The sequence below is a fragment of the Rhodococcus sp. IEGM 1306 genome, from assembly GCF_036541985.1.
GTDB lineage: Bacteria > Actinomycetota > Actinomycetes > Mycobacteriales > Mycobacteriaceae > Rhodococcus_F > Rhodococcus_F qingshengii.
The window spans coordinates 853,897-910,748 of sequence record NZ_JAZHFF010000001.1; the positions used below are offsets into that span (position 1 = coordinate 853,897).

A 56,852-nucleotide genomic window follows, 5' to 3' on the forward strand; every position below is an offset into this window, starting at 1 on the left:
GAAGGATTCGAGTGCGATCTGAGAGCGTGGCGTCTGTCTCGGTTGGAAACGCGGCGTGTAATCCACTGTTGATCGCGTCGGCGAGTTCTCGGCGGTACGCGCGGATCACTGCGGCCGCCGCATCGTCGTGCGCGCCGAGTCCGGCAGCCGTATTGAGAAGTAGGCAACCGCGCCGAGGCGAGTCGGCGGTCATGGTGCCGATTGCTTGCGCAAGCGAGGAAAGGTAGTCGTCGACTGCGTCTGCCCCGGGATTTGTCGTGAGGCTGCGCAGACGTGGCCGGATGACATGGTCGAGGTACATCTGCACGGCGGCGTCGAACAATCCGCGCTTGTTGGTGAACGAGTTGTAGAGACTTGACCGACTCAGCCCCGTCGCGGATTCGAGGTCGCCGAGTGAGGCACCTTCGTATCCGCGTGCCCAGAAAACGTCCAAAGCGGCAGCGACCACGGCTGTTGTGTCGAATTCTTGTGATCTGCCCATCAAAGCCTCGCTCTTTCTGTATCGTTCGGTCCAGTATATATTGGACCGAACGATACAGAATTCACTCGAAGCAACAGGAGTTCACCGATGAACGTCGCCGGCTACATCTTTGCGGGACTGGCCGCAGCAGTGCACGTGTACATTTTTGTCCTCGAATCGATTCTCTGGACGGCCCCGAAGACCCGCGCCACGTTCGGCGTGAAGTCCGAGGAAGAGGCGATCGCCACGCAGCCGCTCGCCTTCAACCAGGGCTTTTACAATCTTTTCTTGGCGATCGTGTCGGCGGTCGGCATCGTGATTGCGGCGACCGGCTCCGCGTCGGTCGGAATTGCCCTCGTACTGGCAGGCACAGGATCGATGGTTGCCGCGGGATTGGTGCTGATTCTCTCGTCTCCCGACAAAGCCCGCGCAGCCGTCGTACAGATGCTTTTCCCAGCTATTGCCGTTGTTCTGCTGGTAATCCACCTGCTTTGAGTGGTCTCTATCCGCCGCCGAGCACCAGTGATTCGATCAACGCAAAAGCCCCGTTGAGTGCTCCGCAATCGAAGGCTTCGGCCAGGGCGTAACCGATGACAAGTTCGTCGGTGCTCGGCGTGCTCGACCAGACTGCGTCGGTCTGTCTGGGATCGGATTCCTCGTTCTTGGAGAAGTGCCCGATCCGCAATCCGTCGCGGGTGAATGCACTGTTCGCGTAGTTGACTGGGGCGAAGTTCAAACTCACGCCGTCGACGAGTGCCGAGACAGAGTACGAGCGACGGGACAGAAACCCTTTGCCGACAGTGAGTTCGACTTCGTCGCCACCGACAGTGAAGAACAAGTCGGCGGCGGCGCGCGTTCCGATGGGTGTGCCTTCACGGCGCGGGGCATCGACTCGACGCGTCAACAGAGCGTGTGAGTTGCCGTTTCGGACGTCGACGACCCCCGTGTCGACATCGAACGAGATCTCGACTTTTCCGTGAATCGGGTCCATTACGGCGTATTTGACCGTCACTGTGCCTACCCCCTGTAAGTGTGAACTCGGGTCAATAATACGTGGTGGGAGCGTTGCCCAGTATGCCCGAATCCAAAAAAATAGTGCCGAATGACGCGCGTTTGCGGCCAAATGCTTCTACGCTGGGTCTTGGGTTTGTTGCGCATCCCACAACGGTTTTTCCCACACCAGACGAGGAGCGCCTATGAGGTTGTCGACTACTTGTTCTGTTGCTACGAAGGCTTGATCAAGCCGGAATTGCCTCTGCCGGATGGTGCTCGAGACCCATCCGGCAGAGGCAATTCTGCATCAGTTCGGGCCTTCAGCCGCCGGCGAATTTTTCCGAGGTGCCGAGATCGATCGGCAACGCGATGCCGGTGATCCCGCGCCCGGCCGGCCCCACCAGATAGAACACCGCATCCGCAATCACTTCGGGGTCGACCCACGGGTGGGGCAGCAGATTCAGCTTCGACATGATCGGAGCGGTATCGGCGAGGACAGGATTCTCCAAGTCTGGACGGAACGCACGAACCATCGGTTCGTTGTCGATCATCGTCGTTCGCACATTGCCCGGGTGTACGGAGTTGACTCGGATGTCTGCCCAGCCGAGTTCGTTGGCCAGAGACTTCGCCAACCCCCGAACGGCGTGCTTGGACGCGGAGTAATGTGCAATCCCCGGCACGCCTCGAAGCCCGGCCATCGAGCTGATCAACACAATGGATCCACCTCGATTGCCGTTCATGATGTGCGGAATCGACACCTTGGTCGTCAACCAGACGCCGGTGACGTTGATGTCCATCAGCTCGCGGAACTCTTCGGCGCTCAGGTCCCAGGACAATTTCGCCGACGCCGCGATTCCCGCGTTGGCGATCACGATGTCCAGTCGGCCGAGTTTCTCGACTCCGGCGTCGACCGCTGATTTCAGGGCATCGAGGTCGCGAGTGTCCGCGACGGATGCGACGATACGCCGGCCCTGAGCTTCGACCAGGGCGACGGTCTGGGCGAGGTCGGCTTCGGTGGCCATGTCGTACCCCGCCGTTGCGACCGGCGCGCAGAGATCCACCGCGATGATGTCCGCGCCCTCGGACGCGAGCTTGACGGCATGCGCGCGCCCTTGACCACGCGCCGCTCCGGTGATGAATGCGACCTGACCGTCCAAATTGCCCATCGAACTTCCCCTGTCCGTGTGAATCGCCGAAACTGGAACGTGTTCATACTGCTACGTCCGGAGGCAGAGGGACAGGGGAATTCGCTGAATCCTTATCCGCGAAGGAGTTTGGACAACTCGTCCAATACGCTCGCGTCCTCGATGGTCGACGGGACCGTGTACTCCTCGTTGTCGGCGATCTGCCGCATGGTCTTGCGGAGGATCTTGCCGGAACGAGTCTTCGGTAGTGCGGCGACGACGGTGACGTCCCGGAACGTGGCGACGGCACCGATCTGGTCTCGCACCCGCGCGACCAGTTCTTGTCGGAGTGTTTCGGGATCGATGTCGACGCCGGACTTGAGCACGACATAACCGCTCGGCCGTTGCCCCTTGAGTTCGTCGTGAATGCCGATGACCGCGCATTCGGCGACAGCCGGGTGGCCGGCGACGACGGCCTCCATGCTTCCGGTCGAAAGGCGATGTCCGGCAACATTGATCACGTCGTCACTTCGTCCGAGCACGAAGACGTAGTTGTCCTCGTCGATGTACCCGGAGTCGCCGGTGAGGTAATAGCCTTCGAAAGTCGACAGGTAGGACTTCACGTACCGGTCCTCGTCACGCCACAGTCCGGCGAGTGTTCCGGGAGGAAGCGGCAGGCCGATCACGATGTTGCCCTCGGTGCCCGGACCCACGAGTTCGCCCTTGCCGTCGACGATTTCGACGCGGTATCCGGGGCAGGCGACGGTGGGTGAGCCTGCTTTGATCTCCATCGGTTCGAGGCCGCGCAGGTTCGCGCAGATGGCCCAACCGGTTTCGGTCTGCCACCAGTGATCGACCACCGGGCGATCGAGAATCCGAGTAGCCCACTCGTAGGTGTCGGGATCCAAGCGCTCGCCGGCCGCGAACAGTGTGTCGAGCGACGAGATGTCGTACTTGGCAAGCTCTTTTGCGTCCGGGTCGGCCTTGCGGACCGCGCGGATCGCTGTCGGAGCGGTGAAGAGTGCCGACACGTTGTATTCGGAAATGATGCGCCAGAACGCACCGGCGTCGGGGGTGCCGACGGGCTTGCCTTCGTACATGACCGTCGTGGCTCCGGCGAGCAACGGTCCGTAGACGATGTAGGAGTGGCCGACCACCCAGCCGACGTCGGAGGCGGTCCACCACACCTGTCCTGGGCTGATGTCGTACAGATTCTTCATGGTCCACGTCAGCGCAACGGCATGGCCACCGTTGTCCCGGACGACGCCCTTGGGCTTACCGGTCGTTCCCGAGGTGTAGAGAATGTAGAGCGGATCCGTCGCGGCGACCGACACCGGGTCGGCCGGGGTGGCGTCGGCGATCAGCTCGTCCCAGTCGAACCAGGCTGCGGCACTTGACTTGTAGTCGGAAGCTGCACCGGGAATCTGCTCGCGATTCTTCACGATCACGGTGTGCGCGGGAGTGGCGGACAGTTGCAGAGCCTTCTCGACCATCGGCAGGTACTCGATTGTTCGTCCGGGTTCGAGGCCGCCGGACGCCGTCACGAGCACCACTGGACCGGCGTCGTCGATACGGGTTGCGAGCTCCTTGGCCGCAAAGCCGCCGAACACCACCGAATGCACCGCGCCGATTCGCGAACACGCGAGCATCGCGATCGCAGCCTCGGGGATCATCGGCATGTAGATGATCACGCGGTCGCCCGCCACCACACCCTGATCTTTCAAGACGCCGGCGAAGAGTGAGACCTGCTCGAGCAATTCGGCGTAGGTGTACGTGGCCTTGGTGGGGACCATCGCGGAGTCGAAGATCAACGCGGTCTGATCGCCGCGGCCGTCGCGGACGTGCCGATCGAGGGCATTGAAGCTGGTGTTGAGCGAAGCATCCGGGAACCAGCGATAGATCGGCGCGGCAGAGTCGTCGAGAGCCTTGGTGGGCGCGACATCCCAGTCGACGGCCCGCGCAGCGTCGAGCCAGAACTTCTCCGGCTGATCCATGCTCTCGCGATATGCGTCGGCATACGTGGTGTGGGACGCCTGCTCGGAAGAGCTCATCGACGTGTGTCCTCTCGTGAACTTCGCTTACCGGTGACCTGAAACACCTTAGGTCACCGTCAGTGCGGTGCGCCTCAGTAGCGGTGGGGGTACCGTCCCTTTGCGCCGGGCGGGCCTGTCCCGTCGGCCAGTGGCGCGCAGGGGTGGGATAGGGCAGGGACTGAAAGGGGGGATCGATGTGACAGGTGCAGCGCAACGCGCAGGCTTCTGGGGAGTCCTCGCTCTGCGTGACTTCCGACTTCTGTGGACCGGCGACGCAGTCAGCGGTATCGGAAACGGTGTCACGACCGTCGTACTGCCGCTGATCGCGCTTCGCGAACTGGACGCGAGTAGCTTCCAGATCGGTGTGCTGGCATCAGCAGTGTGGTTGCCGTGGTTGATCGTCGGACTACCAGCCGGTGCCTGGATCGACCGGCTGCCTCGGCGCCCGATCATGATGATCGCGAACGCTGCGTGCGCGCTGTTCTTCGCGAGCCTCGCGATCGCCGGCTTCCTGGAGGCGATGACATACGGCCACCTGCTCCTGGTCGCGCTGCTCACCGGTACAGCCACCGTCTTCTTCCAGGCGGCCTATCACTCGTATCTCCCCACGGTGCTCGCCGAAGCGGATCTTGTCGAAGGGAACTCGAAGATTCAGGGCGCCGAGGCCGCAACTCGGGTGATCGGCCCAAGCGTCGGTGGGCTGGTGGTTGCAACTGTCGGGCTCGCGGCCGGTCTGGTTGTCGACGCGTTCACGTTCGCCTTCTGCTTCGTATGCATCTGGCTGATTCGTGTGCAGGAGACCGTCCATCGCGGACAGAATCAGCGAGAACCGTTGCGACGGCAGATTGCGCTCGGACTGCGATTCGTCGCCGGTGATCCGCATCTGCGGTCGATCGTCGTCTACGGCACTCTGCTCAATTTCGGTCTCACCGGGTACTCCACGATCCAGATCGTGTTCCTGGAAAAGACGGTTGGCGTGGGGGAGTTCGGACTCGGGCTTCTCCTGGCGATTGCCGGGGTGGGCGGAATTGTCGGATCGATGATCGCGCGCCCGCTCGGCCGCAGATTCGGCACTGCCCGAAGCGTTCTCATCTGTCAGTTGGTGACGGGACCGTTCATCCTGTTAGCACCTCTGACGACGTACGGTGCCGGCCTGTTCTGGTTCTGCATCGGCGGCATGGTGATGGTTGCGGGCGTCGTGTCGTGCAACGTGGTGCTCGGCAGTTTCCGTCAAAGTTACTGTCCGCCGGACCGCCTCGGACGAGTGGTGGCAACGAGTATGTTCCTGCTGCACAGCAGCATTCCGCTCGGTGCTCTGACGGCAGGCTACCTCGGCGACGCAGTGGGACCGCGCGGGACGATGTGGATCATGGCCTGCCTGATCGCGCCGTGCGGATTGGTCTTGCTCTTCAGCCCCCTCCGCGGAATCCGCGATCTACCGAGTCGGCCGGCGATCTCAGTGCGGTAGAGAATCGCTGCGGTAGGGGATTACTGCGGTAGAGCCGCGGCGGCCTCTTCGCTTCGAATCGCGATGCGAAGTGTCGCGAGCATGAACAGTGACACTGCGAAACCGAAAAGCGCGCCGAACTGGTCCTGCGTGAACAGATAAACCTGCGTCACCAGGAGGCTCACGATGAGGGATGCACGCAGGAGCCTTAATGCTCGCAGGTACGGACCTCGGAAGAGGAACCACACTCCCAGAACCACAAGAACTCCGGTTGTGACGGTGGAGATCTGGACCACCAGGTCGGAGACGTCGTCGGCCTCGACGACGTTCTCGGAAACCAACGCGTAGATCACCTGGACAATCGCCAGAAGAGCCTGCAGTACGAACAGGGTCAGAACCAGTCGGCGGACGACCCGGTGCCGGAGCAGTTCCTCAGCACGGTGGAAGAACGCGTTGCGGCCACGAGTGATCTTCGATTCGATACCGCCGGTCGGCGGAGTCTGTGAATGCAGGCCGGCCTTGATCGAATCGACGAGGTCGGTGAGGCTGCGGTCTTCGACGCCGTCGAGTACGCGGAGGGCGTGGTTGTACTGGATCTCGTCGAGCTGACCGAGAGCGAGGTCCGAGAGCGCTCGCGCCCCGATGGCGAGCCGATGACGATCATTCATTCCGCGCCGAATCACCACCTCGCGCGCGGCAAGATAGAAGAGAACGAAGACGACGTACATGATCGCGATGGCAGGCTGGTAGAAGTAATCGACGTCGGCGGTGACGAATTTTCCGACCTCGTCAATGAAGAGACCGAACCCGATTCCGCCGACGAGCGTGGCCAGGTCACGCGTGCGAGAACCTTCGGTGATGGCGGTCGCCACGATGGCGACGGCCATCAGCAATCCGCCCCAGAGAACGTGTGCGATGTGGAGGGCGCCGCCCCCGATCTGGGGATAGCCCGTTGCCGCCAGATAAGCGCGGGTGATCAGCACGGTGGCGATGCCCGCGAACAGGAACAATTCGAAACGAGCGAGTGCCGCGCGGTCGTAACTGTGCGGCAGCGTCAGCGCATTCCGGTCCTTCGTCGTCATTGCGGAACTCCCAGGTTTCGATAGCGCGCGATACGGGAGGACTGGCGATCGGTGTCCGACTCTTCGGCGAGCACGAAGAGTTCGTGCGCTATCGCAGCCCCTACCCTCTTGGAGAATTCCACGGGTTCATCGGCCGCGTCAGGCGTTTCGGGAATGATCGCGTCGACCACGCCGTCTCGAAGCAGATCCAACGAACGAATGCCCTGCGCTGCCGCCATCTCCGGTGCGTGACTGATGTCGCGATGGACGATCGCGCTTGCGCCTTCCGGTGGCAGGGGAGCGAGCCACCCGTTCTGTGCCGCGAGTACCCGATCGGCGGGCAGCAGCGCGAGAGCCCCACCGCCTGTTCCCTGGCCGAGCAACACCGACACTGTCGGGGTCTTCAGCGTCACGAGGTCGGCGATGCAACGGGCGATCTCAGGGGCCAGTCCACGTTCTTCAGCTTCTTTGGACAGCGACGCGCCCAATGTGTCGATCACTAGGACAAGCGGGAGTTGTAGTTCTTCGGCAAGTTTCATGCCCCGTCGCGCTTCCCTGAGCGCGGCCGGTCCCATCGTGGTGAGCGCGGATTGGCCACTGCGGTCCTGGCCGAGCAGGATGCACGGAAAGCCCCGGAAGCGGGCGAGCGAGAGCAAGATCGTCTTGTCGGTTTCACCCTGCCCGGTGCCGCTGAGCGGTACCTGTTCAGTTGCGGCATGGCGGAGCAACTGCCGGATGCCGGGTCGATCGGCCCGGCGCGAGAGCATCACCGACTGCCAGGCGGGAACATCGGGAATCTCGGGTGAGGGAATCGGGTCCGTGGCCGCCGGGGACGGGGGATCGGTGAGCACGCACAACGCTCGGTTGACCAGCAGACGGAGGCGGTCGACGGGGACGACGCCGTCGATAACGCCGTTGCGATACAAGTTTTCGGACGTCTGGATACCGTCGGGAAACTTTTCGCCGTACAGGGATTCGTAGACACGGGGTCCGAGGAATCCCACCAGAGCACCGGGTTCCGCGACGGTGATGTGGCCGAGGGATCCCCACGAGGCAAAGACCCCGCCGGTGGTGGGATTGCGCAGGTAAACCAGGTAGGGCAGGTGTGCCGCTTTGTGAACAGCCACTGCCGCAGCGATCTTCACCATCTGAACGAACGCCACGGTGCCCTCCTGCATCCGCGTTCCGCCGGAGGTTGGCGAGGCCAGCAGCGGGAGTTGTTCTGCCGTAGCACGTTCGACGGCGGTCACGATCCGCTCGGCCGCAGCGACTCCGATGGAACCGGCGAGAAAGCTGAATTCACAGGCAATTACCGCGACCCGACGTCCCCGAACGGTACCGACACCGGTGACGACGGACTCGTCAACTCCGCTCTTCTCGCGGGCCTTCGCCAGGTCTTCCGCGTATTTCGCGCCAGGTCCGACGTCGACGGGCGGGGAGTCCCAGGAGACGAAGCTCTCGGGATCGAGTACCGCAGTGAGTAGTTCTTCGGCCGAGATTCGCACAACGTCCTCCAAGTAAGCAGCACCCCGTCCAGGATGAACCTACCTGGGCGGGGTGCTGCCGTGATCGTGTGGCGTCAGTTGTGCGCCGGATAAATCAGCGTCCGAACGCCTCTTTCCACGAAACGACCTTGCCGATGCGAAGGATGGAGCGCTGGTAGATCTTTGCCGCGATCATCGACAGCGCAGCAGTCACGACCAGCATCAGCAGAATCGTTCCCACGATCTGGAACGGAGAAGCAACACCGGCGGAAATGCGCAGGGGCATGAGGATTGCCGAGAACGGCGGAATCCAACTCAACACGTTGCTCAGGGTTCCTTCTGGATTGCTCACCGAAACGAAAGCCACGCTGACCATTGCCATGACGAGCAGCGCGAGAGGCATCGCGGTGGCGTTGACGTCCTCCTGTCGCGAGACCATGGACCCGGCCGCGGCGTACAGCACGGCGAAGAAGAGGAAGCCCAGAATGAACCACCCCAGTGTGCCGAACAGAACGCCGATTGCGGTGCCCGTCACGGTCAGGACGCCCGTCGCCAGTCCGGTGGCGACGCCCGCGACAGCGTAAGCGGCCATCTGCATCAAGCCGACAGCACCGATTCCGAGAACCTTGCCCCACAACAACTGCAGTGGACGGAGAGTGGAGAGCAGCAACTCGACGACACGGCTGGACTTCTCCTCGACGACGCCCATCGCCACGTACGTTCCGAACAGCAGGATCTGCATGTACAGGAGCACCACAGCAGCGATCGACATCGCTATACGTTGGCCCTGTTCGGGATCCGGGGGATCGATGGCATCGATGGTGACCACTGCGGTGGACGTGGCTTCGGCGAGCTGAGCCGGGTCGATCCCCGCAGCGGAAAGCGCATTCGATTGTGCCTGCTGTGCAACGGAACTCTCGATGACGGCCCGCAGATTCGTGGCTACTTCCTTCTTGGTCACGACAGTGACGCCGCCGCCCGATCCAGCGATCACGGCCACGTCGAGGTCGCCGTCCTTGACTTGATCACGCGCGGTGCCGTCGTCGGAAACCTCCGTTACCGTCACCGGATTTCCGAGGGTGTCGCCGATGGACACCATCGTGGCACTGAGTGATTGGTTGCCGACCAAGCCGATCTTCGACTTGTCCTCGTCGCCGCCGGAGAAGAGCGAGAAGGCGATGATGCCGCCGATGATCGCGACCAGAATGATGACGTTGCTGATCACAAAACTCTTCTTCGAGATCTGCGTCATGAATTCGCGTCGGGCGACCAACCCGATGGCTCGACCTCCGCTCAACTGGTTGCTCATGCGGCTACTACCTCTCGGAACAGATCGGTCAGTGACGGACGTCGTAGCGTGAACTCGTGCACCGGTCCGGTTTTCAATGCTGCGTGCAGGATCTGCTGATCGTCGGCCGTGCCGTCGACGCTCAGGAGCGTTCGGCCGTCGAGGTGGCTCAGTGTGGTGACACCGATCAGATGGTGTGCCCAACCGACCGGCGCGTCAGGGGCGAAGACTTCGATTCGGCCGTCACCCTTGCCTCGTAGCTCGTCGACGGTTCCGATCTCTCGCATGCTGCCGCGGCTGATGATGCCCACGCGATCGCACAAGCGCTCCACCAGATCCAGCTGATGGCTGGAGAAGATTACGGGAACACCGGTGCGAGCCTTCTCGACCAACACGTCACTCATGACATCGACCGCTACGGGGTCAAGGCCCGAAAACGGTTCGTCCAGAACAAGTACCGATGGGTCGTGAACCAGCGCCGCCGCGAGCTGCACACGTTGCTGATTACCGAGGGACAGGGAATCGACGGTGTCCTTGACGCGTTCGGCGATGCCCAGACGTTCGGTCCACCGCTCAGTGGCCGCGTGCGCGTCGGCCTTCGAGAGTCCGTGTAGCTCGGCCAGATAGGAAAGTTGCGCTCCCACCTTCATCTTGGGGTAGAGGCCGCGTTCCTCCGGCATGTATCCGATAGTGCGACGCACGTCGAGGTCGACGGGTTTGCCGCCGAGGCGAACTTCTCCCGAATCTGCTCCGAGCACACCCAGCGCAATGCGCATCGTGGTCGTCTTGCCGGCGCCGTTGCTGCCGACGAATCCGAAGATCTCGCCTGGACGCACTTCGAAACTCAGGTTGTCGAGTGCGACGACGTCGCCGTAGCGTTTCGAGATGCCGTCGATCGTGAGGGTGGCTGACATGGGTCCTTCCCATCGGTCGAGTGGTGCGCTTCGGTAATACGGGTCAGAGATCGAACTCTTCCGAATCAATCGGATCCGGGTCTGGATTGGTCCACGAGAGAATCATCGCGGGCGTGCACGCGCCGATCAGCATTGCAGTCAGTGCCAATAAACCTCCCGTGTAAGGCAGCCTCTCTACATTCCACTGCACCGACGAGGTGAAAATGAGGAAAATGGCGACAATGAAGACCAACGTTTGGGTCACGCTGAGCCCGACGGAGCGAGCGTCGTTGCGTTGCTGGATCTCCCATTCGTCCAACGCCTGCCGCGGAGCATCCCCTTGCCGGCCCGACACGATTTGAAGTGAGGACCACGTCGGCAGGAACAGCAGGGTGAGGACCGGCCATGCCACGGCGAAGAGCGGATTGAACAGGCATGCTGTGCTGACGGCAACCATCGTGGTGAACAGGACCGCCAGGGCGACGACGAGTACGCGCCGACGTCGACGGGTTCGCCAATTCGGGAGCCAATGTCGGAACGTCTCCTCGTTCTGCAGGAACCGCCGAGTGCGGTGGGCCTGGTAGCGGTCGATCAGATTTGATTCAGGCACTTGGCTTTTCACTCCCCTCGGTAGTGCGGTCAGATCGGTAGACCTCCGTCGACGGTGCATTCCGGTAGACCTCCGTCGACAGCGGCCCGAACTCCGTCCGGGAGAACACCGCCTCCACCGGGAGGTCGAACACCCAGCAGATTCGGAATGCAAGATCCAGGCTGGGGTAGTGGTCACCGCGTTCGAGTGCCCCCACCGTCTGCGGATTCACGTCGACGAGTTGCGCAAGCTGTGCCCGGCTCATCTTCCGCTCGGCGCGAAGCACTCCGATGCGATTGAAGATGGGGAGCGCGTCTCCCCGCCGGACTGGGCTCATGCATCAAAGTGTTGTAAAAACCCAACAGTTTGTCAACACGAACCGCGATTGTTCGGCTTCTGGGGCGTGCCGGCGGATAAGGTTCGGGCAACGGAAGGGGCTTGGCATAGTGGTCGAACAGTTGGTGCTCGAAAAGTCCGGCCTGGTCGTGCAGGTGCGCGAGGATGGTAGCTACTGCGTGGGACCGCAAGGGCGCGACGCGGTCTGGCGCGATCCGATGGAGAAGGGTGCAGTCATCGGTATCGGGCAGCACACTCCGGGGGATGTGGAAGGCGAATCGTGGTGGGTCGTGTACGGCCAGTCGGACATCGGGGCGGACGTCACCGTTCGACTCGAGGACGGGTCGCACGTGCCGGTTTCGCGCCTCGGTGAGATCTTCGCCAGTGAATGGTTGAGTACCCCGCAGCAGGCGTTGCTGTACCGGTCCGATCGCCCGGTGGAGTCGCAGCCCACTAAACTGTCTGTGCTGTTCGCCAGGCCGAAGTTCATGCCCAAGGCGGCGTTTCCGGAGAATGATCGCTTGTAGTTGCAGCGAGCTGCCGTCGGGAGGCTGGCAGCCATCTTCTCGAAACATTACGGTACGTACTGTACTGTTTTGGAATGATAGCTTGGCCGAACGACCTCGCAGTAGTGCAAGTGCGCGTAGCGCGACCCACCGACAGGCTCGACGACGTGATTACGTTCTATCGCGACTGTCTGGGATTGCCAGAGCTCTACCGGTTCTCCGGTCATGCCGGGTACGACGGAATCATGCTGGGTCTGCCGGATTCGAACTATCACCTCGAATTCACGACCCACGAAGACGGAAGCCCGTGCCCGGCGCCGACGCAGGACAACCTGTTGGTGCTCTACTTCGCCGGCGAGTCGGCGATGTACGAGGTAGTTCAGAGGTTGGGGGAAGCAGGGCACGAACCCGTTGGCGCCGAGAATCCGTACTGGGAGGAGAATGCGGGGATGACTTTCGAAGATCCCGACGGCTGGCGTCTGGTGCTCATGCCGCGGCCGGTGCTGTAGATGGTGCGCGCCCGCGACGAGCGGATCGACGACGCCGTTCTGGCGGCAACCCTGGAGTTGTTGGGGGAGAACGGATATGCGGAGCTGTCGATCGGTTCGGTGGCGACGAGAGCGGGCGTGCATCGACCCGCCATCTACCGGAGATGGCCGTCGAAGCGGCATCTGGTGGTCGACGTTGTCGTGGCGCACATCGGCACTGATCCAACGCCGGACACCGGCGATCTCAGGGCAGACCTGGTCGCCGGCATCACGACATTGGTTGTGGGGCTGAGCGAAACGGTAGTCGGGCGGATCCTGCCCGCGTTGGTCGCGGATCTGGCGGCGGACCCGGAATTGGCGCGGGATTTCCAGTCGGCATTCTTTCAGCCTCGACGCGATTCCACTGCGGCAGTGCTGGAATCGGCGCGCCTACGCGGCGACATACGGAGCGACTTCGACCTGGACTTCGTCCTGGACGCGCTGGCGTCGCCGATCTATTACCGAGCGTTGTTCCGTCACTTACCGCTGGACGCGCTCCTGGCCGAGCAGTCCGTCGATTCTGTGCTGCTGACGTTGACTCCCCACGAAAATTCTTGAAGCCGTTTCGATTCAGTTCAATTCGACTGGATCAGGCCCGACACGGCTGTCGGTGTTCAGCGCTGCGATGGCCGCTGACTCGTCGGCATCGAGTGCGAAGTCGAAGATTGCGGCGTTGTCGCGCATGCGTGCAGGCGTGACCGACTTCGACAGAACGGTGTGACCCTGTTCGAGATGCCAGCGCAGAATTATCTGTGCCGGGCTCTTGCCTTGTGCTGCAGCAATTTTCCCGATGGCCGGGTCGTCGAGGATGGTTCCTTGTCCCAATGGGCTCCAAGCCTCGATTTCGATGCCGCGACTTCGCGCGTACTCCCGTGACGCGTGCTGTTGCAGTCTGGGGTGCAATTCGATCTGGTTGACGGCCGGGGTGATCGAGCTGTGCTCGGCCAGCAGTTCGAGGTGCTCGGGCAGGAAGTTGGACACACCGATCGCCCGGGTGCGGCCGGAGGCGAGGATCTCCTCGAAAGCGGCCCAGGTCTCGACGAACAGGCCCTTTGCCGGCGCGGGCCAGTGAATCAGATAGAGGTCGACGTAGTCGAGTCCGAGCTTGTCGAGGCTGGTGTCGAAAGCGGCGAGTGTTCGGTCGTGGCCCTGATCGTCATTCCACAGCTTGGTGGTGACGAACAGCTCTGACCTAGGGATATCCGAACCTGAGATGGCGCGGCCGACCCCGGCCTCATTTCCGTAGATCGCGGCCGTGTCGATGTGGCGGTAGCCGATCTCGAGAGCTGCGGCAGTGACCTCTTCGGTCTGTGCGTCCGGTACCTGGAAAACGCCGTACCCGAGTTGCGGGATGGTGATCGGCTCGCCGGTGGTTCCGTGAGTCAGTGTGCGGTCGGGGATCGACAACATTGAAGAGTGCCTTTCGGGACTGGGATGTGGCAGCTCGACGGGGGATCATGTCATCCGCGGGCCACCTATGCCGCGCATGCAACTATTGCGTGCGCCTGATAAATAGTTGCACACGCGGGTTGTCTGCGCAAGCAGAGTCGATCGGCTACTCCTCGAAGAGCTGTCCGTTCTCCATTCGCCACCGGCGCGTGCTTCGGGTGGACTGCAGCATGCGTCGATCGTGAGTGACCAGAAGGAGGGTTCCCTCGAACGACTCCATTGCCTGCTCGAGCTGTTCGATCGCCGGAAGGTCGAGATGGTTCGTCGGCTCGTCAAGTACCAGTAGGTTCACGCCGCGAGCCTGGAGCAAAGCAAGTGCAGCCCTTGTTCTCTCGCCGGGGGACAGGGAAGCGGCAGATCTGAGTACGTGGTGTCCGCGCAGGCCGAACTTGGCGAGGAGAGTGCGGACATCGGCATCGGGCCAGTCCGGAACCTGTGCCCCGAAGGCCTCCACGACTGGTTGATCACCTTCGAACAATCCACGCGCCTGATCGATCTCACCGATCGCGACACCGGAACCCAGCGACGCGATGCCCTCGTCCGGGACGAGTTTGCCGAGCAGGACGTTGAGGAGGGTGGTCTTGCCTGCCCCGTTCGCGCCCGTGACGAGAATTCGATCGCCCCAGTCGATCTGCGTCGTGACCGGACCGAACGTGAACTGACCGCGAGTTACCTTGGCGCCGTTCGTGGTTGCGACAACGGAACCGGACCGCGGCGCCGCCGCGATCTCCATGCGAAGTTCCCACTCCTTGCGCGGTTCCTCGACGACTTCGAGTCGCTCGATGCGACGTTGAGTCTGGCGGGCCTTCGCGGCTTGCTTCTCCGTCGACTCGGTCCGCAATCCGCGTCCGATCTTGTCGTTGTCCTTGGCTTTACGACGCGCGTTGCGGACGCCGTGTTCCATCCAGTTGCGCTGCATCTGTGCGCGATCTTCGAGATCGGAGCGGGTGCCTGCGTATTCCTCGAACGCCTCGCGTGCGTGCTGGCGGGCGATCTCGCGTTCGGCGAGGTACGACTCGTAGCCGCCGTCGTACACGGCGATGTCCTGTTGTGCCAGATCGAGTTCCACGATTCCGGTGACGGTGCGCGAGAGGAACTCGCGATCATGGCTCACGACAACCAGTGCTGCGCGCGTCTCGGCGACAAATCGCTCCAACTGCTCGAGACCGCGTAGGTCGAGATCGTTGGTGGGCTCGTCCAACAAGAGAATGTCGTAGCGCGAAAGCAACAGTGACGCGAGGCCGGCGCGCGCGGCCTGACCGCCGGACAATGCCGTCATATGTGCATCGAGTGGAACTCCGAGACCGAGTTCTTCGACCACCTTCTCGGCGCGCTCGAGCAGGTCGGCGCCGCCGAGAGCGAGCCAGCGTTCCAGTGCCGGGGAGTACAGATCCTCTTCGGCTTCGGCCAGGGTTTCGGCTGCGGCGTTCATGACTTCCTCGGCGTGGGCGACGCCGGTGCGGCGGCCGAGGAACTCGAGGACGGTCTCACCCTCGATGCGATCGGGTTCCTGCGCGAGGTAACCGACCGCAGCATCCGGCGGGCTGAGGATGATCGAACCCTCGACGTCGGCGGTTCCGATTCCGGCCAGTGCGGTGAGAAGCGTCGACTTGCCGGCGCCGTTCGCGCCGACGAGGCCGATGACGTCGCCGGGGGCAACGGTGAGGTCGAGGTCGGAGAACAGAGTGCGTTCTCCCCGGGAAGCAGAGAGGCCGCTGATGCGCAGTGTTGCAGTCACCTGAGAAGTATCCCCGGTGCTGTGCGCCTTTATTAACCGCGGGCGGTTAATAAAGGCGCACAGCAGTCAGCCGCGGACCAGGTGATACCAGCACGGATGTGCCGCACGGACCGGAAGTGGCGATTCACTCACGTCCGCGGCCATGCTCGAGGCCATCGACCAACCGTCGAATGCTCGCATGACGTCCTCCTCCGAGACGCCGTGTGGCATCGGCCAACGGTGCCCAGGTCCGAATGCGAACATCACCATGGACGCTCCCGGTGCGGTGATCGCATTTACGGATCTCCCGTAGTCCCGCCGTTGATGATCGGTGAGCCCGTGAAAACAGCCGATGTCGAGCACCAGCAGGTGCCCGCCGTCGACAGCAATGTGCAGGTCTGCCGCGTCCTCGTGGAGGAACCGGACGTCGACGTGTGCTTCACGCGCGTGTATGCGCGCTTTGTCCAGCGGTTCCTGTTCGGCGTCGACGCCGGTGACGTGCCACCCGCGTTGCGCCAGCTCGATGGAATGGCGTCCGGTGCCGCAACCGATATCGAGTGCACGGCCACCTTCCGGGACGGGAATCGCATCCAGAAGGCCGGACAGTTGAGCGTCGAACCCGTGCCCGGTGTGCTCCCACGGAGTGACGCCGACCTTGTAGGCGAGACGATATGAAAGATTCATCGCTCTCTCTTTTCTCGAGGCGATTCCAATACTTGTCTTCCAAGGTAGACCGGCATTTCGGGCGGTACAAGGGCACTGCCCGGAGGTTCGGCGGGGAATGCCTCCCGGCCCTCGCGCGTTGGATCCATATATGACCGAGACCAACGATGTGACCTCTGTACCGACCATTGTTCTGAACGACGGTAAGACGATCCCCGCACTCGGATTCGGTGTGTTCCAGGTTCCGGACGACGAGACGCAGGAGGCCGTCTCCACAGCCCTGAAGACCGGCTACCGCAGTATCGACACCGCCAAGATCTACGGCAACGAGGTGGGCGTCGGCCGCGCGATCGCCGAATCCGGCATCGCCCGCGAAGACCTCTACATCACGACAAAACTGTGGAACGACGATCAGGGCTACGACTCGACGCTTGCGGCATTCGACGCCAGCCTCGACAAGTTGGGTCTCGAGTACCTCGACCTGTACCTGATCCACTGGCCGGTTCCGTCCAAGGACCTGTACGTCGAGACGTTCAAGGCATTCCAGAAGCTCAAGGCCGACGGACGGGTTCGATCCATCGGCGTCTCCAACTTCACCATCGAGAACCTCGAGCGCGTCATCGGCGAAACCGGTGAGGTGCCGGTCCTCAATCAGATCGAGCTTCACCCCAAGTTCAACCAGGCAGAACTGCGCGCCTTTCACACCGGCAAGGGAATCGCGACGGAAGCGTGGAGCCCGCTCGGACAGGGAACCGTTCTCGGCGACCCCGTCATCACCGCTATCGCCGACGCTCATGGCGTCACCGCGGCTCAGGTGATCATTCGCTGGCACCTGCAGATCGGAAACGTGGTGATTCCGAAGTCGGTGACCCCCGAACGTATCGCCGCCAACTTCGATGTCTTCGGATTCGAACTGACACCGGAACAGATCAACGCAATCGGTGCTCTCGACGACCCGGCCGGCCGCATCGGCCCCGACCCGGTCACGCTCGGCAGCTAGTACTTCCGGCAGACCCACAAACGGCACTCCCACAATTGCGGGAGTGCCGTTTTGTCGTGCGAGGTCAGTTCAGGTGTGTGCGATGTTCTGCGGTGAATGCGATGTGCTCGTCCGCGCGTCCGGTGCGGAGCTTCTCGACCCACTCGGGATCGGCGAGCAGCGCGCGCCCGATGGCAACCATGTCGAATTCACCCCTCTCGTACTGAGCTTCGAGACGCTCCAGTCCGGTGACAGCAGATGCAGCTTCGCCGGTGAATGCCGTCGTGAACACGGAATCGAGTCCGACCGAACCGACGGTGATGGTCGGCAACCCGGTCAGCTTCTTCGTCCAACCGGCGAGGCCGAGTGTGCCGTCTTCACCGTCGAGTTCAGCGAATGCCGGTTCCCAATGACGCCTCGTGGACGGATGCAGAACGTCGACGCCGGCGTCGACCAGGGGAGTGAGGATGCGGCCGAGTTCTGCCGGGCTCTGGGCGATACGAGCGTCGTAATGGCCGGACTTCCACTGCGAGAATCGGTAGACGATCGCGAACTCGTCCCCGACGGCCTCTCGGATTGCGGCGACGACCTCGGCCGGGAAACGGGTGCGGGCCTCGAGTGATCCGCCGTATCCGTCGGTTCGGACATTGGTTCCCGCCCAGAGAAATTCGTCGAGCAGGTAGCCATGTGCTCCGTGCAACTCGAGACCGTCGAAGCCGGTGTTCTTCGCGTTGAGTGCGGCGTCGACCCACGATTGCTTCAAGTCGTCGAGGTCAGAGGTGGTGAATTCTCGTCCCAGGCGGGTGCCGTCCAGTGCCAGGCCGGAGGGGCTGACGGTTTCGACCTCGGGGTTCAGGCGCGAGTTCTCGCCGCGTTCGACTCCGAGGTGCCACAGCTGAGGAATGATCGATCCGCCTTCGGCGTGGACGGCGTCGACAACCGACTTCCAGCCACCCAGGCTCGAATCGCCGTAGATGCGCGGTACGCGGGTGTGCGGGCCGGCTGCCGGGTCCGGGATGTACGTGCCTTCGGTGATGATCAAGCCGACACCACCTGCTGCGCGACGACGGTAGTACTCGGCTACGTCGGCGCCGGGGATTCCGTCCGGCGAGAAGGCGCGCGTCATCGGGGCCATGGCGAAACGGTTACGCAACGAGAGTGATTTGACCTCGAAAGGCTCGAAGAGGCCGCGCAACGCGGAGGCCTCGGGTGCTGTCGATGTGTCGGGAAGAGTCACGGGTTTGTTCAACGCGGCGGACCCTCGACCTATTCCGCCGCCTGACTTTATCTCACCGAAATCTGCAAAAGGTTGCGTACGTTCGGTTTTCGATAGATGCTCACGTCGACCACACTTAGTTTGTGCATTAACTATTAACATGCGATATGGTCGTGCGGAAAGTTCTTGAGGCGGTATCGAGCACGAAAGAGGACGCGCGAGCATGACGACAACGGTGCCGGACGAGCGGACCGGAGAGTTGGAGCCGATTCCGGAGCGGCCGTACCCGAAGCGCCGTGATCCCAAGGGGTCGTGGATGTTCGACATGATCAAGACCACCGATCACAAGAAGATCGGGATCATGTACATGATCACGGCTTTCGTGTTCTTCCTGATCGGCGGCCTGATGGCCCTGTTCATGCGTGCGGAACTGGCTGTCCCCGGGATGCAGTTCCTCTCGAACGAGCAGTTCAACCAGTTGTTCACCATGCACGGCACGATCATGTTGCTGCTGTACGCGACGCCCGTCGTTTTCGGCTTCGCGAACTACATACTTCCGCTGCAGATCGGTGCCCCGGACGTGGCGTTCCCGCGTCTGAACGCATTCGGGTTCTGGCTCTTCACTTTTGGTGGTCTCATCGTTCTCGGCGGATTCCTCACGCCGGGCGGCGCTGCCGACTTCGGTTGGACCGCGTACACCCCGTTGTCGGGTGCGGTGCACAGTCCCGGCGTCGGCGCCGACCTGTGGGTCTTCGGTCTGACGGTCGGTGGCCTCGGCACCATTCTCGGTGCGGTCAACATGATCACCACCGTGATCTGCCTGCGCGCACCAGGTATGACGATGTTTCGGATGTCCATCTTCACGTGGAACATCTTCATCACCAGCATTCTGATCTTGATGGCGTTCCCGTTGCTGACCGCTGCGTTCATGGGTCTGTTCGTCGACCGTCACCTCGGTGGACACATCTTCGACCCTGCGTCGGGTGGAGTTCTGTTGTGGCAGCACCTGTTCTGGTTCTTCGGTCACCCCGAGGTGTACATCATCGCGCTGCCGTTCTTCGGCATCGTCTCGGAGATCTTCCCGGTCTTCAGCCGTAAGCCGATCTTCGGGTACACCGGATTGGTCTATGCGACACTGGCGATTTCAGCTCTGTCGATCGCGGTGTGGGCTCACCACATGTACGCGACGGGTGCTGTTCTCCTGCCGTACTTCTCGTTCATGACGTTCCTGATCGCCGTGCCGACAGGTGTGAAGATCTTCAACTGGATCGGCACGATGTGGAAGGGGCAGTTGACCTTCGAGTCGCCGATGCTGTTCTCGGTCGGCTTCCTGATCACCTTCCTCTTCGGTGGTCTGTCGGGTGTCATTCTCGCGAGCCCGCCGATCGACTTCCATGTCACCGACACGTATTTTGTCGTCGCCCACTTCCACTACGTGGTCTTCGGTACGGTCGTGTTCGCCACGTACGCCGGTATCTACTTCTGGTTCCCGAAGATGACCGGTCGCATGATGGACGAGCGTCTCGGCAAGTGGCACTTCTGGACCACGTTCGTCGGTTTCCACGGCACGTTCCTCGTTCAGCACTGGCTCGGCGGCGAGGGGATGCCGCGTCGCTATGCCGACTACCTGCCCTCGGACGGGTTCACGGTGCTGAACTCGGTGTCCACGATCTTTGCCTTCGTGCTCGGTGCCTCGACGCTTCCGTTCATCTGGAACGTTTTCAAGAGCTACCGCTACGGCGAAGTTGTCACCGTCGACGATCCGTGGGGTTACGGAAACTCGCTGGAGTGGGCAACCACCTGCCCGCCGCCGCGTCACAACTTCACCGAGTTGCCGCGCATCCGCAGTGAGCGCCCGGCGTTCGAGCTGCACTACCCGCACATGGTGGAGCGAATGAGGGCGGAAGCGCACGTGGGTCTCACCGGGCAACCCACGTCGACGTTGGAGAAGAGTGACGATCATCGCCAGATTGATTAGTGCAATAATAGTTGCTGCACTAATTAATCTGATAACATCGGATTCATGACGACGAAGGCTCCGCAGACGCAGATGGATGATCCGCTGGCTCTCGACCGGCAGGTGTGCTTTGCACTTGCGGTCGCGAACCGGGCGGTGCTGTCCGTCTACCGGCCACTGCTCGAGCCGATGGGCCTCACGCATCCCTAGTACCTGGTGATGCTGGCACTGTGGGGAAAGTCGCCGATGGCGGTCAAGGAAATCGGGCAGGCACTGCAACTCGATTCGCCGACGCTGTCGCCGCTCCTCAAGCGACTCGAGGCGTCCGGGCTGATCACGCGAACCCGTAGCCGCGCCGACGAACGGCAACTGGACGTGGACCTCACCGAAGCCGGTGTGGCACTGCGCGCGGAGGCGGAGAAGATCCCGCCGGCGGTTGTCGCGAAGCTCGGCGTCAGCCTCGCCGAACTCGAAGAACTCCACAATGTTCTGACGCGGGTCAACGAGGCCGCGCTCCGCGCCGGAGCCTTGGACCAATGAGAGAAATGTGATGACTGCATCCGAAAGAAACGTGATGACTGCGTCAGTACCGTCGATGCGTACCGAACAGGTGACTTCCGTGACTTCCAAAAAGCAACGTACGAGCCCGAATCCTCTTCAGTGGTTGGGTTATTCAGTGGGGCGCAAACTGCCCGATTCGATGCAGGACTGGGTACGAAACGACCTGATCGGTGACTGGGCCGTGCCGCGTCACCTGATCCGAAGCATGGTGCCGTTCATTCCAGTGTTCGCGGCCTTCATGCTCTTCCCCGGACCGTGGGCCCTGCGGGCATCGATGGTGCTGCTCGGAGTGCTTCTGGCACTGTTCTATTCGGTCTCCTACATGGCTCAGAACAGGTCGCGCCGCCTCGAGCGTCACGGTTTGCCTTCCGACCTCGAGAACCCGAAGAAGATCTCGCGCCACGACGCCGAGAAGGCCGCCTACGAGAAGTTGCACGGCGGCCCCGCGACGTAGACACCTCGGTCACATGCCGTGGAGGGTGCTGCCGCCGTTCATCTCACAGACGCGTTGCTCCACGGTCGCCGAGAAGCCCCCTTCCGGCTCGGTCGAACGAAGAGCCGATTCGACATCTTGCTCGACCAGATATCCGTTGATCGCGATTGCCGCGGTCGAACCTGCAGCCGCAGCATTGATTACCTGAGCGCGAGGGTCGACGACGTTGCCGGCGCCCCAGACGCCCGGAACGCTGGTGGCGCCGGAACGATCGACAGCCACGAATCCCGTGGGGCTGGTTTTGCAGCCGAGTCGCGTCAGATGTGCGTCGTTCGGAACGAAACGTGGCGCAACGAACAATGCTGAGCGAGGGACCAACTGGCCGTTGTCGAGTTCGACGGCCCTCAGTTCGCCTCTCTCACCGATCAATCCAGATACCGATCCGTCGGCAACCGTCACCCCACGCGCAGCCAGTCGCGCGCGTTCGTCGGGGGTGAGCGAGATCTTGTGGGGGAAGAACGTCACATCCGACGACCACTGTCGGAGTAGAAGCGCCTGGTGAAGTGACATCTCCCGAGCGTCTGCGCCGAGAATGCCGATCGGTTGGTCGCTGATCTCGTACGCATGGCAGTACGGGCAATGGAGCACGCTTTGTCCCCAAAGCTCCTGGATGCCTGGTATTTCCGGGAGTGAATCCCGTAGACCGGTGGCAACCAGCACAGTACGAGTTTCGAGCGTCGTGCCTCCTGAAAGTTCGACGACAAAGCCGGGTTCGATACCGCGCCAGGAGATGTCGACTACGTCATCTTGTGTCAATTCCACTCCGTACGTCTGCAATTCGCTGCGTACGACGGCGAGCAACTCACGTGGCGCCATGCCGTCGCGCGAGAGGAAGCCGTGCATGTGTGCTGCCGGTGCGTTGCGCGGTTTGCCGGAATCGATGACGGCGACCGAGCGCCGAGCACGACCCAACACCAGGGCTGCGCTGAGTCCGGCGGCGCCACCGCCGACGATCACGGCGTCGAGGATCTCAGTTTCAGTGTGTGTTCGCATGAGCACAGATTGCTCGCGGAGGAGGTTCATCAGCAACTAATGTTGCCATTTCTGGGAATCGCCGTCAGACTCGGCACCATGAATGTCAACGGTCCGCACATCGATGCCGCCATCTCGCAGATCGGCGCGCGCCTCAAACGCATTCGTACACAGAGGAACGTCACACTCACAGCGCTGTCCGAGTCCACCGGTATTTCGAAGAGCACCCTGTCGAGGCTCGAAGCGGGGGAGCGTCGCCCGAGCTTGGAGTTGCTGCTTCCGATCGCGCTTGCCCACCAAGTGCCGTTGGACCAACTGGTGGCGGCACCGCAGGTCGCCGATCCACGCATCCAGAGTGCGCCTCGAAGCGTCAGTGGGCGAACGGTATTGCCGCTGACTCGGCAACCGGGTGGGTTGCAGGCATTCAAGATGACCATCCCGGCAAGCCAGACGGAACCGGATCCCCAAGTGCACGACGGCTACGAATGGCTGTACGTGCTGTCGGGGAGGTTGCGGTTGGTGTTGGCCGATCACGACATCGTGATGGGTACGGGTGAAGCTGCTGAATTCGACACCCGAAACCCGCATTGGTTCGGCAGTGACGGGCGCGGCCCGGTCGAGGTACTGAGTCTGTTCGGCCCCCAAGGAGAACGCATCCACGTTCGGGCCAAGCCTTCGGCGAAGTGAAGGACAGTCATACTTTCATTCGGTACTGCCGGAAGCGAAGAGGACAGTGAGGATCTGTGCGAATCGAAATTGACGACCTGAGTCGGGATGCGGTCCGTGCTCTACTCACCGAACATCTCGCCGACATGCACGCGACCTCGCCCGCGGACAGCGTTCACGCGCTGGACGTCACGGGGCTGATGGATAGCTCTGTGACCATGTGGACGCTGTGGAGCGAAGGTGACGAGTTACTCGGTTGCGTCGCACTCAAGGAACGGTCGTCGGCCGGCGGCGAGATCAAGTCGATGCGAACGTCATCGGCAGCAAGGGGGCGTGGCGTGGGAACGCGACTTCTTCAACACGTCGTGGACGAGTCGAGACAACGAGGTTACCGGCAACTCGAATTGGAGACCGGTACGCAAGAGTTCTTCGATCCAGCTCGCCGGTTGTACGCGAAATTCGGGTTCGTGCCTTGTCCACCGTTCGGGAACTACCGCGAAGACCCGAACAGCGCATTCTTCGTTCTCACCTTGTGAGCAGCTCGCACGCTACAGCATCTTTGCTGTGATGCGTCGTACTGCACTGTCGGAGTCCATGATTGCGGTGTCGAGCACCAGCCGTTCCGTAGTCCACGGCTCGTAGTCTCGATCCAGAATTTCCTGCCACGTCGGTAGTACGAGATCCGGGATGTCGACGACTCGCCGTTCAGCGCGTCTGCGATGCTCGTCGGGATCCGAACAGATGACCTCGACACCGAGCAGGCGCGCCGAATTATGTTGTGCGGTAGCGGACCAGGCGTTTCGTGTCGCCTCGACGGGGTTGACGCATTCGACCACGACCGAAAGTCCCAGTCGCAATTGTTCGGCGGCGAGCGCGTACCCGGTGATGTATCCGGCGGTCCCGGACGCGTCAGCGATACCGCTGCGTATCAGCGCCTGTTCGATGGTATCGATCCGCACGAAGGGGATTTGGTGACGCTGCGCAAGCGCCCGCGCGATCGTCGACTTGCCGGTGGCCGGCAAACCACCGATCACGACGAGCGTTGCGCGGGTCGATGGCTGGGGGTTGTGTCCGGCATCCACCATCCCCGAAATGTACGGGGCGTTGTCGATTTACGTGAACTCGCCCCGTACTCTGCTCAGTTCGAGATCGCGAACTCTCGTGCTTCGAACGCCAGATCGTCGGCGGCGGATTCCATTCGTGCCGTCGCGCGGTTGGGTGCTGTCAGCACTGCGACAATCGGAACTGCCAACGCCAGCAGGCCGAGAACGAAGACAGGGAAGAGGAATGAGAACACTTCGAGTCCCTGTGGCGCCGGGGCTGCCGCGTCGTGAACAACCTCGACAGCGGCCATTCCGGTGTAGTGCATACCGACGACAGCGATGCCCATGATGATTCCGGCGACAAAACGCAGAATCGTGGACTCGAGCACCATGGTGAACCACAGTGCAGCGGTTCCGGCGACGACTGCGATGAGAACCGACAGTGCAACGAAGAGCAGGTCGTAGTGGATCTCGCCCTGAAAGCGCAAGGCGCGCATACCCGTGTAATGCATGATGTTCACGGCGAGACCGGTTACCACGCCCCCGATCAGAAGCCGCGTCCAGCGAAATTCGGTCCCGATGATCAGCAGGCCGACAAACACGGCCCCTACTGAGATGATCGCGGAGATCACGGTCCATCCGAGGTTGTATCGAATGGGACTGCCGGGGACCGCGAAGCCGAGCATGGCGATGAAATGCATGAGCCAGATGGCGACGCCACCGATCGACAAGGCAGCCATGGCGAGCCATCGCATGCGTGTGGCGGTTGTCGTCGCCGACGCTGAATGCCTGGTGCACGCCAGGCCGACTACCGACCCGACCACGGACACGACGTAGGCGAGTCCGAGCAGCCAGATTCCCATCGAGAAATGGTGCATTTCATCCGACATGCCAGTTCCTTTCGGCGACGATTCGCATCTGGTGATTCATCTAGACGACTGCTTCAGCTGCAAGTCGTTCGAGGGAGTATTCGGTGACGGCGATCAGCGCGCGTTTGGCTGATTCGCGGTTTCGGGCGTCGATCTCGATCATGGGAACCCGGTTGGGTAGAGCCAACGCCTGGCGGAGATCGCTCGCCGAATGGATTGGTGCGCCGTCGAAACGGTTGACCGCCACGATGAACGGGAGGCCTCGCGCCTCGAAGAAGTCGACTGCGGCGAAGCTGTCTTCCAGGCGACGCGTGTCGACCAGAATGACCGCACCGATCGCACCGGTGATCAGGTCGTCCCACATGAACCAGAAGCGGCGCTGTCCCGGGGTTCCGAACAGATAGAGGACCAGGTCGTCGGCGAGAGTGATGCGCCCGAAGTCCATCGCGACCGTCGTGGTGCTCTTGTCGGGAGTGGATCCGAGATTGTCGATACCGTCGCTGGCGTCGGTAACCATGGCCTCCGTGCGAAGGGGGACGATTTCGGAGACGGTCCCCACAAGTGTTGTCTTGCCAACACCGAAACCCCCGGCGATCACGATTTTTGTCGATTTCACGCGAGACGATGAGTCAGAGTGCCCGAAGTCCACTGAGGGTCCTTTCGATCAGTTCGCGTCGCTCGACTCGAGATGCGTCGCTTCGCAGAGTGGCATGTATTTCCAGTGATCCGGCTACTACGAGGTCGGCGACCAGTACCCGCACGACTCCGATCGGAACACCCAGGTGGGCAGCGATCTCGGCAACCGAGATCCGCTGCTCGCAGAGTGCGACGATCGATGCACGAATATCCTGCGGTGCAAGATTGTTCGAGACCGCGTCTTCGATCGTCGCGATGATCGCTTCGAGTGGGAGGTCGATGGACGGCAGGGTTCGACCTTCGGTGAGCGCGTACGGCCGGACCAAGCTCGGTTCGGCGTCGTCGTACTCGGATTGATGGTGAGGCATCGAACTCAAATACCCTGCGATGTTCTCGGGGCAATGTCCATGGTGGTGCCGACGCGATCGACGAGAGTCGCCATTTCGTAACCGATCTGGCCGATGTCGCATCCGGCGACAGCGAGAGCGGCAAGGTAAGCGCCACTACCGACGCCCATGAGAAGCAGGTAGCCGTTCTCCATCTCGACGACGGACTGCATGACGGCTCCACCGTCGAAGAGGCGTGACGCCCCCGCGGACAGGCTGGCGAGTCCGGAAGTGACAGCGGCTAATTGATCGGCCCGATCGAGCGGAAGATGTGTGCTCGAGGCCGTCAACAACCCGTCGGCTGAGACGATGATCGCGTGACTCACACCCGGCACGTCTCGGGCAAAAGCCGATACCAGCCAGTCGAGTGCGCGGGGAGTCTCTTGGGCTCCGACAGTGTTCACTGTTCTCCTTCATCGTTGTGCAACATCGTGGACGATTCGAAAGACTGTCCGCCATCGGGCTGATGGTCGGCAGCGCGCCGACGCCCTCGTTGTACTCCGGATTGGTAACTGCTCCAACCACGTTGGACGTCCGCCGGATTGGATGCATGGCGCTGTGTCGTTCCACCTCTCCCGACTGCGCCGGGAACCAGGCGGGCTCCGCGGTCTCGAATGGGAAGTCCGGAATCGGCGATCTTGGTGACCGGCATCTCGAACGAGGTCCGAGCGGCCAGCCAGCCTTGATCCGCGTCGGTGGTCCACGCACTGCCGGTGGAAGCAGCTGACGTCTCCGCCGTCGGGTCCACGAGCCACTCGGACACCATCCGGGCGAAAATCGGCATCGTGGTCGGGGCAGCGAGTACGCCGTTCGAGTTGCCGTCTCCCGCGCCGTCAGCGCGCGCCGATGCGCGAGCAGAGAGCCCGTCACGGGTGCGCGAGGAGAAGAACGCCGCAGTGTTTGTCGGCGTCGGGGCTGAGAGCCGGTGCCGTGGCGGCGGGGTTGTCGACGGGTGTGGACCCACCGGGATCTCGGGACCCTGTGCCGGCGAGGTGAATTCCGGCGAAGGAGTACGCACGGGAAGGGACGTCGATGCGCTTGTGCCTTCGGGATCGGGCAGAGGAGCGAAGGACGACACGGAGGTGGCGGGTGCAGCAGTGGTCGGAGTCGAGGTACTGACCGCCGGTACTCCACTTGTGCCCGGAGTGCGACGTGGCAACCCCGAAGGCGCTGTTGTCGTGGGAATGGATTGCGGTGTGATCGGGGCGAACGTCTCAGTCCGGTCGGTGCTGTTGCTGGGCGTTCGACGCGGGAGATCTGCGAAACTTCTGGTCGCAGGCTGCGGGGGTGCCAATTCGGTCGGGACGGGCTGTGACCAGGACGGTTCAGACGGTGCGGGCGGCGGAGTCCGATCGAGCGTGGGCACGGGTCCGGTTCGCGGCGTGCGGATCTCGGGTCCCCGAGAAGAATCGAGTATCGACGTCGGTAGGAGCACCGTTGCGGTGATGCCGCTGTGCGTCGACGACGTTGCCGTCGGGCGCAGGCGCACAGAGATGTTGTAGCGACGACTGATTCGGCTCACGACGAACAAACCCATGCGACGCGCTGTATCCGCGCTCATCTCGCCGCCGGCGGCGAGGCGCTCGTTGGCATCGAGGATATCGGCAGGCGACATGCCGATACCGAGATCTGCGATCTCGACGATCATGGAGCCGTCGATGGCGCGGGCAGCGTTGATGGAGACGGTGGTCTCCGGCGGGGAGTACCGCAGAGAATTGTCGAGCAGTTCAGCGATGAGGTGAACGACGTCCGGGGCAGCATGACCGGTGACGACTCCGGGCGGTATCTGCCCGAGTTCGACGCGTCGATATTCCTCGACGCCTGATACCGCCGCACGAAGGATATCGCCGAGAGCGACGGGGGCGGTTCTGGCGCGGCGTACATCGGTTCCGGCGAGAACCAACAAGTTGTCGCCGTTTCTACGCATTCTCGCGGCGATGTGGTCGAGCCGGAACAGATTCTCGAGGCGACGAGGGTCGTCTTCGTCCTGCTCCAACTGTTCGATCAAACCGAGTTGCTGGTCGACGAGGGACTTGTTACGCCTCGACAGCGTTTCGAACATGTCGTTGACCTGGCGCCGCAGGGTGGCCTGCTCGCCGGCCAGCGTGATGGCCTGACCGTGCATGTCGTCCACCGCGCGTGCAAGCTCGCCGATTTCCTCGTGGGTGCGGATCGGTACACGGGCGAAGTCGACGTCGTCGATACTGGCACCTGCGCGAATTCGTTCGATCGCGTCGGGGAGTCCGCGTCGTGCTGCTTGCAATGCGGCAAATCGCAGCCGACGGATCGGATCGATGAGCGATCGGCTGATGACGAGGGCGATGGCCAGTGCCAGCAGGACCGCGCCGAGCACGATTGCAGTGTCACGAAGTGCTGCGGTTCGTGCTGCATTGGATTCAGCGGTGACGGTATCGCCGAACTCGGTGACGGTGGTGTCGGTCAGGATGTTGTACTGGTCGTTTCCGGATTTCAGATCGGTACCGACGCGGCTCCCCAGAGGAGAGGTCGACGGGGTTGATCCGAGTGCGTTGATCCGGTTCTGAGCGGAGTTGCTGAGGGTCCGGACGGTGTCGTTGCTCCCGTCGATGGCGAGAATGTTGTTCAGAGCGACCAGTTCGGCACCGGCGGCACTGACCATCGAGGTACGAGCCTGCTGGTCCGGATCACCTGAGCCGAAGAGGATTCGTTGTTCGGCCAGTGCTCGTCGCGCATCCCAGAGTGCTGAGAGTCGGCCACCCTCTTCGCGCAGCGCCGGACGCTGAGAATGCTCGACGACGCTGGTGAAGGTGCTCGAGAGTGCGCGAGAGACTTCGCCGACCCGCGAAACCAAGCGTGCGGGAGCCACCGCGCCGGCGGCGACCTCTTCCATGATGGAACGGCTCTCTGCGAGCGCCGAAGTCACTTGGTCGTTGAGGTCGTCGTCGGACTGGAACGCGCGCGCGGCGTCGACCAGTTGATCCATTGCGTCCGAAACCGCTTGTGTGGCGGGGCCGGTGTCAGTGCGTGCCGATGCGGCTTCGGCGAGCTCGTACAGCGCGGATTCGAGATTGATCGCGGCGGGCACAGCGAGGGCGCGCTCGGACGAGGAACTCAGCTGTGCGGCTTCTTCGAGTTCCGTCTGAACGCGAAGGGCTCCGAGGACGACGGCGACGATCATCGGCAATGCGAGAACGGCGATGACCTTCCATCCCAGGCGCCATTCGCCGATCGACCACCAAGAGGTTGTCGTGTGTGAATCGTGTTTCATGCGGAACATGGCCCCTTCACGTCAACCCCCCGTGGGTCATTGCCCGAACCCCTTCGATCCGGTTTGACCAGAAGGGGTAGTTAGCTGAACGGTAACAGACTGTTCGCTGGCTCGCTACATCCCAGTTGGCTTCTTGGATCGCCGATGACTATATCCGGATTGTAAGGCCAGGTGAAAGGGTAAACGGACAAGTGCGGCGAATGGGATAGCCGGAAAGTCAAATTTGGTAGCTCGGCGAGCGGTGTTGCCCGGGAATTCGTGGAACTCACGGCAAGCATCTGGCTCGTGTCCCGACATCGAGGACACGTCCGAACGAGGCGCACACGCATGTCAGAATGTGGAAACCGCACCGATGACCGAATTGAACTTGGAGCCATAGTGAGTGGAACTGCTCGCGACGCGTTGCGCGCGATCGCCGAACTGCTCGCCCCTGACAGCGCTGTTGTCATCGATCGTGTGACTCTCGCGATCGACCAGCCGGAACGGTATGTCGAAGTACAGAACGAGTTATACTCACAGACGCTCGAGAAGCCGCACCCGGAAATGGCGTGGTTTGCTCTCGTCGACGCATTGCACGAACAAGAACGCCTGGTCTGGGTGGATTGGAACGAGGGCGCTGCCGAGGTTCTGGGTCAGCTGCGAGTGCTCACGTCGGCGCCGGCAGGATCGTGGGAGTGGGCGGACAGTCTTGCCATGGGCTTCGATCGAGCTGCCGGACTCGAATCGCTTCTCGCCCGTATCGTCGACAACATCACCGATACGGGCGTTTCACTTGCCTGGCTCGACAGCGACAGCGATACGTTTCTCCTCGCGCTCGTCCCGAGTGTTCACGGTGCAACGCTCGTCGAACTCGCGCTGGCAACCGGGCACTGCGTGCGCGTGTTCTAGAGTCTCAGCGTTTGCCGAGCAGGCGGCGCAATCCTTCGATTCGATCGCTCAGTCTGGGCGGCGTGCGCTCGGGATCCATCAGTGCATTTTCAGCGAGCACGTGGTCTTCGCCGTCGACTGTGTTCCGGTCGAATTCGCGCAGACTGCGAGCGTCGGAGGTCGAGAGAGCGCGAACCGTCGACAACAGTGACTGCTCACCCAACGCGTCGTCGACTTCTTCCTCGGTGACGTCGAGGTGCTCGCTGAGTAGGCGGCGCCTCAATCCGATGATCGAGGCGCGCAACTCGACATCTGCGTCGTCGTCGGATTCGACGGCGATGTCGCACTCGGTGTCGAAGCCCATCGAACGGTTGTTGAGATTCGACGACCCGATTCGCAGGAGGCGATCGTCCATCACGAGAACCTTGGCGTGGACGTAAATAGGTGCGCCAGAAGAGGTCACGGGATAAAACGCACCGAAACGGTCGTGGATATCGGCGGACCACAGCAGATGCAACAGGTCGTGGCGCGCCCCGTCCATCGCCTTTTGTTCCAGCCAACCGTCGGCGTTGCGCGGAATGACCAGAACGATTTCCGGTCCGTCGTCCTCACGCAGGCGCGCGGCAATCGCCTCGGCCAGCGTGCGTGAGGCGAGGTACTGGCTTTCGATGTACAGCGTGTGCTCGGCGCCGGCGATGGCCGCGAGATACAGCGCCTCGATCTCACGAACCTCCGCGCGCTCGCCGAGCTCCGGCAATGTTCTGGCGACGGCTACGTCGACCACCCGCAAGGTGGGAGCCAAATTGACGGGCCACGGAGTCGCAGTGCTCTTGACCGGTGTCAGATCCTCGCCGGTTGCGGATTTCCAGCGTGCCCGCGCCAATTCGCCGATGGCCGCAGCCGCATTGCCGTCGACCGCCGTGGTTGCGTCATGCCAAGGGCCGTAACGCCTTCCGCTCGGCGTGATTCGATAATCGTTTCGGTCGACGTGATCCGAGGTGTCCCAGCGGTCCACAGTCATGTCGATGCCGCCGCAGAACGCCAGAGCGTCGTCGATGACGATGATTTTCTGATGGTGCGCCGCACCAACCGGGTGGGCGCCGTCGATCTCGAACCGTAGGCGCTCGTCGGTCAGCCAGTTGGACACGAAGACGGGAGTCATGCCGCGGCCGATTGCGGTGAACGCGCCGATGTTCCATTTGAGTACGAGGATTTCGAGGTCGGGTTTCTCGCGGACGAGCCAGCGGAGGAACATTCCCAACCGGTTGGGGCCGTCGAGAGTCTGCTCGCCTGGTTCGAGTTTGATGCGCGTGTCGAAGTCCCAGCCGATCAACATGATTCGCTTTTCAGCTTGCAGCATTGCGGACTTCGCATGATGAAAGTAGTCAGCGGCGTCGACGATGCAGGCAAGATTGTCCGCCGGTTCGATGCGCCAGCAGGTTTCGCCCGGAACAAGAATTCTGTTCATTCGCCGATTCCCAGGTACGCGGTCAGTTCGCGCGCTGCCGCTTGGCCGGCGCGGTTGGCTCCGATCGTCGACGACGACGGTCCGTATCCCACCAGGTGCACGCGAGGGTCGGCTTCGACCTGCGTGGCGAGGCGCCCGGTCATCGGGATTCCGCCACCCGGTCCGCGCAGGTGCAACGGCGCCAGGTGATCGAGTGAGCTACGAAAACCGGTGCACCACAAGATGACATCGGCGTCGGCGACGGTACCGTCGGCCCACTTCACGCCGTTCGGAAGAATTTCGGAGAACATCGGCAGTCGATTCATCACACCACGCTCACGTGCTGCCCGGATGGCAGGCGTTACCGGGAGGCCGGTCACCGAGACAACGGATCCCGGTGGCAGGCCGCGTCGTACACGATCTTCGACCATGGCAACCGCAGCGCGGCCGATGTCCGGCGTGAACGGCTCGTCGCGGAACTCGGGTTCGCGCCGCGTCACCCAGGTAGTGGTCGTGACGCGTGAGATCTCGTCGAGCAGTTGGACAGCCGAGATCCCGCCGCCGACCACGACGACATGTTTGCCTTCGAACTCGGCAGCGGTTCGATAGTCCTTCGTGTGCAGTTGTCGGCCACGGAACGACTCGGCCCCGCGATAGTGGGGGATGAAGGGCCGCTCCCAGGTCCCCGTCGCGTTGATCAAGCCTCGCGCCGCGAATACTCCCCGGTCGGTCTCGATCCGCAGGCGCTCTTCCCTCGGACACACCACTCGCGTGTGTACCGGGCGGTGGACGGGAAGTTCGAATTGCTTTTCGTACAGTTCGAAGTAGTGGGGGACCGCCACCGATGCAGGCACCTGTTCGGCGTCTGTACCGGTGGTTTCCGCGAAGGACATTCCCGGGAGGTCATGGACGCCGTTGACGGTGCTCAGTGTCAGGCTCGGCCAACGGAACTGCCACGCCCCGCCCGGCCCCGACGCATGATCGAGCACCACGAACCCCGATTCGGGCTCGATTCCGAACTTGCGCAGGTAGTACGCGGCGGAGAGTCCGGCCTGTCCGGCGCCGATCACCACCACGTCAACCGGGTGTGGTTGCTGTGCGGCAAGGTCGTCTGTACTCATCGGTAATCTAACCTCCTGATGTACAGAACTTAGCTGCAGAGAAGTATGCGGACGGTATCGGCGCCTCGGAACATCCCTGTGTCGAGCCTTCCAGAAACGAAAGTGAGCGGACATGATCGGGTTCTCCCGTGACGGCAACGTCGTGACCATCGAGTTGCAGCGTCACGAGCGTCGTAATGCGCTCAGCGCGGAACTCTGCATCGCAATACGGGACGCGATGAACGCGGCGGTAGCCGAGCACGCGCACGTCGTCGTCATCACCGGTGAGGGATCGGCGTTCTGTGCAGGCGCGGACCTTTCCGGCGACGTCTACATGGAGGGCTTCACCGATCGCCTGTTCGAGATGCTTCGCTCTATCGACACGGCGCCCATCCCCGTCATCGCTGCCGTCAACGGTCCGGCCATCGGCGCGGGCACGCAACTGGCCATCGCGTCGGATCTTCGCGTCGTAGCGCCGAGCGCTCGCTTCGGAATCCCGGCCGCCACCCTCGGTGTCTCGGTGGACAAGTGGACGATGCGTCGGCTCGCGTCGCTGGTCGGCGGCGGTCCCGCGCGCACCATTTTGCTCGGCATCGAACAGATCGGCGCCGAAGAAGCCTTCACTCGCGGCCTCGCCAACAAAATCGGAACCCTCGACGACGCTCAGGAATGGGCACACCGCATCGCGAATCTCGCACCGCTGTCGTTGCGGCACATGAAGATGGTTCTCAACGACGACGGCACCATGGAGGAGCAGTCTCCCGAGCAGCTCGACGCGCTTCACGCCGCCTGGCTCAGCGAGGACGTCCAGGAAGCCCGCGCTGCCCGCATCGAGAACCGCCCTCCCGTATTCAAGGGTAAGTAAAGCTGGTTGCAGGGAAAACAGGCGCCGGGCACGCAGGGCAGATAGTGGCTACGCTCGTCTGAATGAAGAAGACGACGGTTCTCGGAGTTGCTGCTGTTGCCGCGGCGACGGGGTGGGTGGCGCGAGCCGCATGGGGCATCCCGACGCAGATCGGGGCCTCGCGAAACACGGTGCAACCGTATGCGGCGATGTCCCCGCGATACCGGGACCGCCAGTTCCACAACTCGGAGCCCAGCAGCACACTGGTTCCGGGCACCGATGTCGGAATGTTCAAGTCGATGGCCACGCGAGGGTCGACGGGTCGGCCGCGTCGGCCGATTCCGTTGGCCACTCCGCTGGCACCGGCGGCAGCCGGCGACGCGGCGGTGACGTGGTACGGCCATTCGAGCGTTCTCGTCGAGGTCGACGGCTACCGCGTTCTCGCCGATCCGGTGTGGAGTGAACGCGTATCACCCTCGGCCACAGTAGGTCCCGCGCGCATGCACCCCACTCCGGTGGCTTTGACCGAACTGCCTGCAGTGGATGCGATAGTCATCTCTCACGATCACTACGACCATCTCGACATGGCTACGGTCAAGACCCTGACTCGTACACAGACCGCTCCGTTCGTCGTGCCGATCGGTATCGGGGCTCACCTGCGGCACTGGAAGGTGCCCGAGAACCGGATCGTGGAATTGGACTGGGACGAGTCGACAAAAATCGACGACCTGGTCCTCACGTGCACGGAGGCTCGTCACTTCTCCGGTCGTGGCCTCGTCCGGAACACGACGCAGTGGGCGTCGTGGGTATTCGCCGGGCCGAAGCACCGGGTCTTCTTCGGTGGTGACAGCGGATACACATCGCGTTTCGAACAGCTGGGTGAAACCTATGGGCCTTTCGATCTGACGCTTCTCCCCGTCGGTGCGTACGACGTGCGCTGGCCGGACATCCACATGAATCCGGAAGAGGCAGTGCAGACGCACATCGACCTCAACAAGGGCGACGGGTCGCGCGGTGTCTTCGTCCCGATTCACTGGGCGACGTTCAACCTCGCGTTTCACTCGTGGTCGGAGCCGATCATTCGCCTCGACGAGTCGGCTGCAGATGCGGGCACAACAGTGTCGGTCCCGATGCCGGGCGGCAGGATCGACGCGTTGTCACCGACACCGCCGTCGAAGTGGTGGATACCGCTGGGCTGAGCGGCGAAGTGTCGCGGACGTGGTTGCCTGTCGAGTCGCACCCTGATTAGTTGCTCCGGGTGCGTAATCTTTGACCATGGCTCACGAGCACACCAGTTCAGAAGAGACAGCAGTGGCGGTAGCGCCTGAGCGATTGCCGGACGACGTCGACGTCGCCCGCGGTCTGACCGCCGATCAGGTTGCGGCCCGGATCGCGTCGGGACAAACCAACGATGTACCGGACCGGGCGTCCCGCTCGGTCAAGGACATCATTCGCGGCAACGTCTTCACTCGCATCAACGCGATCCTGACCGTGTTGTTGGTGATCGTGCTCGCGACGGGTTCGATCATCGACGGCATGTTCGGACTGCTGATCATCGCGAACAGCGGTATCGGCATCATCCAGGAGATCCGCGCCAAGCGCACGCTCGACGCTCTGGCCATCGTGAGTCAGGCCAAGCCCATGGTCAGGCGTGACGGCGTCGCCGTGGCGATGGCGCCCAAAGATGTTGTGCTCGACGACATTATCGAACTCGGATCCGGTGACCAGATAGTCGTCGACGGTGAGGTGGTCAGTTCGGCCGCACTCGAGGTCGACGAATCGCTGCTCACCGGTGAGGCCGATCCGGTTCACAAGGCGAGTGGCCAGCAAGTGTTGTCGGGCAGTTTTGTTGCCGCGGGCAGCGGTGCATACCGCGCCACCAAGGTCGGCGGCGATGCATACGCGGCCAAGCTGGCCGAAGAGGCGAGCAAGTTCACCCTCGTGCATTCCGAACTGCGTAGCGGCATCGACAAGATCCTGAAGTTCATCACCTACCTGATGATTCCGGCGGGTGCGCTGATCATCTTCAATCAGCTCTTCACGATCGGCCTGCCGATCCGACCGGCACTCAACGGCATGGTGGCAGCTCTGGTTCCGATGGTTCCCGAAGGCCTTGTGCTCATGACGTCCATTGCATTTGCGGTCGGTGTGATCCGGTTGGGCAAGCGCCAGTGCCTCGTTCAGGAGTTGCCGGCGATCGAGGGTCTGGCTCGTGTCGACGTGGTGTGCGCGGACAAGACCGGAACGCTGACCGAGAACGGTATGCGGCTGTCCGAGGTCGACGTCGCACCGGGTGGATCGGGGGAGACTGCGGTCAAGTCCGCGTTGAGCGCGATGGCCGCGTCCGATCCTCGCCCCAACGCGAGTGTCCTGGCGATTCGCGAGTCTCTCTCCGACGACTCCGGGTGGGGCGAAGCGACAGCGGTGGCGCCGTTCTCCTCGGCGAAGAAGTGGAGCGGCCAGTCGTACGGCAGTCACGGCAACTGGGTACTCGGTGCCCCGGACGTGCTGCTCGATCCCGACTCGGAAATGGCCCGCAAGGCCGAGGAAGTGGGTTCGAGCGGACTTCGTGTCCTCATGCTCGGCAGCAGCGACCTCCCTGTCGACGACGCCGACGCCCCTGGCACCGTCACCCCCGAAGCTCTGGTCGTGCTCGAGCAGAAAGTGCGCCCGGACGCCCAGGAGACGTTGGAGTACTTCGCCAGCCAGAAGGTCGCGGTCAAGGTCATTTCCGGCGACAACGCGGTTTCCGTCGGCGCCGTTGCCGGATCCCTCGGACTCGAAGGCGGCGACCGCCCCATCGACGCGCGAGAGCTGCCCAGCGATCAGGAAAAGCTGGCGGACACTCTCGACGGAGCAACGACGTTCGGTCGAGTGCGACCGGATCAGAAGCGGGAAATGGTCGCGGCCTTGCAGTCTCGCGGACATACCGTCGCGATGACCGGTGACGGCGTCAACGACGTGCTCGCACTCAAGGACGCCGACATCGGAGTCTCGATGGGGTCGGGCAGCCCGGCTACCCGAGCCGTGGCCCAGATCGTGCTGCTGGACAACAAGTTCGCGACGCTCCCGTACGTCGTCGCGGAAGGCCGCCGAGTGATCGGCAACATCGAGCGTGTGTCGAATCTGTTCCTGACCAAGACCGTCTACTCGGTGGTGCTTGCGTTCCTGATCGGCATCACCGGCGTCCTGTCCCAGGTCTTCGACTTCGAACCGCTGCCGTACCCGTTCCTGCCCCGCCACGTCACGATCGCAGCGTGGTTCACGATCGGTATCCCGGCCTTCATCTTGTCTCTGGCACCCAACAACGAGCGCGCGCGAACCGGTTTCGTCTCGCGCGTGATGCGTCTGGCGTTGCCGTCGGGCCTGATCATCGGCATCACCACGTTCATCTCCTACGTATTGGCTTACCAAGGCCCGGACCAGACGGAAACCCAGAAGATCCAGGCCGGAACCAGTGCGCTCATCACGTTGATCATGATCGCCGTGTGGGTTCTGGCCGTCGTGGCTCGGCCGTACGTCTGGTGGAAGCTCGTTCTGATCGGCGGGTCGGTGGCCGGATACCTCATCCTGTTCGCGCTGCCGTTCACCCGTGAGTTCTTCAAACTGGATCCGAGCAACGTCGCTGCGACGACGCTCGCGATCACCCTCGGCGCGATCGGCGTTGTACTCGTGGAACTCTCGTGGTGGATCAGCGCACGCCTGCACGGGGAGAAACGAAAGATGTTCGCGACACCCGACGACCTGCCCGGCGAGCATCACCATGCCCACAGTGAGTGAGTAGTTTCAGCGCCTGAACATCTGCACCCAGGCAATGCGATCGCCGCCGCGCTTCTTGGCTCGGTACATCGCATTGTCTGCGTGCTCGATCAGTTCGTTGACAGCTCGATCCGGTAAGTCCGTCTCGGGACTCAGATAGACGCTGACGCCGGTACTGGCGGACACAGGATAGGGATCGGAGTCGGACGAGACCGCCGAATGTATCTCGGTGGCGACCTGCTCGATGTCTCCTCGATCGACTCCGCGCAGGACGACGAACTCGTCTCCACCGATTCGAGCCACCACCGCATCGGGGCCGGCGGCAGCGATGAGGCGGTCGGCGACAGCGGTCAACGCGTCGTCGCCCGCGACGTGCCCGTGCGTGTCGTTGAGGTTTTTGAACGAGTCGACGTCGATGAGTAGTGCGATCAGAGCCTGCGTTCGATCACTGCGCAGCAGATGCTGTGCCTCGTCCTGGAGTCCGCGGCGATTGAGTGTCGCGGTGAGGTAGTCCCGGTGGGCGTTGCGTGCGTCGTCGGTCAGGCGCAGCCAGACGATCTGCAGAATCCATGCGGTGGAGAAAACCACACCGGCAACCATCAGATAGAGATTCACGACCACCCAGGCGTCGTTGACCGGCTCGGACATCGCCATGGCAGCGAGCGTCGTGCAGACAGCAAGAGCCCAACCGATGTGGCTGATGGCAACGCGAGGGCTGTGAACTATCGCCGCATAGAAGCCGATCATGATGAACAAGATGCAGCCGATGGTTCCGACGAAAGCGGTGCGCACGGCGAAGAAGAGAGTGACGGCGAGCCACAGGTCGGCCCAGACGACAAAGGCCACGGATTGTCGCCAAGTTGGCCACGATTCATTACGCGCCCAGCGGTAGCCCGCATAGGCGCCACTGATAGTTCCGAGGGCGAAGATCGACCGCGCCAGGGCGGTGTCGGAACCGAAGCGGCTCAACTGCATGGTCGCCGCGATCAGGGCGAAGAGAAAACACCACACCGCGACTAATTTGCGTCCGGGAACGGTCAGCCCGCGAGTGTCGAGGAATCGGGGGAGCCAGGTGTAATCGGTGCGATCCGACCACCACCGGGACAGCAGTTCACGCGTGGGGTAGGGGTCGCTCCCCGTCCCGCGCAGTCCTGCATTCAAACCGGGCACCTGTCGATGTCGATGGGTGGTCAATCAGCTATTGGCGGGTTAACGCTACCTCGAGTTGCGCACGGCTCGAACGCACGGACCTGCTTTCTGGCGCAGAGGCCGTCGACCTGTGAGAATCGAAGGGCGCGGAGGAACGATTCCGCCGAAGGATGTGCGTCAGCACCGGGAGAGGACACGGACATGGGTTTCTTGGACAACGTCAAGGGATTGGTCGAAAAGGGCCAGGAGCTCGCAGCGGAGAACTCCGACAAGGTTCACGACGCTATCGACAAGGTCGCCGACATCGCCGACGACAAGACCGGCAACAAGTACGGCGATCAGATCGACAAGGCAGCTGAGGCCGCCAAGAAGGCTGTTCCCGAAAAGCAGTAATACCGGATTCGGCATACCGTTTTTCGGTAGCACCGTTGCTCAGGGGCCCGTCACCGAAAAGGTTGCGGGCTTCTGTGCGTCCGCTGGGTGAACTCCCAGGGTCGGCGGGCAGAATGAACGCGTGAACTTCACCTGGATTCTGCTGGTCGTCATTGCCGCCATCGCAGTCACCGGGCTGTCCAATCGACGAAACCTGCAGGCTCCGCTGGTTTTGGTGACGGTAGGTTCGGTCGCATCCTTCATACCCGGTATGCCGCGGCCGGAACTCGATCCCCACGTCATTCTCGGTGTGGTCCTGCCGCCGCTTCTCTACTCGGCCGCTCTGAAATTCTCGGTGGCGACCTTCAAACGCAACTTGGCCCCGATCTTGCGCCTCGGCGTCGGAATGGTGTTGGTGACGGCGTTCGTGGTTGCCTTCTTCTCCGAATGGATGGTGCCCGAGTTCACGATCGGCGCCGCCCTGGTGCTCGGGGCCGTGATCGCGCCGACCGACGCCGTCAGCGCGGTGGCGGTCGGTCAGAAGCTCGGGCTCCCGAAACGGGTGATCGCCATCCTGACGGGCGAGGGGCTCGTCAACGACGCCACCGCGCTCACGCTCTTCACCGTCGCCGTCGCAGCAGTGACCGGAACGCGAATTGCCACCGATTCGCCCCTGTTGTTCTTCGCGTACGAAGTGATCGGCGGCGTTGTCGTCGGCTTGGTGCTCGCGTTTGTCGTCAAGTTCGTTCGTGCCCGCATGTACGACTCTCCACTGGAAACCGGCTTGGGGTTGGTGCTTCCGTTCGCTGCCTACCTGGCCGCTGAAGAACTACACGCGTCCGGTGTTCTGGCCGTCGTGGTCGCTGGTCTGGTGATCGGGCACTATTCGACGGACGCGTCGATCATGACCAGGCTGCAGGAGCGCTCGGTGTGGTCGAGCCTGGACACGCTCCTCGAGATGTTCGTCTTCGCGTACATGGGGCTGCAACTGAGCTTCGTGATCGACGATGTTGTCGCCGACGGACTTCCGGTGCTTCACGTGTTCGCGTACGGTCTCGCAGTCCTGGCCGTTGTCATCGTGATTCGGCCGGTGTGGCTGTTCCTGAGCTACTCGCGTGTGCGATTCGGTGTAACCCTGCGCCGTGAGCGCGAGAATCAACTGACGTGGAAACAGAATCTGGTGGTCTCGTGGGCGGGAATGCGCGGCGTCGTCACTCTTGCTGCGGCCGGCGGTATCCCGTTTGCACTCTCGTCCGGCGAGCCGTTCCCCGGACGCGGCGTCATCCAGGCGATCGCATTCATCGTCGCGGTCGGGACATTGCTCATCCAGGGATCTACCTTGCCGTTCATGATCCGTCGCCTCGACGTCGCGGATCCTTACGAGCAGTTGCGCACGCAGGAACAGATGGAGTTGGCCCGCAACATTTCTCGCAAGGCGGGAGAGAAGGCGTTGGCAGACGCGGCCGCGCACCCTCCGCCGGGGATCGACGGGAAGGAACTGCAGGCGATCGTCGAACGCGTACGACGCTCGATGCAGGCGAGGCTTCAACTCCAGGAGGTCGACGAGGACGCCGATCGCGAGGCCGCCTTGTGGAATGCGGGAGCTCTGTTCGACAAGTTCCGGCATCAGTCACTGCGCTCGCAACGAGTTGCGCTGATCGCCGCACGTGACGACGGAGATCTCGACGATGAGGTATTGCGTACCGTATTGGAAGGACTCGACATCGAAGAGGCCGCAGCAGAGGAACGTGTCAGGCGTCGCCGAGCAGGCAGCGCGGGCAAATAGAGGGGAACACTGCGTATGACGGTTCGGAGTTCGAGGGTTCGCGCAGGCTGGGGAGTCGTGGTGGCGAGCGCACTTCTCGTGAGCGTCGGCTGCGGATCGGATGCCTCGCCAGATGTCTCTGTCACCGACAACGCAACCACGACGACCCCGCCGGCCGAGAGCAGCGCGCAACGCGGCGTCGTGTTCGACAGTGAACCCTTCACCAGCACAGCCGAAGTGGCGGCGTCCGGAGCGAGCGCGGTGAAAATCCTGTACGGCTCCACCTCCGGTATCGACGGCCGGGAGACCCAGGTATCGGGAACCGTTTTCACACCGCCTGGAACGCCGCCGGAGGGCGGTTGGCCGATCGTCTCCATCGGCCATGGCACGACGGGTATTTCGGACGACTGTGCGCCGTCGGCCTCGCCGACCCTCTTCGGCACGATCGGCCTGGTCGCGCCGTTCCTCGACTCGGGATACGTGGTCTCTGTATCCGACTTCGAGGGCCTCGGCACTCCGGACCCGCATCCTTACCTGCAACCGGACACCGCGGCGTTCAACGTCATCGACGCGGTTCGAGCGGCGCGCAACGTCGTTCCGGACACCTCGACTCGTTGGGCAACTCTGGGGCTGTCCCAAGGCGGGCAGGCATCCTGGGCGGCAGCCGAGGAAGCCGACACCTACGGCGACGGACTCGAATTCGTCGGTGCAGCAAACCTGTCCCCGGCAGCGGACATCTCGCCGATCATCTCGAGTGATTCCGAGGTGAATCTGTCACTGCCTCAGCAACTGCTGCTGCCCTATGTACTCGAAGGGCTGTACCTCACCCATCCGGACCTCGAACGAACCGACTACGTGCGCGGCGCATTCGAGCAGAACTACGACCTGCTCACCTCGTGCCTGACCTCTCGGGCGACGGAGAAGTTGGGTCTGGTCGGAAAGGTGACGCCCGCCGACACGCGGCCGGCTACCGCCGAGGATGCGGACCGAATTCACGCGTGGCTCAGCGACGTTGCTCTTCCCCGTCAACGCGCGAGCGGTCCGATGTACGTAGTCGTCGGTACCAATGACAACCTGATCCGTCCGGAATGGACCGAGGCGGCAGTCGAACGCGCCTGCGCCGACGGTGACGTCATCGAATTCCAGGCTCGACCGGGTGAAGGTCATGCGGACGGCGCCGCTGTGCCGGGAGCTGTCGCGTGGGTGAAGGATCGATTTGCAGGTGTTCCGGCACCGAATACCTGCGGGTCGTGAATCGATGACGCCGTTGGAGCGAATCCGCGCTCTTGCACTGGCATTGCCGGAGGCGACCGAGCGGGTCAGCCACGGTGAAGCGTCGTGGTTCGTGCGCAAGGCGCCGCAGTTCGTCACCATGGCAGATCACCACCACGACGATCGCGTCGCGATCTGGGCCGCGGCCCCACCTGGGGCGCAGGCAGATTGGGTCAGTCGTGACCCGTCGAGGTTCTTCGTCCCTCCGTACGTGGGTGGCCGGGGATGGATCGGCGTGTACCTCGACGTTCCGAGTGCCGACGAGACCGAGGACGAGAAATTCTGGAACGACGTAGCCGACGTCGTCGAAGATGCGTACCGCACGGTGGCTCCGAAAACACTGATACGGAAACTGGACGAGGACTCGCCTTGAGTCCGGCCGTGGTCGCGCTTCTCAGCGTGCTGATTCTCGCAGTGGCCGGGGCGCTGACGGCTGTGTGGATGCGCACCAGACGTGAGGTGACCACCCCCACCGAACGTGCCGTCCATGCCGCTCTCCATACGGCTTCGCTTGCCGCGCGGCCACTTCGGCGTGGACTCGACGAGAATTCGGCCGCCGAGGCGGCGCCTCACCTACGTGAGCTGACCGGCGGCTCCGGTCTGGGCCTGGCAGACGCGTCGGGAAACCTGTTGGCGTGGGACGGCCGTCACGAAGCGTTGTCCGAACAATTCCACGACGCCGCCATTCGTGCGATCGAAGGCGGACGCCGGGTACTCGTCACGCACTCGGACCTGGTGCGCGGACCGAGCGATCACCATGTGCGAGCGCTGATCGCTCAGCCCCTGCTGATCGAGGACATCGGCGTGGTCGGCGTACTGGGAATCGTCACCAGCGAGGACCCGTGGCCGGGAATGCTCGGAGCGGTCACCGAGGTGGCACGATATGCCTGCAGTCAGATCGAACTCGCCGACCTCGACGCGTCCAGAGCCCTGTTGGATCGAGCCGAAGTGCGTGCCCTGCGCGCACAGATCAGTCCTCATTTCATCTACAACGCGCTCAACACGGTCGCATCGTTTGTTCGAACCGATCCGGCGCGGGCCAGAGAACTGATCCTCGAGTTCGCGGACTTCACGCGGTACTCGTTCCGATCTGCGGGTGAGTTCACCCTGCTCGCCGACGAGCTGCGCAACATCGATCGTTACCTGACCCTCGAACGCGCGCGATTCGGGGAGGCTCTGAACGTCCGCCTTCAGATAGCACCCGAAGTGCTCAACGTGGTTCTTCCTTTCCTTGCCCTCCAGCCGCTGGTCGAGAACGCGGTTCGTCACGGCATTTCGAGTAAGCCGGAGGGCGGGACCGTGAGCATCGTGGCTGCGGACGAGGGACCGGACTGCATCATCAGCGTCGAGGACGACGGTGTGGGGATGGACCCCGAACTACTGCGCTCCGGTTCGCTCGACGCCATCGAGTCGGGATCGGGGCGACCCAGCGCACGAGAAGCTGCTCACGTCGGTTTGGCCAACGTCGACGACAGACTTCGTGCCGCGTTCGGCAACGACTACGGACTCGTGGTGGAGACAGCGCCGGGTGCCGGTACGAAGGTCAGCATGCGTGTTCCCAAGTTCAAGCAGGGTATTCACGTCTGATTCTCGCCTTCGATGATCAGGCTGAAACCGTCGTGGGAACATGGACCTGTTGTGAACGAGACTGACACTGATGCCCAGCTGACCGTCCTTGCCGTCGACGACGAGAAACCAGCCCTCGACGAGCTGGCCTTCTTGCTGCGCGCCGAGGACTCGGTGGCGCACGTTCACACGGCATCGGATGCGACGACAGCGTTGCGGATACTGCGCGGTGGAAGCATCGACGCGGTGTTTCTCGACATCAACATGCCCGGACTCGACGGTCTCGAACTGGCCGGCATCCTCTCCAATTTCGCGACGCCACCGCCCGTGGTGTTCGTGACAGCGCACGACGATCGAGCGGTTGACGCATTCGATCTCGGCGCCGTCGACTACCTACTCAAACCGCTCCGGGAGGAGCGTCTCGCTCAGGCCGTTCAGCGGATCGTGGGGCTCGCCGGGCGCACCAAGAGTGAGAGCAAACCCGAAGCTGCGCCCACGGACGAGGTGATCCCGGTGGAACTGGGCGGTGTCACGACGCTCGTTCAGCGTTCCTCGGTGGAGTGGGTGGAAGCCGACGGGGACTACGCGCGTTTGCACACCGCTGGAAAGTCGCACCTGGTGCGCATCCCGATCTCGACGCTCGAATCACGCTGGGCCGACGCGGGCTTCTTGCGTGTGCACCGCTCCTACCTGGTATCTCTGGCGCTGGTCACCGGCATCCGAACAGTAGGCAGTGGATTGGTGGTCTGTCTGCGCCCGCACGGTGACAAACCTCCCGTCGAGCTTCCGGTCAGTCGCAGACACACCCGTGAACTCAAGGATCGACTGGTTCGTGCGCCCAAGCAGAGTTGGTTGTCGCGGTGACGTCGCAGTCCGATCCTCCGCAGCGTGCGCGCGTTGTGTTGGCGCAACGTAGTGGCGCACGGATCGTGCGAACACGGGTGGAGGTGCAGGAACAGACCGAAGTCGGTGACGCCATGATCCGCGGTCTCGTTCGCGCGCAGTTGGGACTGACGATTCGCCTTGCCGTCGTGGCAGCCGGGCTCCTGTGTGCGGTGCCGCTGCTGACGCATCTCTTCCCGACGCTGTCGGAGGTCGCGGTCCTTGGCATCCGGTTGCCCTGGCTCGTGATGGGCGGCGCCGTGTATCCCTTGCTGTTGACGACCGGTTGGGTGTTCGTGCGTCGTGCGGAGCGAAACGAGCAGGACTTCAACGACATCGTGGACGACTGAGCGCGGCACTGTGGGAGGACAACCTATCCCGGTGTTGACGGTGCTCGGCATCGTGGCAGCAGCTGTCGCGACGGTGGCTATCGGAATCTACGGCGTTCGGCTCGCTCGTACCACCTCGGACTTTCTCGTCGCGTCCAGAACCGTCAGTGCGCGGTGGAATGCGACGGCCATCTCCGGCGAGTACCTCTCTGCTGCTTCGTTTCTCGGTGTTGCGGGGCTGGTCGCCAAGTACGGCGCCGACGCACTCTGGTATCCCATCGGCTTCACCGCCGGATACCTCGCCCTGCTGCTGTTCGTCGCAGCGCCGCTTCGGCGTTCCGGTGCGTATACCGTCCCCGATTTCGCCGAGTTCCGTCTCGGCTCACCGCGATTGCGCAAGCTCGCGATGCTCGTGGTCGCGATGGTGTGCATCCTGTATTTGATTCCACAGTTCCAAGGCGCGGGACTGACGCTCAATATCTTGCTCGGGGTTCCCAGTTGGATCGGCGGCGTAGCGGTCGGGGTCATCGTCATCGCCAACGTCGTCGGCGGCGGGATGCGCTCGATCACCTTCGTTCAGGCCTTCCAGTACTGGCTGAAACTGACTGCCGTCGCGATTCCCGCTGTGGCACTGACCTTCTACTTCTTCGGCGATCACCACGACGTCGGCGCGTCGATGCCGCCGACGGTCACCACTGCGACGACCGTCGACATCACCACCGACGTCGTCGTCCAGGTGTCCGAGCCGGTGACGGTCAGCGGCGGCACAGTCGACGGGCGAGCGGTCGAAGGCACGATGACCCTGGGGCCGGGGGAGCACACTCTCGGTGAAGGCATGTCCATGGTCCTCGACGCGGGAGCCGCCGTCCCTGTCGTCGCCGGAGCGCCCGCGCAGAACTCTGACTGGATCACCCCGGGTTGGGGTTTCGGTGGGCCGCACCCGATGTACCAGGTGTACTCGCTGATGCTCGCGACCTTCCTCGGAACGCTCGGCCTTCCTCATGTTCTCGTCCGGTTCTACACCAACCCCGACGGCCGGGCAGCCCGTCTGACGTCGCTCGCCGTTGTCGGTCTGGTCAGCGTGTTCTACCTGTTTCCGACACTCCTCGGCGTCTTCGCGCGTCTGTACGTCCCGCAACTTCTGATCACCGGCACCTCTGACGCGGCGGTGCTGCTGTTGCCGGGCTCGGTGTTCTCGGGGTGGGGCGGACAACTGCTGGCAGCCCTCGTGGCGTCCGGTGCCATCGCCGCTTTCCTGTCGACGTCGTCCGGATTGCTCGTCAGCATCGCCGGCGTCGTCAGTACCGATGTTCTCCGTGGTCGAGTTCGAGACTTCCGTATTGCAGCGCTACTGGCCGGGGTCGTTCCTCTCGTGCTGTCGCTGGCGGTGGTGTCGGTCGACCTCTCGAGAACCGTCGGTTTGGTGTTCGCAGTCGCTGCGTCGACGCTCTGCCCACTGCTCGTATTGGGTATCTGGTGGCGCGGTCTGACTGCCGTCGGCGCGGGGGCGGGGATGGTTGTCGGTGGATGTGTTGCGGGCACTGCCGCTACTGTCGCCGTCCTGGGTGGTTTGTCGGAGGACGTCCTCGGTGGCTGGCCGGCAGCCATTTTCGCGTTCCCGGCCGCGGTGAGCGTGCCGCTGGCGTTCCTCACGATGATCGTCGTGAGCAAGGTGTCGTCGAAGCAGATACCGGCAGATATTGCGCGAATCTTCACGCGGATGCACGCCCCGGAACGTCTCGGAATGGGCTCCGATCGCGAAGACGATCTCCGCCGACCCTGACTTTCACCGCCCGAACCCTCTGCCGTTGGTCGCGCCTGCCTGACCGTTCGGCGCAGCGCGCGACTGCTCACCGTGTGACTGGCGCCACAGCGTCTTCATGTGACTCCGATCTCACTAACGTCTGTGCGTAGTTCACTTCACACGCGAGGCGAGGAGCCGGCAGTGTCCACAGCAGAAATCAGTGAGGGGTCGCCGCAAGAGCGACGCACCCCGGATGCCCAGGCATTCATAGACATGCAAGCGAGTCCCGAATTCCAGGAACTCCGAACGCGTCTGCGCAAGTTCGTTTTCCCCATCACTGCATTCTTCCTGCTCTGGTATGCGGTGTACGTCGTCCTGGCTACCTATGCCCACGACTTCATGGCCACCAAGGTCCTCGGCAACATCAATCTCGGCATCATCCTCGGCCTCGGGCAATTCGTCACGACCTTCGCCATCACCGCGTGGTACGTGAAGTTCGCCGGTCGTGAGCTCGATCCCCGCTCCGCCGCCATCCGTGAAGAACTGGAAGGTCCCGCACAGTGATCACCACACTCGCCGCGTCCGGAACGGACGTAGGAAACCCAGCCTTCAACATCGCGATCTTCCTCGCTTTTGTCGTCGTGACCATGACGCTGGTGATCCGCGCCAGCCGGACCACCAAGAAGGCGTCCGACTTCTACACCGGCGGTGGGCAGTTCACCGGCCCGCAGAACGGGTTCGCCATCGCCGGTGACTACCTCTCGGCGGCATCGTTCCTCGGTATCGCAGGTGCGATCGCCGTGTACGGCTACGACGGCTTCCTGTACTCCATCGGCTTCCTTGTCGCCTGGTTGGTTGCACTGCTCCTGGTCGCCGAATTGCTCAGGAACACAGGCAGATTCACGATGGCCGACGTCCTGAGCTTCAGGCTCAAGCAGCGTCCGGTGCGCATGGCGGCAGCCCTGTCCACTCTGGCCGTTTCCCTCTTCTATCTTCTTGCCCAGATGGCCGGCGCCGGTGGACTTGTCGCGCTGCTGCTCAACATCGACGGCAAGGTGGGACAGTCGATCGTCGTCGCGATCGTGGGTGTGCTGATGATCGTGTACGTCTTGGTCGGCGGCATGAAGGGCACCACCTACGTACAGATGGTCAAGGCAGTTCTGCTGGTTGCCGGAGCCGGAATCATGTTCGTACTCGTTCTGTGGGCAGTGCGCGGCAACTTCTCTCAGTTGCTCGCCAATGCGCAGGACATGGTCAACAGTTCCACCACCAAGGGTGTGCAGGGACGCGACATCCTCGGCCCCGGTGCCAAGTACGGTCTTTCCGGAATGACGAAGCTCGACTTCATCTCTCTCGGAATCGCTTTGGTGCTCGGCACCGCGGGCCTGCCGCACGTGCTGATGCGTTTCTACACGGTGCCCACTGCCAAGGAAGCTCGCCGCTCGGTGACCTGGGCGATCGCGCTCATCGGTGCCTTCTACCTGTTCACACTGGTTCTCGGCTACGGCGCGGCTAGCATGGTCGGACCGGACAAGATCTTGGCAGCGCCTGGTAAGGAGAACGCGGCCGCTCCGCTACTCGCCTTCGAGCTCGGTGGCACCATCTTCCTCGGCATCATCTCCGCGGTGGCGTTCGCGACCATCCTCGCCGTCGTTGCCGGTCTCGCGATCACTGCTTCTGCGTCGTTCGCTCACGACATCTACGCCAGTGTCATCAAGCGCGGCAACGCAACCGAGGAGCAGCAGGTTCGAGTTTCTCGAATCACCGTCGTGGTCATCGGACTCGTCTCCATCGTTCTCGGCATCATGGCGATGGGGCAGAACATCGCCTTCCTGGTGGCCCTCGCCTTCGCAGTGGCGGCCTCGGCGAACCTGCCCACCCTGCTGTACTCGCTGTTCTGGAAGAAGTTCAACACCACCGGTGCGCTCTTCAGCATCTACGGCGGTTTGGTCAGCTGCTTGACGCTGATCGTGTTCTCCCCGGCAGTGTCGGGCAAGCCGTCGTCGATGTTCCCGAACTCCGACTTCGCCTGGTTCCCGCTCTCGAACCCCGGCATCGTCTCGATTCCGCTGGCATTCGTCCTCGGCATCGTCGGTACGTACATCGGACGCAACAAGATCGAAGATCCGGCAAAGCAGGCGGAGATGGAAGTTCGCTCCCTCACCGGCGTCGGCGTCGAAAAGGCTGTCAGCCACTAAGAGGGGCAAAGCCCCGTGCGTCTTTCTGGTACCTCTGGTTACGGAAAAGGCGCACGGGGCTTATTGTTCTGCCATGGCAAAGCTCACAGTGAAAATCGACGTTCCGCTTCCTCCTCAGGAAGTGTGGGACAAGGCGTCCGATCTCAGTGGATACGAAAACTGGCTCGTGGTTCACGACGGATGGCGCAGTGAACTTCCCGAACAACTGGGTGTCGGCACCGAGATCAGCTCGGTCGTGACCGTGAAGGGCCTGCGCAACCGCGTTCGGTGGACCATCAAGAAGTACGACGTTCCGAAGGCGATCTCGCTCAAGGGAGACGGCAAGGGCGGGGTCAAGCTCGGTCTCGAACTCGACGTGAAGGCAAAGGGCGACGGGTCGGAACTCGCGCTGACAGTCGAGTTGGGCGGCGCGCCGTTGTTCGGCCCGATCGGTTCGAGTGTGGCGCGGGCGCTCAAAGGCGATGTGGAGAAGTCGCTGGCCCAGTTTGTCCAGATCTACACCTAGTTGTGGAGATTTCCACATCGAGCTACTTCACCGCTAACGTGAGTTAGGATTCTTTTCGGCGGGATAAACCGGGCATCGGTTGGTTATTGATGCGGGTCCCGCCGGAAAGGATTCGATCAATGTCGTCTCGTCATGGGTACGGCGCACCACCTGCGTCCATGCCTCGATCCGTGCAGGTTCTGATCGGACTCTTGGCAGTAGTCGCAGTCGGTGGAACCGCAGCATTCGCCGTGACGTTCAAAAGCGTCAGCGACAAGGGAGAACTCGGTGCGAGTGCTGTCACAGCTGCGACGGCAACCAGTTGTGAGAACCCGGAAACCGTGACCGTGGCCGCCGATCCGTCGATCGCCTCGGGACTCGAAGCTGTCGCCGCTGCCATCCCCGCTACGGAACTCGGGTGCAGCTCGCTCAGCGTGACGCCGCAAGATCCCGTGCTCACCGTCGCGGCGATCGCCGACGGTTCGGCACCCGCACTGTGGATCCCTGATTCGAGCGAATGGTTGGACAAGGTTTCGGCTAGCGGGCAGGAGATTCGCCGGATCAGCAACTCGGTCGCGTCCACCCCTGTTGTCACTGTCTCGGCGCCGGGTAGCGAGGCACCCGCCGCTTGGACGGATGTCCTCGGCGCTCCAGCACTGCACATCGGCGATCCCCTCACCAGTGCCGTCTCCAGCGCACCGATCGTGGCAGCCTTTGCCGAGGCCCAGTCGCGGGGCGGTGACCTCACGTCCATTTCGGCAGCCCTGGTCCCGGTGGCGCAAGCGCAGTACGGAAATCTGAAGGAAACCGGTTCGACCGGACGCATCCAAACCGTGGACGCGGACGGCGGGACCGCGGTGACGACCGAGCAGACCTTCGAGGCTTATCTCGCCGCACATGCGGACAGTCGACTCACCGCGTCGGTACCGTCGTCCGGTTCGGTCTTCATGGACTACCCGATGGCAAGTGTGGGTGCAGACTCGTCGGCGGTCGACGCCGGCAAACTGCTGGTGGCAGCGCTGACATCGGACACCGGGCGCTCCGTACTTGCCGGCCTCGGGTTCCGCGGCGCGGATCAGGCCCCACCGGTCGCCGGTGGAGTGGGAAGTGTTGGCTCGCTGGTGCCGTCCGATCCGTCTGTGGTCACCAAAGCGCTTGCGCGGTACGAGATTCTGTCCAGGCCTTCCCGCGCGCTGGCAGTTGTCGACGTCTCGGGGTCCATGGACTACATGCAGGACGGGGTCACTCGAATGGCCGCGACTGCACAGGCCGGTGACATTGCGATCCGAATGTTTCCCGCCAACGCACAATTGGGTCTCTGGGCATTCTCCGTAGACCTCGGCGAGGGCACGGACTACCGCGAACTCGAACCTGTCGCCCGTATGGATGCAACTGAAGGCGACACGGATCATCGGAGCAAACTGCTGTCTCGGATCGACAGCCTCTCTTCGATCGTCGGCGGCGGAACAGGTTTGTACGACAGCGTTCTCGCCGCGTATCGGTCCATGCAACAGACCTACGATCCGGCCTCGATCAATTCGGTGATTCTACTGACCGACGGTGCGAACGATGATCCGTCGAGTATCTCGCTGCAGGAACTTCTCGACACCCTGACTCGCGAGCAGGACCCGACGCGGCCGGTACCGATCATCACCATCGGTGTCACCGATGACGCCGATACCGATGTGCTCGAGCAGATTTCGGCTCTCACCGGCGGCAACAGCCACTTCGCTCCGACACCGGCAGACATCCCGAAGGTCTTCGTCGGCGCGATCAGTGGGCGCGCCGGCTGAACTACTCGAGGACTGGCGCGTCGGCGCTGTCCGTGATCCATTCGGTTGCGAGTCTCTCGAGGGTGCCGTCGGCGTAGAGCGCATCCACGGCGGCAGAGACGCACGCCGTCAGAGGACTGTTCTTCTCGAGCACGAACCCGAAGAATTCGGTGACCGCGTTGGGCCGCGGAAACTGACCCACGATGACCGACCCGGGCAGTTCGTTCTCGGTGATGTGAAATCCGGTCGGGATGTCGACGACCAATGCGTCGATCTCGCCCGCGGCCAGCGCAGCTTTCGCGTCGTCCGTGGTCGCGAACTCGCGTGGCGCAGTGGTCGGAACAATCGTGTCGGTGATCGCCGCGAGGCTGGTGGAACCGGTCTGAGCGCCCAAACGGTAGCCGGCCAGATCCGCAAGATTCTTTGCCTCAGCGGCTTTGCTCCCGCGCGAGGCGATCACCGACTGCGCCACTGCGTAATACGGCGAGCTGAAGTCGACGTTCTCGCGGCGATCCCCGGAAACCGTGAACTGATTGACGTCGAAGTCGAAATCCTTGGGGCCTGGTTTCAGTGCGTCGTTGAAGGCGACCGTGGTGAAGCGAACCTGATCGGCGTTGTACCCGAGTTTGTCGACGACGGCCCGGGCCACCGCCCCCTCGAAGCCCTTGCCGTTGGACGGAGTGTTGTCGACGAACCACGGCGCGTACGCCGGCGAATCGGTGGCGATGGTCAAGACACCGTCTTCGAGGGTGGTCCCGCTCTGGGGTCCGCACTTGTCCACGGCGGTGGTCGAGGGCAGTTTGGTGAATGCCTCGGGAACCGTGGTCGTGGTGTCCGCTGCCGCAGGTGCCTCCGGCTGCGACGAACACGAGCCCAACAAGATCGAGCAAGCGAAGATCGCGGTCACGGCAACAGCGCGTCGTGTCATAGGCACAAGGCCATCTTGCCTGTTTGTCCGGTACGGACGTGACGGGGGTCTCGTGTGAGCGGAGTTCACGCAGCTGAGCGTCGTAGTGCAAGGCGCTCCGACGGTGTCGTCCCACCCCATACTCCGTGTGGTTCAGCGGTGTCGAGTGCAAAGGTCAGGCAGTCCCGAATGACCGGGCAGCGGAAGCACACCTGCTTCGCGGAACTCTCCCGTGCAGCCCGATTGCGTCCGCGCTCTTCACCCGGCGAATAGAACACCGCCGGGTCCACTGTTTTACAGGTGGCGAACATCCGCCAGTTGTTGTCCACCAACGGCTCCACGGAACTGCGAACTGTCATCGTGGTCTCCTCTCCCCTCGAGAATCCAGTCTTGCCCGTGGACTGGCGCAGCGGCAGGTTTCCGATCCACCAGATTTCTACTGCCAGATGCAGCACTATCCAGCACAATGAGGAAATGGCAACGACGGATCGGGGTCAGATCACGCTCGACGGCACAACGGTGTCCGTGACCAATCTGGGCAAGATTCTCTACCCCGAGAGCGGCACCACGAAGGCCGAAGTCATCGACTACTACACCCGTATCGCCGCAGTCATGCTTCCGCATGTCGTCGGTAGACCGGGCACTCGTAAGCGTTGGCCCAATGGCGTGGACGGTCAGTCCTTCTTCGAGAAGAACCTTGCGTCGTCTGCCCCGCAGTGGCTCACGCGTGCGTCGCTGCAACATTCTGATCGTGTCGTCACTTACCCGGTCTTCGATTCCGTTGCATCCCTGGCGTGGCTGGGGCAGCAGGCCGCACTCGAATTGCACGTTCCCCAATGGCGATTCGACGGTTCCGAGCGTGGTCCGGCGACACGACTGGTATTCGATCTCGACCCGGGCGAAGGCGTCGGATTGACCGAGTGCGCCGAGGTGGCGAGGTCGATTCGAGATCTGGTCGCAACTCTGGGGTGGACTGCCTATCCGGTAACCAGTGGTAGCAAGGGAATTCACCTCTACGTTCCACTGGATCGAGCCTTGGACGGCAGCGGTGCGTCGACTGTCGCCAAGCAGATCGCCACCGGACTCGAGAAGCTTCACCCGGATCTCGTCACCGCGACGATGGCTCGAAATGTGCGGGCAGGCAAGATTTTCGTGGACTGGAGTCAGAACAACGCAGCCAAGACAACCATTGCGCCGTACTCGATGCGCGGTCGCGATCAACCCTATGTTGCCGCGCCGCGCAGTTGGGACGAACTCGACGATCCGAAACTACGGCATCTGTTGTTCGACGAGGTTCTGGAGCGCGTCGAATCCGATGGTGATCTGCTGGGCGATCTGGATCCGCCGGTCTCGGCGGCTGTAGCCGACACGTTGACGCACTATCGCAACAAGCGGTCGGCCGACCGGACGCCGGAGCCGATCCCTGCTGCGGTGACCAAGGAGACAGCGGGCAATACCTTTGTGATTCAGGAACATCACGCCAGACGATTGCATTACGACGTTCGCCTGGAGCGGGATGGTGTGCTCGTGTCCTGGGCTGTTCCGAAGGGCGTGCCGACCAGTGCCGGAGAGAATCGGTTGGCCGTGCACACCGAGGATCACCCGCTCGAGTACGCCACGTTCTCGGGCACGATTCCGAAGGGGGAGTATGGCGGCGGTTCGATGACGATCTGGGATTCCGGGACGTACGAGACCGAGAAGTGGCGTGAAGACGAGGTGATCGTGCGCCTCAGTGGGAAACGGGTGCAGGGACGCTTCGCGCTGATCCGGACGAAGGGTGACCAGTGGTTGATGCATCTGATGAAGGATCAGAACGCGAGTTTCGGAACGGAGTTTCCCAAGAATCTCGAGCCGATGCTTGCCACCGCTGGAACGCTCGAGGGTCTCGACTCGCAGGAGTGGGCTTTCGAAGGTAAGTGGGACGGGATCCGAGTGATTCTCGAATATCATTCGGGCACAATGTCACTTCGCAGTCGCGCGGGTAACGACAAGACCGGGGACTATCCCGCCCTTGCCGGGTTGGCCGAGGTGCTGGACGGTCATGACGTGGTTCTCGACGGTGAAGTGGTGGCGTACAACGACGCGGGGGTCACCGATTTCGGTCTTCTCCAGCGAGGTGGGGAGCCGGTGTTCCTGGCCTTCGATCTTCTGTACCTCGACGGAGTGTCTTTGCTGCGGAAATCCTACTCGGATCGGCGCACCGTGTTGAATGCGTTGGCGGGCAAGGTCGGTGAGCTCGAGGTACCTCCACAGATCGAGGGCACGGCGGAGAATGCGTTGGAGGTGAGTACCGATGCCGGATGGGAAGGGATTGTCGCCAAACGTCGTGCATCGGTCTACCTTCCGGGGCGGCGTGGGTCGAGTTGGATCAAGGTGAAGAACTGGCGCACTCAAGAGGTGGTGATCGGAGGGTGGCGCACTGGGCAGGGCAATCGAGCACAGGGGATCGGGGCACTGCTCATGGGAATTCCGGGTGAGGATGGATTGACCTACGTGGGGCGCGTCGGTACCGGCTTCAGTGATCGCGACTTGGAGTCTTTACTTGCGACACTGGAACCGCTGCGTCAGAAGGAAAGTCCGTTCGGGGAGGAACTTCCAGCAGATGACCGCAAGGGTGCGGTGTGGGTGAGGCCGGAACTCGTCGGTGAGGTGCGGTTCATGGATTGGACGAAGACCGAGCGTCTGCGTCATCCGAGTTGGCGAGGTCTGCGGGAGGACAAGGAACCGGGCGACGTGGTGCGGGAAACAGTGCAATGACGGCCAACGCACCGACGAACGCGACTGCGGCACAGATTTGGATTCCGGTACTCATCGCCGAGGTGTAAGCCTGGTTCGCTGCGTCGGTCAAGGCACTCGCGGGGGGAGCGCCGGCATGGATCTGCGCCGGATCGGCTGTGGAAGTGTCGACTCCGGGTTCGAAGCGGGACCGGAAAACGGTGGCTACGACCGTCCCGATGACGGCGACGCCCAGAACTCCACCCAACTCTCGCACGACGCTGTTGATCGAACTGGCCATCGAAGCCTGCTGGGGCGCAACCGAAGACATCGACGTGGTTGTGGCCGGAGCCATGACCAACCCCATCCCCGCGCCGACCAGTGCCATGATCGCAGCCAGGATTCCGAACGGTGCGTACCTATCTGCTGCGATCGACAGGACCAACAGTCCCGCGGACATGACTGCGAGACCGGTCGCGATCGAACTGCGCACGCCGAATCGGCCGACCATACGATCGCTGCTGGAGGCGACAGTCGCCATCACTATCGCAAACGGAACTGCACCGACGCCGGCGACCAATGGACCGTAACCACGAACTAATTGGAGGTATTGCGTGTACGTGAAGAGAACTCCGAAAAGGGCGAAGAATGTTACGGCCAAGATGGCATTGGAGGTGCTGAACACTCGACTGGTGAAGATGCGCACGTCGGTCATCGGCGCCGAGGCCCGCAGCTCCCACCAGATGAATACAGCGAGAAGTGCTGTTGCGCTGACGATCTCCACTAGCGTGACGGGCGACGACCATCCGCGAAGGCTTGCCTGGGTGAGGGCATCCACGATCAAAGCCAGTCCGCCGGCGGACAACAGGAGCCCGGGGATGTCGAACGAACCCTTCGTGATTCCTCTTGCCGGGGGCACAAGAGAAACCGTCGCGGCGATCACACCGGCGACCAGTGGGACGTTTATCCAGAAGACGCTTCCCCAACTGAAATGTTCGAGTAGTACGCCACCGGCTACGGGGCCGATCGCGATTCCCAGTCCGGCGGTTGCAGACCAGATTCCTATCGCCCGGCCTCTCTCGTGCGGGGCGAACATCGAGACGACAAGTGACAGCGTCGCCGGCATGACCAGTGCGGCGGCTGCCCCCATCACTGTTCTCCAGCCGATCAGCTGCAACGACGTGTGAGAGAGGGCAGCGAAGGCTGACCCGAGAGCGAACAAGGTGAGGCCGGTCAGAAGTATCCGACGGTGACCGAATCTCGCGCCGAGTCCACCTGCCGTGATGAGCAAGGCGGCGAACGCCAATGTGTATGCGTTGGTGATCCATTGCAGGTCGACGGTGGTCGCCCGCAGTTCGCGGGCAAGGGTCGGGATAGCGGTGTTGAGGATGGTGTTGTCGATCGTGACTACGACGAGGGATGTGCAGAGGGCGCCCAGTGCTGCCCATCGTCGCCGGTCAGTGGGTTCGAGGGAATTCATCATGTCCTTACGAATGTAACCTTACGAATGTTTAGTGATGAGAACGTACCCCTTCGCCTTACATGTGTAAAGTTTGTCGGGTGAGTGATGTTTCCGAAGATGCCGATGAAACTGGGACGAGTGGTTCTCGGAGTACTCGCGCCCGAAATCCGAGAGGAAGCGGCGCACGGCTCCGCGGAGAGATCGTCGCCGCAGCGGCGACGCTCATCGCCCGCACCGGATCGGATCAGGCGGTGACGCTCCGATCGGTCGCTCGCGAAGTCGGGATATCCGCACCATCTATCTACGGACACTTTTCCGATCGCGATGCCATTGTCGAAGCGGTGGTCTCCGAATCGCTGGAGCAGTTGCATCTCGCCGTGGCCGACGCCGTTTCCGCACACCCCGACCCGGTCGAGGGTCTGTATGCCGGGTGCTCGGCATACGTCGAGTTCGGCATTTCCGAGCCCGCTCGGTATCGGGTCTTGTTCGGGTGGTCCAGGCCGAAAGGTCAGTCACCACAATCGGATACGCGAGGACTGGCCGCCTTCAACACGCTGGTGACCAACCTCGACGCGTGCGTCGCCGCTGGGAGGTCGGCCAGCACAGACACTTTTGTCGATGCG

The 56,852-nt window shown here is 62.5% G+C and carries 55 protein-coding genes and 1 pseudogene (2 of these 56 only partly in view); 29 read left to right on the forward strand and 27 right to left on the reverse strand.

Annotated features, from left to right (window positions below; translation table 11 throughout):
* A protein-coding gene (locus V3587_RS04250; RefSeq protein ID WP_030535389.1) for a TetR/AcrR family transcriptional regulator crosses the window boundary here: on the reverse strand, positions 1-481 show its 5' portion. The gene continues 104 nt to the left of window position 1, outside the view; 481 of the gene's 585 nt are visible here — the first part of the coding sequence; the start codon lies at positions 479-481; its stop codon lies off the left edge, out of view.
* 87 nt (positions 482-568) lie between these two features.
* Here V3587_RS04250 and V3587_RS04255 point away from each other — a divergent pair, with 87 nt between their 5' ends.
* Positions 569-955, forward strand: a complete 387-nt coding sequence (locus tag V3587_RS04255) for a DUF1304 domain-containing protein (RefSeq protein WP_099698663.1) — start codon at positions 569-571, stop codon at positions 953-955.
* A 7-nt stretch (positions 956-962) separates the two neighbouring features.
* Here V3587_RS04255 and V3587_RS04260 read toward each other — a convergent pair whose 3' ends face one another.
* The 3 genes from V3587_RS04260 to V3587_RS04270 all read right to left on the reverse strand — a co-directional run bounded on the left by V3587_RS04260 (position 963) and on the right by V3587_RS04270 (position 4,628).
* Complete coding sequence (locus V3587_RS04260; protein ID WP_256519732.1) at positions 963-1,472, reverse strand: hypothetical protein; 510 nt, start codon at positions 1,470-1,472, stop codon at positions 963-965.
* 301 nt (positions 1,473-1,773) lie between these two features.
* The gene (locus V3587_RS04265; RefSeq protein WP_020970454.1) at positions 1,774-2,619 is read right to left on the reverse strand and encodes a mycofactocin-coupled SDR family oxidoreductase; all 846 of its coding nucleotides are present in this window, start codon (positions 2,617-2,619) and stop codon (positions 1,774-1,776) included.
* Positions 2,620-2,711: 92 nt separating this feature from the next.
* Positions 2,712-4,628 (reverse strand): propionyl-CoA synthetase, encoded by a 1,917-nt coding sequence (locus V3587_RS04270; protein ID WP_064443859.1) that lies wholly within the window; start codon positions 4,626-4,628, stop codon positions 2,712-2,714.
* Positions 4,629-4,806: 178 nt separating this feature from the next.
* Between V3587_RS04270 and V3587_RS04275 the strand changes: the two genes are divergently transcribed.
* Entirely contained in the window at positions 4,807-6,078 is a 1,272-nt protein-coding gene (locus V3587_RS04275) for an MFS transporter (RefSeq protein WP_283376155.1), read from the forward strand.
* Positions 6,079-6,098: 20 nt separating this feature from the next.
* On the opposite strand, the gene V3587_RS04280 is transcribed toward V3587_RS04275, so the two are convergent.
* The 6 genes from V3587_RS04280 to V3587_RS04305 form a co-directional block, all read right to left on the reverse strand.
* Positions 6,099-7,139, reverse strand: coding sequence for a hypothetical protein (locus V3587_RS04280; RefSeq protein WP_047270909.1), 1,041 nt, complete (start codon positions 7,137-7,139; stop codon positions 6,099-6,101).
* Entirely contained in the window at positions 7,136-8,623 is a 1,488-nt protein-coding gene (locus tag V3587_RS04285; protein ID WP_064443861.1) for an acetyl-coenzyme A carboxylase carboxyl transferase subunits beta/alpha, read from the reverse strand. Before V3587_RS04285 ends, V3587_RS04280 begins: the two co-directional genes overlap by 4 nt.
* Before the next feature lie 94 nt (positions 8,624-8,717).
* The gene (locus tag V3587_RS04290) at positions 8,718-9,911 is read right to left on the reverse strand and encodes an ABC transporter permease (protein WP_007733417.1); all 1,194 of its coding nucleotides are present in this window, start codon (positions 9,909-9,911) and stop codon (positions 8,718-8,720) included.
* On the reverse strand, positions 9,908-10,804 hold the full coding sequence (locus tag V3587_RS04295) for an ABC transporter ATP-binding protein (protein ID WP_003939757.1): 897 nt from the start codon (positions 10,802-10,804) through the stop codon (positions 9,908-9,910). Before V3587_RS04295 ends, V3587_RS04290 begins: the two co-directional genes overlap by 4 nt.
* Before the next feature lie 43 nt (positions 10,805-10,847).
* The gene (locus V3587_RS04300) at positions 10,848-11,393 is read right to left on the reverse strand and encodes a hypothetical protein (protein ID WP_003939943.1); all 546 of its coding nucleotides are present in this window, start codon (positions 11,391-11,393) and stop codon (positions 10,848-10,850) included.
* Positions 11,386-11,709: a helix-turn-helix transcriptional regulator gene (locus V3587_RS04305; protein ID WP_003940147.1), complete on the reverse strand. Its 324-nt coding sequence runs from the start codon at positions 11,707-11,709 to the stop codon at positions 11,386-11,388. Before V3587_RS04305 ends, V3587_RS04300 begins: the two co-directional genes overlap by 8 nt.
* A gap of 109 nt (positions 11,710-11,818) precedes the next feature.
* On the opposite strand from V3587_RS04305, the gene V3587_RS04310 reads away from it, so the two are divergent.
* The 3 genes from V3587_RS04310 to V3587_RS04320 all read left to right on the forward strand — a co-directional run bounded on the left by V3587_RS04310 (position 11,819) and on the right by V3587_RS04320 (position 13,299).
* On the forward strand, positions 11,819-12,235 hold the full coding sequence (locus V3587_RS04310; RefSeq protein WP_230691721.1) for a hypothetical protein: 417 nt from the start codon (positions 11,819-11,821) through the stop codon (positions 12,233-12,235).
* Between the two features lie 74 nt (positions 12,236-12,309).
* Positions 12,310-12,723, forward strand: coding sequence for a VOC family protein (locus V3587_RS04315; RefSeq protein WP_064443862.1), 414 nt, complete (start codon positions 12,310-12,312; stop codon positions 12,721-12,723).
* On the forward strand, positions 12,724-13,299 hold the full coding sequence (locus tag V3587_RS04320) for a TetR/AcrR family transcriptional regulator (RefSeq protein WP_007733408.1): 576 nt from the start codon (positions 12,724-12,726) through the stop codon (positions 13,297-13,299). It abuts the gene before it with no gap.
* Positions 13,300-13,311: 12 nt separating this feature from the next.
* Here the strand turns inward: V3587_RS04320 and V3587_RS04325 are convergent, their stop codons facing one another.
* The 3 genes from V3587_RS04325 to V3587_RS04335 form a co-directional block, all read right to left on the reverse strand.
* On the reverse strand, positions 13,312-14,151 hold the full coding sequence (locus V3587_RS04325; RefSeq protein WP_283376156.1) for an aldo/keto reductase: 840 nt from the start codon (positions 14,149-14,151) through the stop codon (positions 13,312-13,314).
* A 145-nt stretch (positions 14,152-14,296) separates the two neighbouring features.
* On the reverse strand, positions 14,297-15,928 hold the full coding sequence (locus V3587_RS04330) for an ABC-F family ATP-binding cassette domain-containing protein (RefSeq protein WP_030535395.1): 1,632 nt from the start codon (positions 15,926-15,928) through the stop codon (positions 14,297-14,299).
* A 66-nt stretch (positions 15,929-15,994) separates the two neighbouring features.
* On the reverse strand, positions 15,995-16,591 hold the full coding sequence (locus V3587_RS04335; RefSeq protein ID WP_054188857.1) for a class I SAM-dependent methyltransferase: 597 nt from the start codon (positions 16,589-16,591) through the stop codon (positions 15,995-15,997).
* 130 nt (positions 16,592-16,721) lie between these two features.
* Between V3587_RS04335 and V3587_RS04340 the strand changes: the two genes are divergently transcribed.
* Positions 16,722-17,570: an aldo/keto reductase gene (locus tag V3587_RS04340; protein WP_037128502.1), complete on the forward strand. Its 849-nt coding sequence runs from the start codon at positions 16,722-16,724 to the stop codon at positions 17,568-17,570.
* Positions 17,571-17,634: 64 nt separating this feature from the next.
* Here the strand turns inward: V3587_RS04340 and V3587_RS04345 are convergent, their stop codons facing one another.
* Positions 17,635-18,786 (reverse strand): NADH:flavin oxidoreductase, encoded by a 1,152-nt coding sequence (locus V3587_RS04345; protein ID WP_007733403.1) that lies wholly within the window; start codon positions 18,784-18,786, stop codon positions 17,635-17,637.
* Between the two features lie 202 nt (positions 18,787-18,988).
* Between V3587_RS04345 and ctaD the strand changes: the two genes are divergently transcribed.
* The 3 genes and pseudogenes from ctaD to V3587_RS04360 all read left to right on the forward strand — a co-directional run bounded on the left by ctaD (position 18,989) and on the right by V3587_RS04360 (position 21,737).
* The gene (ctaD, locus tag V3587_RS04350) at positions 18,989-20,743 is read left to right on the forward strand and encodes an aa3-type cytochrome oxidase subunit I (RefSeq protein ID WP_020970441.1); all 1,755 of its coding nucleotides are present in this window, start codon (positions 18,989-18,991) and stop codon (positions 20,741-20,743) included.
* A gap of 45 nt (positions 20,744-20,788) precedes the next feature.
* A pseudogene (locus V3587_RS04355) lies at positions 20,789-21,262 on the forward strand (MarR family winged helix-turn-helix transcriptional regulator).
* Positions 21,263-21,317: 55 nt separating this feature from the next.
* Positions 21,318-21,737 (forward strand): DUF5313 family protein, encoded by a 420-nt coding sequence (locus tag V3587_RS04360; protein ID WP_042451127.1) that lies wholly within the window; start codon positions 21,318-21,320, stop codon positions 21,735-21,737.
* Positions 21,738-21,746: 9 nt separating this feature from the next.
* Here the strand turns inward: V3587_RS04360 and V3587_RS04365 are convergent, their stop codons facing one another.
* A complete protein-coding gene (locus V3587_RS04365) occupies positions 21,747-22,775 on the reverse strand; it encodes an NAD(P)/FAD-dependent oxidoreductase (protein ID WP_411742222.1) in 1,029 nt (342 codons plus the stop codon).
* 33 nt (positions 22,776-22,808) lie between these two features.
* On the opposite strand from V3587_RS04365, the gene V3587_RS04370 reads away from it, so the two are divergent.
* Together V3587_RS04370 and V3587_RS04375 are read left to right on the forward strand one after the other, a co-directional pair.
* On the forward strand, positions 22,809-23,435 hold the full coding sequence (locus V3587_RS04370; protein WP_158170074.1) for a helix-turn-helix domain-containing protein: 627 nt from the start codon (positions 22,809-22,811) through the stop codon (positions 23,433-23,435).
* 56 nt (positions 23,436-23,491) lie between these two features.
* Positions 23,492-23,950: a GNAT family N-acetyltransferase gene (locus V3587_RS04375; RefSeq protein ID WP_042451126.1), complete on the forward strand. Its 459-nt coding sequence runs from the start codon at positions 23,492-23,494 to the stop codon at positions 23,948-23,950.
* 12 nt (positions 23,951-23,962) lie between these two features.
* Here V3587_RS04375 and V3587_RS04380 read toward each other — a convergent pair whose 3' ends face one another.
* From V3587_RS04380 to V3587_RS04405, 6 genes are read right to left on the reverse strand one after another with little or no spacing between them, the layout of a single operon-like run.
* On the reverse strand, positions 23,963-24,499 hold the full coding sequence (locus V3587_RS04380) for an AAA family ATPase (RefSeq protein WP_003940554.1): 537 nt from the start codon (positions 24,497-24,499) through the stop codon (positions 23,963-23,965).
* Positions 24,500-24,552: 53 nt separating this feature from the next.
* Positions 24,553-25,347, reverse strand: coding sequence for an MHYT domain-containing protein (locus V3587_RS04385; RefSeq protein ID WP_003939865.1), 795 nt, complete (start codon positions 25,345-25,347; stop codon positions 24,553-24,555).
* 40 nt (positions 25,348-25,387) lie between these two features.
* Complete coding sequence (locus tag V3587_RS04390; RefSeq protein ID WP_003940118.1) at positions 25,388-25,975, reverse strand: GTP-binding protein; 588 nt, start codon at positions 25,973-25,975, stop codon at positions 25,388-25,390.
* The gene (locus V3587_RS04395; RefSeq protein WP_007727785.1) at positions 25,956-26,330 is read right to left on the reverse strand and encodes a DUF742 domain-containing protein; all 375 of its coding nucleotides are present in this window, start codon (positions 26,328-26,330) and stop codon (positions 25,956-25,958) included. Before V3587_RS04395 ends, V3587_RS04390 begins: the two co-directional genes overlap by 20 nt.
* A gap of 5 nt (positions 26,331-26,335) precedes the next feature.
* A complete protein-coding gene (locus V3587_RS04400; protein ID WP_003940329.1) occupies positions 26,336-26,752 on the reverse strand; it encodes a roadblock/LC7 domain-containing protein in 417 nt (138 codons plus the stop codon).
* On the reverse strand, positions 26,749-29,595 hold the full coding sequence (locus V3587_RS04405) for an ATP-binding protein (RefSeq protein WP_283376158.1): 2,847 nt from the start codon (positions 29,593-29,595) through the stop codon (positions 26,749-26,751). The genes V3587_RS04400 and V3587_RS04405 overlap by 4 nt, the downstream gene beginning before the upstream one ends.
* Before the next feature lie 378 nt (positions 29,596-29,973).
* Between V3587_RS04405 and V3587_RS04410 the strand changes: the two genes are divergently transcribed.
* Positions 29,974-30,483 carry a DUF6630 family protein gene (locus V3587_RS04410; protein WP_042451123.1) on the forward strand — a complete coding sequence of 170 codons (510 nt, stop codon included), beginning with the start codon at positions 29,974-29,976 and terminating at the stop codon, positions 30,481-30,483.
* Positions 30,484-30,487: 4 nt separating this feature from the next.
* Here the strand turns inward: V3587_RS04410 and V3587_RS04415 are convergent, their stop codons facing one another.
* Both V3587_RS04415 and V3587_RS04420 read right to left on the reverse strand, forming a co-directional pair.
* Positions 30,488-31,930, reverse strand: a complete 1,443-nt coding sequence (locus V3587_RS04415) for a phospholipase D-like domain-containing protein (RefSeq protein WP_161120147.1) — start codon at positions 31,928-31,930, stop codon at positions 30,488-30,490.
* Positions 31,927-33,030, reverse strand: coding sequence for an NAD(P)-binding domain-containing protein (locus V3587_RS04420; RefSeq protein ID WP_054188849.1), 1,104 nt, complete (start codon positions 33,028-33,030; stop codon positions 31,927-31,929). Before V3587_RS04420 ends, V3587_RS04415 begins: the two co-directional genes overlap by 4 nt.
* A gap of 112 nt (positions 33,031-33,142) precedes the next feature.
* Here V3587_RS04420 and V3587_RS04425 point away from each other — a divergent pair, with 112 nt between their 5' ends.
* The 3 genes from V3587_RS04425 (at position 33,143) to V3587_RS04435 (ending at position 37,633) form a co-directional block, all read left to right on the forward strand.
* Positions 33,143-33,874: an enoyl-CoA hydratase gene (locus tag V3587_RS04425; RefSeq protein WP_003940192.1), complete on the forward strand. Its 732-nt coding sequence runs from the start codon at positions 33,143-33,145 to the stop codon at positions 33,872-33,874.
* Positions 33,875-33,936: 62 nt separating this feature from the next.
* Positions 33,937-35,052, forward strand: a complete 1,116-nt coding sequence (locus V3587_RS04430) for an MBL fold metallo-hydrolase (protein WP_007727770.1) — start codon at positions 33,937-33,939, stop codon at positions 35,050-35,052.
* A 76-nt stretch (positions 35,053-35,128) separates the two neighbouring features.
* Complete coding sequence (locus tag V3587_RS04435) at positions 35,129-37,633, forward strand: cation-translocating P-type ATPase (RefSeq protein ID WP_003940410.1); 2,505 nt, start codon at positions 35,129-35,131, stop codon at positions 37,631-37,633.
* A 6-nt stretch (positions 37,634-37,639) separates the two neighbouring features.
* Here V3587_RS04435 and V3587_RS04440 read toward each other — a convergent pair whose 3' ends face one another.
* Complete coding sequence (locus V3587_RS04440; protein WP_075834106.1) at positions 37,640-38,782, reverse strand: GGDEF domain-containing protein; 1,143 nt, start codon at positions 38,780-38,782, stop codon at positions 37,640-37,642.
* Positions 38,783-38,962: 180 nt separating this feature from the next.
* On the opposite strand from V3587_RS04440, the gene V3587_RS04445 reads away from it, so the two are divergent.
* From V3587_RS04445 to V3587_RS04500, 12 genes are all read left to right on the forward strand, one after another.
* On the forward strand, positions 38,963-39,154 hold the full coding sequence (locus V3587_RS04445) for an antitoxin (protein WP_003940164.1): 192 nt from the start codon (positions 38,963-38,965) through the stop codon (positions 39,152-39,154).
* A gap of 121 nt (positions 39,155-39,275) precedes the next feature.
* Positions 39,276-40,919, forward strand: coding sequence for a Na+/H+ antiporter (locus V3587_RS04450; protein ID WP_283376159.1), 1,644 nt, complete (start codon positions 39,276-39,278; stop codon positions 40,917-40,919).
* A 15-nt stretch (positions 40,920-40,934) separates the two neighbouring features.
* Complete coding sequence (locus V3587_RS04455) at positions 40,935-42,152, forward strand: lipase family protein (RefSeq protein ID WP_283376160.1); 1,218 nt, start codon at positions 40,935-40,937, stop codon at positions 42,150-42,152.
* Between the two features lie 4 nt (positions 42,153-42,156).
* The gene (locus V3587_RS04460) at positions 42,157-42,543 is read left to right on the forward strand and encodes an MmcQ/YjbR family DNA-binding protein (protein ID WP_007727762.1); all 387 of its coding nucleotides are present in this window, start codon (positions 42,157-42,159) and stop codon (positions 42,541-42,543) included.
* Positions 42,540-43,757 (forward strand): sensor histidine kinase, encoded by a 1,218-nt coding sequence (locus V3587_RS04465; protein ID WP_283376161.1) that lies wholly within the window; start codon positions 42,540-42,542, stop codon positions 43,755-43,757. Before V3587_RS04460 ends, V3587_RS04465 begins: the two co-directional genes overlap by 4 nt.
* Before the next feature lie 51 nt (positions 43,758-43,808).
* Positions 43,809-44,600, forward strand: coding sequence for a LytR/AlgR family response regulator transcription factor (locus V3587_RS04470; protein ID WP_003939723.1), 792 nt, complete (start codon positions 43,809-43,811; stop codon positions 44,598-44,600).
* A complete protein-coding gene (locus V3587_RS04475; RefSeq protein ID WP_283376162.1) occupies positions 44,597-44,968 on the forward strand; it encodes a hypothetical protein in 372 nt (123 codons plus the stop codon). The genes V3587_RS04470 and V3587_RS04475 overlap by 4 nt, the downstream gene beginning before the upstream one ends.
* Positions 44,969-44,978: 10 nt before the next feature.
* Positions 44,979-46,730, forward strand: a complete 1,752-nt coding sequence (locus V3587_RS04480; RefSeq protein ID WP_037128497.1) for a sodium/solute symporter — start codon at positions 44,979-44,981, stop codon at positions 46,728-46,730.
* A 162-nt stretch (positions 46,731-46,892) separates the two neighbouring features.
* Positions 46,893-47,255 carry a DUF485 domain-containing protein gene (locus tag V3587_RS04485; protein WP_003939976.1) on the forward strand — a complete coding sequence of 121 codons (363 nt, stop codon included), beginning with the start codon at positions 46,893-46,895 and terminating at the stop codon, positions 47,253-47,255.
* Positions 47,252-48,889 (forward strand): solute symporter family protein, encoded by a 1,638-nt coding sequence (locus V3587_RS04490; protein ID WP_003939876.1) that lies wholly within the window; start codon positions 47,252-47,254, stop codon positions 48,887-48,889. Before V3587_RS04485 ends, V3587_RS04490 begins: the two co-directional genes overlap by 4 nt.
* A 73-nt stretch (positions 48,890-48,962) precedes the next feature.
* The gene (locus tag V3587_RS04495) at positions 48,963-49,394 is read left to right on the forward strand and encodes a type II toxin-antitoxin system Rv0910 family toxin (RefSeq protein ID WP_003939735.1); all 432 of its coding nucleotides are present in this window, start codon (positions 48,963-48,965) and stop codon (positions 49,392-49,394) included.
* Positions 49,395-49,513: 119 nt separating this feature from the next.
* Entirely contained in the window at positions 49,514-51,166 is a 1,653-nt protein-coding gene (locus tag V3587_RS04500) for a substrate-binding domain-containing protein (RefSeq protein WP_283376163.1), read from the forward strand.
* Position 51,167: 1 nt separating this feature from the next.
* Here V3587_RS04500 and V3587_RS04505 read toward each other — a convergent pair whose 3' ends face one another.
* Both V3587_RS04505 and V3587_RS04510 read right to left on the reverse strand, forming a co-directional pair.
* On the reverse strand, positions 51,168-52,073 hold the full coding sequence (locus tag V3587_RS04505) for an ABC transporter substrate-binding protein (protein WP_030534940.1): 906 nt from the start codon (positions 52,071-52,073) through the stop codon (positions 51,168-51,170).
* Positions 52,074-52,138: 65 nt separating this feature from the next.
* Entirely contained in the window at positions 52,139-52,411 is a 273-nt protein-coding gene (locus V3587_RS04510) for a WhiB family transcriptional regulator (RefSeq protein WP_050654722.1), read from the reverse strand.
* A gap of 115 nt (positions 52,412-52,526) precedes the next feature.
* On the opposite strand from V3587_RS04510, the gene V3587_RS04515 reads away from it, so the two are divergent.
* On the forward strand, positions 52,527-54,809 hold the full coding sequence (locus tag V3587_RS04515) for an ATP-dependent DNA ligase (RefSeq protein ID WP_283376164.1): 2,283 nt from the start codon (positions 52,527-52,529) through the stop codon (positions 54,807-54,809).
* On the opposite strand, the gene V3587_RS04520 is transcribed toward V3587_RS04515, so the two are convergent.
* Positions 54,709-56,250 carry an MFS transporter gene (locus V3587_RS04520; protein ID WP_283376165.1) on the reverse strand — a complete coding sequence of 514 codons (1,542 nt, stop codon included), beginning with the start codon at positions 56,248-56,250 and terminating at the stop codon, positions 54,709-54,711. The two genes, V3587_RS04515 and V3587_RS04520, sit on opposite strands and share 101 nt — an antisense overlap.
* Positions 56,251-56,327: 77 nt before the next feature.
* On the opposite strand from V3587_RS04520, the gene V3587_RS04525 reads away from it, so the two are divergent.
* Positions 56,328-56,852: the 5' portion of a TetR/AcrR family transcriptional regulator gene (locus V3587_RS04525; protein ID WP_003940096.1), read on the forward strand. Its footprint extends 123 nt past the window's final position; the window shows 525 of its 648 coding nt (coding positions 1-525); the start codon lies at positions 56,328-56,330; its stop codon lies off the right edge, out of view.

Excerpts from the sequence above, each read along its gene's own strand:
- V3587_RS04255 (WP_099698663.1), top strand. The coding sequence starts at position 569 with ATGAACGTCGCCGGCTACATCTTTGCGGGACTGGCCGCAGCAGTGCAC.
- V3587_RS04265 (WP_020970454.1), bottom strand. The coding sequence starts at position 2,619 with ATGGGCAATTTGGACGGTCAGGTCGCATTCATCACCGGAGCGGCGCGT.
- V3587_RS04270 (WP_064443859.1), bottom strand. The coding sequence starts at position 4,628 with ATGAGCTCTTCCGAGCAGGCGTCCCACACCACGTATGCCGACGCATAT.
- V3587_RS04280 (WP_047270909.1), bottom strand. The coding sequence starts at position 7,139 with ATGACGACGAAGGACCGGAATGCGCTGACGCTGCCGCACAGTTACGAC.
- V3587_RS04290 (WP_007733417.1), bottom strand. The coding sequence starts at position 9,911 with ATGAGCAACCAGTTGAGCGGAGGTCGAGCCATCGGGTTGGTCGCCCGA.
- V3587_RS04295 (WP_003939757.1), bottom strand. The coding sequence starts at position 10,804 with ATGTCAGCCACCCTCACGATCGACGGCATCTCGAAACGCTACGGCGAC.
- V3587_RS04305 (WP_003940147.1), bottom strand. The coding sequence starts at position 11,709 with ATGAGCCCAGTCCGGCGGGGAGACGCGCTCCCCATCTTCAATCGCATC.
- V3587_RS04315 (WP_064443862.1), top strand. The coding sequence starts at position 12,310 with ATGATAGCTTGGCCGAACGACCTCGCAGTAGTGCAAGTGCGCGTAGCG.
- V3587_RS04320 (WP_007733408.1), top strand. The coding sequence starts at position 12,724 with ATGGTGCGCGCCCGCGACGAGCGGATCGACGACGCCGTTCTGGCGGCA.
- V3587_RS04325 (WP_283376156.1), bottom strand. The coding sequence starts at position 14,151 with ATGTTGTCGATCCCCGACCGCACACTGACTCACGGAACCACCGGCGAG.
- V3587_RS04335 (WP_054188857.1), bottom strand. The coding sequence starts at position 16,591 with ATGAATCTTTCATATCGTCTCGCCTACAAGGTCGGCGTCACTCCGTGG.
- V3587_RS04340 (WP_037128502.1), top strand. The coding sequence starts at position 16,722 with ATGACCGAGACCAACGATGTGACCTCTGTACCGACCATTGTTCTGAAC.
- ctaD (WP_020970441.1), top strand. The coding sequence starts at position 18,989 with ATGACGACAACGGTGCCGGACGAGCGGACCGGAGAGTTGGAGCCGATT.
- V3587_RS04360 (WP_042451127.1), top strand. The coding sequence starts at position 21,318 with ATGCGTACCGAACAGGTGACTTCCGTGACTTCCAAAAAGCAACGTACG.
- V3587_RS04370 (WP_158170074.1), top strand. The coding sequence starts at position 22,809 with ATGTTGCCATTTCTGGGAATCGCCGTCAGACTCGGCACCATGAATGTC.
- V3587_RS04380 (WP_003940554.1), bottom strand. The coding sequence starts at position 24,499 with ATGGTGGATGCCGGACACAACCCCCAGCCATCGACCCGCGCAACGCTC.
- V3587_RS04385 (WP_003939865.1), bottom strand. The coding sequence starts at position 25,347 with ATGTCGGATGAAATGCACCATTTCTCGATGGGAATCTGGCTGCTCGGA.
- V3587_RS04395 (WP_007727785.1), bottom strand. The coding sequence starts at position 26,330 with ATGCCTCACCATCAATCCGAGTACGACGACGCCGAACCGAGCTTGGTC.
- V3587_RS04405 (WP_283376158.1), bottom strand. The coding sequence starts at position 29,595 with ATGAAACACGATTCACACACGACAACCTCTTGGTGGTCGATCGGCGAA.
- V3587_RS04415 (WP_161120147.1), bottom strand. The coding sequence starts at position 31,930 with ATGAACAGAATTCTTGTTCCGGGCGAAACCTGCTGGCGCATCGAACCG.
- V3587_RS04420 (WP_054188849.1), bottom strand. The coding sequence starts at position 33,030 with ATGAGTACAGACGACCTTGCCGCACAGCAACCACACCCGGTTGACGTG.
- V3587_RS04425 (WP_003940192.1), top strand. The coding sequence starts at position 33,143 with ATGATCGGGTTCTCCCGTGACGGCAACGTCGTGACCATCGAGTTGCAG.
- V3587_RS04430 (WP_007727770.1), top strand. The coding sequence starts at position 33,937 with ATGAAGAAGACGACGGTTCTCGGAGTTGCTGCTGTTGCCGCGGCGACG.
- V3587_RS04435 (WP_003940410.1), top strand. The coding sequence starts at position 35,129 with ATGGCTCACGAGCACACCAGTTCAGAAGAGACAGCAGTGGCGGTAGCG.
- V3587_RS04445 (WP_003940164.1), top strand. The coding sequence starts at position 38,963 with ATGGGTTTCTTGGACAACGTCAAGGGATTGGTCGAAAAGGGCCAGGAG.
- V3587_RS04455 (WP_283376160.1), top strand. The coding sequence starts at position 40,935 with ATGACGGTTCGGAGTTCGAGGGTTCGCGCAGGCTGGGGAGTCGTGGTG.
- V3587_RS04460 (WP_007727762.1), top strand. The coding sequence starts at position 42,157 with ATGACGCCGTTGGAGCGAATCCGCGCTCTTGCACTGGCATTGCCGGAG.
- V3587_RS04495 (WP_003939735.1), top strand. The coding sequence starts at position 48,963 with ATGGCAAAGCTCACAGTGAAAATCGACGTTCCGCTTCCTCCTCAGGAA.
- V3587_RS04500 (WP_283376163.1), top strand. The coding sequence starts at position 49,514 with ATGTCGTCTCGTCATGGGTACGGCGCACCACCTGCGTCCATGCCTCGA.
- V3587_RS04505 (WP_030534940.1), bottom strand. The coding sequence starts at position 52,073 with ATGACACGACGCGCTGTTGCCGTGACCGCGATCTTCGCTTGCTCGATC.
- V3587_RS04510 (WP_050654722.1), bottom strand. The coding sequence starts at position 52,411 with ATGACAGTTCGCAGTTCCGTGGAGCCGTTGGTGGACAACAACTGGCGG.
- V3587_RS04515 (WP_283376164.1), top strand. The coding sequence starts at position 52,527 with ATGGCAACGACGGATCGGGGTCAGATCACGCTCGACGGCACAACGGTG.
- V3587_RS04520 (WP_283376165.1), bottom strand. The coding sequence starts at position 56,250 with ATGATGAATTCCCTCGAACCCACTGACCGGCGACGATGGGCAGCACTG.